The 49,654-nt window shown below is 44.7% G+C and carries 45 protein-coding genes and 3 pseudogenes; 20 read left to right on the top strand and 28 right to left on the bottom strand.

What is annotated here, in order from left to right; all coding sequences use genetic code 11:
- Positions 1-265 precede the first annotated feature (265 nt).
- The 4 genes and pseudogenes from glgB to ACP2WE_RS22995 form a co-directional block, all read right to left on the bottom strand.
- Positions 266-2,536, bottom strand: a complete 2,271-nt coding sequence (gene glgB / locus ACP2WE_RS23010) for a 1,4-alpha-glucan branching protein GlgB (RefSeq protein ID WP_425217863.1) — start codon at positions 2,534-2,536, stop codon at positions 266-268.
- A 98-nt stretch (positions 2,537-2,634) separates the two neighbouring features.
- Positions 2,635-4,752 (bottom strand): DUF1565 domain-containing protein, encoded by a 2,118-nt coding sequence (locus ACP2WE_RS23005; protein WP_425217862.1) that lies wholly within the window; start codon positions 4,750-4,752, stop codon positions 2,635-2,637.
- A gap of 135 nt (positions 4,753-4,887) precedes the next feature.
- On the bottom strand, positions 4,888-5,451 hold the full coding sequence (locus ACP2WE_RS23000; RefSeq protein WP_425217861.1) for a Uma2 family endonuclease: 564 nt from the start codon (positions 5,449-5,451) through the stop codon (positions 4,888-4,890).
- A 69-nt stretch (positions 5,452-5,520) separates the two neighbouring features.
- Positions 5,521-5,646, bottom strand: a pseudogene (locus tag ACP2WE_RS22995) (Uma2 family endonuclease); the annotation flags it as partial.
- Positions 5,647-5,974: 328 nt separating this feature from the next.
- On the opposite strand from ACP2WE_RS22995, the gene ACP2WE_RS22990 reads away from it, so the two are divergent.
- On the top strand, positions 5,975-6,748 hold the full coding sequence (locus ACP2WE_RS22990; protein WP_425217860.1) for a fatty acid desaturase: 774 nt from the start codon (positions 5,975-5,977) through the stop codon (positions 6,746-6,748).
- Positions 6,749-6,832: 84 nt separating this feature from the next.
- Here ACP2WE_RS22990 and gloA read toward each other — a convergent pair whose 3' ends face one another.
- Both gloA and ACP2WE_RS22980 read right to left on the bottom strand, forming a co-directional pair.
- The gene (gloA, locus tag ACP2WE_RS22985; protein WP_425217859.1) at positions 6,833-7,222 is read right to left on the bottom strand and encodes a lactoylglutathione lyase; all 390 of its coding nucleotides are present in this window, start codon (positions 7,220-7,222) and stop codon (positions 6,833-6,835) included.
- A gap of 64 nt (positions 7,223-7,286) precedes the next feature.
- Positions 7,287-8,150: a fructosamine kinase family protein gene (locus ACP2WE_RS22980; protein ID WP_425217858.1), complete on the bottom strand. Its 864-nt coding sequence runs from the start codon at positions 8,148-8,150 to the stop codon at positions 7,287-7,289.
- Positions 8,151-8,466: 316 nt separating this feature from the next.
- Between ACP2WE_RS22980 and ACP2WE_RS22975 the strand changes: the two genes are divergently transcribed.
- The 3 genes from ACP2WE_RS22975 to ACP2WE_RS22965 all read left to right on the top strand — a co-directional run bounded on the left by ACP2WE_RS22975 (position 8,467) and on the right by ACP2WE_RS22965 (position 10,489).
- The gene (locus ACP2WE_RS22975) at positions 8,467-8,775 is read left to right on the top strand and encodes a hypothetical protein (protein WP_425217857.1); all 309 of its coding nucleotides are present in this window, start codon (positions 8,467-8,469) and stop codon (positions 8,773-8,775) included.
- 250 nt (positions 8,776-9,025) lie between these two features.
- Entirely contained in the window at positions 9,026-9,925 is a 900-nt protein-coding gene (locus ACP2WE_RS22970; RefSeq protein WP_425217856.1) for a branched-chain amino acid ABC transporter permease, read from the top strand.
- 60 nt (positions 9,926-9,985) lie between these two features.
- Positions 9,986-10,489 carry a hypothetical protein gene (locus ACP2WE_RS22965; RefSeq protein WP_425217855.1) on the top strand — a complete coding sequence of 168 codons (504 nt, stop codon included), beginning with the start codon at positions 9,986-9,988 and terminating at the stop codon, positions 10,487-10,489.
- Between the two features lie 21 nt (positions 10,490-10,510).
- Here ACP2WE_RS22965 and ACP2WE_RS22960 read toward each other — a convergent pair whose 3' ends face one another.
- The 3 genes from ACP2WE_RS22960 to ACP2WE_RS22950 form a co-directional block, all read right to left on the bottom strand.
- On the bottom strand, positions 10,511-11,053 hold the full coding sequence (locus ACP2WE_RS22960) for a diacylglycerol kinase family protein (protein WP_425217854.1): 543 nt from the start codon (positions 11,051-11,053) through the stop codon (positions 10,511-10,513).
- A gap of 131 nt (positions 11,054-11,184) precedes the next feature.
- Positions 11,185-11,775, bottom strand: a complete 591-nt coding sequence (gene ybeY / locus ACP2WE_RS22955; protein WP_425217853.1) for an rRNA maturation RNase YbeY — start codon at positions 11,773-11,775, stop codon at positions 11,185-11,187.
- Positions 11,776-11,790: 15 nt separating this feature from the next.
- Positions 11,791-11,988, bottom strand: coding sequence for a DUF3285 domain-containing protein (locus ACP2WE_RS22950; RefSeq protein ID WP_425217852.1), 198 nt, complete (start codon positions 11,986-11,988; stop codon positions 11,791-11,793).
- A 466-nt stretch (positions 11,989-12,454) separates the two neighbouring features.
- Between ACP2WE_RS22950 and gvpA the strand changes: the two genes are divergently transcribed.
- The 5 genes from gvpA to ACP2WE_RS22925 all read left to right on the top strand — a co-directional run bounded on the left by gvpA (position 12,455) and on the right by ACP2WE_RS22925 (position 16,504).
- On the top strand, positions 12,455-12,673 hold the full coding sequence (gvpA, locus tag ACP2WE_RS22945; RefSeq protein ID WP_330483830.1) for a gas vesicle structural protein GvpA: 219 nt from the start codon (positions 12,455-12,457) through the stop codon (positions 12,671-12,673).
- Positions 12,674-13,086: 413 nt separating this feature from the next.
- On the top strand, positions 13,087-14,319 hold the full coding sequence (locus tag ACP2WE_RS22940) for a coiled-coil domain-containing protein (RefSeq protein WP_425217851.1): 1,233 nt from the start codon (positions 13,087-13,089) through the stop codon (positions 14,317-14,319).
- 172 nt (positions 14,320-14,491) lie between these two features.
- Complete coding sequence (gene gvpN, locus ACP2WE_RS22935) at positions 14,492-15,370, top strand: gas vesicle protein GvpN (RefSeq protein ID WP_425217850.1); 879 nt, start codon at positions 14,492-14,494, stop codon at positions 15,368-15,370.
- Positions 15,370-15,708: a gas vesicle protein gene (locus tag ACP2WE_RS22930; RefSeq protein WP_425217849.1), complete on the top strand. Its 339-nt coding sequence runs from the start codon at positions 15,370-15,372 to the stop codon at positions 15,706-15,708. Before gvpN ends, ACP2WE_RS22930 begins: the two co-directional genes overlap by 1 nt.
- 193 nt (positions 15,709-15,901) lie before the next feature.
- Positions 15,902-16,504, top strand: coding sequence for a histidine phosphatase family protein (locus tag ACP2WE_RS22925; protein ID WP_425217848.1), 603 nt, complete (start codon positions 15,902-15,904; stop codon positions 16,502-16,504).
- A gap of 524 nt (positions 16,505-17,028) precedes the next feature.
- Here ACP2WE_RS22925 and ACP2WE_RS22920 read toward each other — a convergent pair.
- From ACP2WE_RS22920 to ACP2WE_RS22900, 5 genes are all read right to left on the bottom strand, one after another.
- The gene (locus tag ACP2WE_RS22920; RefSeq protein WP_425217847.1) at positions 17,029-18,555 is read right to left on the bottom strand and encodes an ABC transporter ATP-binding protein/permease; all 1,527 of its coding nucleotides are present in this window, start codon (positions 18,553-18,555) and stop codon (positions 17,029-17,031) included.
- 107 nt (positions 18,556-18,662) lie between these two features.
- Positions 18,663-19,109 carry a hypothetical protein gene (locus tag ACP2WE_RS22915; protein ID WP_425217846.1) on the bottom strand — a complete coding sequence of 149 codons (447 nt, stop codon included), beginning with the start codon at positions 19,107-19,109 and terminating at the stop codon, positions 18,663-18,665.
- 39 nt (positions 19,110-19,148) lie between these two features.
- Positions 19,149-19,631, bottom strand: a complete 483-nt coding sequence (locus ACP2WE_RS22910; RefSeq protein ID WP_425217845.1) for a hypothetical protein — start codon at positions 19,629-19,631, stop codon at positions 19,149-19,151.
- Between the two features lie 76 nt (positions 19,632-19,707).
- Entirely contained in the window at positions 19,708-21,210 is a 1,503-nt protein-coding gene (gene crtH, locus ACP2WE_RS22905; protein ID WP_425217844.1) for a carotenoid isomerase, read from the bottom strand.
- A 73-nt stretch (positions 21,211-21,283) separates the two neighbouring features.
- The gene (locus ACP2WE_RS22900) at positions 21,284-21,571 is read right to left on the bottom strand and encodes a DUF427 domain-containing protein (protein WP_425217843.1); all 288 of its coding nucleotides are present in this window, start codon (positions 21,569-21,571) and stop codon (positions 21,284-21,286) included.
- A 258-nt stretch (positions 21,572-21,829) separates the two neighbouring features.
- Between ACP2WE_RS22900 and ACP2WE_RS22895 the strand changes: the two genes are divergently transcribed.
- From ACP2WE_RS22895 to ACP2WE_RS22850, 10 genes and pseudogenes are all read left to right on the top strand, one after another.
- Positions 21,830-22,183: a hypothetical protein gene (locus ACP2WE_RS22895; RefSeq protein ID WP_425217842.1), complete on the top strand. Its 354-nt coding sequence runs from the start codon at positions 21,830-21,832 to the stop codon at positions 22,181-22,183.
- Positions 22,184-22,390: 207 nt separating this feature from the next.
- Positions 22,391-22,498: pseudogene (locus ACP2WE_RS22890) on the top strand (integrase core domain-containing protein); the annotation flags it as partial.
- A 380-nt stretch (positions 22,499-22,878) separates the two neighbouring features.
- Entirely contained in the window at positions 22,879-23,208 is a 330-nt protein-coding gene (locus ACP2WE_RS22885; RefSeq protein WP_425217841.1) for a YnfA family protein, read from the top strand.
- Between the two features lie 126 nt (positions 23,209-23,334).
- A complete protein-coding gene (gene polA / locus ACP2WE_RS22880) occupies positions 23,335-26,208 on the top strand; it encodes a DNA polymerase I (protein ID WP_425217840.1) in 2,874 nt (957 codons plus the stop codon).
- A gap of 48 nt (positions 26,209-26,256) precedes the next feature.
- Positions 26,257-27,423, top strand: a complete 1,167-nt coding sequence (locus ACP2WE_RS22875; protein ID WP_425217839.1) for a glycosyltransferase family 2 protein — start codon at positions 26,257-26,259, stop codon at positions 27,421-27,423.
- Between the two features lie 216 nt (positions 27,424-27,639).
- Positions 27,640-28,176 (top strand): type IV pilin-like G/H family protein, encoded by a 537-nt coding sequence (locus ACP2WE_RS22870; protein WP_425217838.1) that lies wholly within the window; start codon positions 27,640-27,642, stop codon positions 28,174-28,176.
- A 111-nt stretch (positions 28,177-28,287) separates the two neighbouring features.
- Positions 28,288-30,540: an O-linked N-acetylglucosamine transferase, SPINDLY family protein gene (locus ACP2WE_RS22865; protein ID WP_425217837.1), complete on the top strand. Its 2,253-nt coding sequence runs from the start codon at positions 28,288-28,290 to the stop codon at positions 30,538-30,540.
- A 203-nt stretch (positions 30,541-30,743) separates the two neighbouring features.
- Positions 30,744-31,871: a tetratricopeptide repeat-containing glycosyltransferase family 2 protein gene (locus ACP2WE_RS22860; RefSeq protein ID WP_425217836.1), complete on the top strand. Its 1,128-nt coding sequence runs from the start codon at positions 30,744-30,746 to the stop codon at positions 31,869-31,871.
- Positions 31,872-32,074: 203 nt separating this feature from the next.
- Complete coding sequence (locus tag ACP2WE_RS22855; RefSeq protein WP_425217835.1) at positions 32,075-34,312, top strand: O-linked N-acetylglucosamine transferase, SPINDLY family protein; 2,238 nt, start codon at positions 32,075-32,077, stop codon at positions 34,310-34,312.
- Entirely contained in the window at positions 34,309-34,839 is a 531-nt protein-coding gene (locus tag ACP2WE_RS22850) for a class I SAM-dependent methyltransferase (RefSeq protein WP_425217834.1), read from the top strand. Before ACP2WE_RS22855 ends, ACP2WE_RS22850 begins: the two co-directional genes overlap by 4 nt.
- Before the next feature lie 37 nt (positions 34,840-34,876).
- Here ACP2WE_RS22850 and ACP2WE_RS22845 read toward each other — a convergent pair whose 3' ends face one another.
- The 10 genes and pseudogenes from ACP2WE_RS22845 to ACP2WE_RS22800 all read right to left on the bottom strand — a co-directional run.
- The gene (locus ACP2WE_RS22845) at positions 34,877-36,331 is read right to left on the bottom strand and encodes a tetratricopeptide repeat protein (protein ID WP_425217833.1); all 1,455 of its coding nucleotides are present in this window, start codon (positions 36,329-36,331) and stop codon (positions 34,877-34,879) included.
- Between the two features lie 46 nt (positions 36,332-36,377).
- Positions 36,378-37,868, bottom strand: a complete 1,491-nt coding sequence (locus ACP2WE_RS22840) for a serine/threonine-protein kinase (protein WP_425217832.1) — start codon at positions 37,866-37,868, stop codon at positions 36,378-36,380.
- Between the two features lie 257 nt (positions 37,869-38,125).
- Complete coding sequence (rppB, locus tag ACP2WE_RS22835; protein WP_425217831.1) at positions 38,126-39,472, bottom strand: two-component system sensor histidine kinase RppB; 1,347 nt, start codon at positions 39,470-39,472, stop codon at positions 38,126-38,128.
- Positions 39,450-40,154: a two-component system response regulator RppA gene (gene rppA, locus ACP2WE_RS22830; RefSeq protein WP_425217830.1), complete on the bottom strand. Its 705-nt coding sequence runs from the start codon at positions 40,152-40,154 to the stop codon at positions 39,450-39,452. The genes rppB and rppA overlap by 23 nt, the downstream gene beginning before the upstream one ends.
- A 276-nt stretch (positions 40,155-40,430) precedes the next feature.
- Positions 40,431-40,958 carry a hypothetical protein gene (locus tag ACP2WE_RS22825; protein WP_425217829.1) on the bottom strand — a complete coding sequence of 176 codons (528 nt, stop codon included), beginning with the start codon at positions 40,956-40,958 and terminating at the stop codon, positions 40,431-40,433.
- Positions 40,959-41,010: 52 nt separating this feature from the next.
- The gene (locus tag ACP2WE_RS22820) at positions 41,011-44,160 is read right to left on the bottom strand and encodes an efflux RND transporter permease subunit (RefSeq protein ID WP_425217828.1); all 3,150 of its coding nucleotides are present in this window, start codon (positions 44,158-44,160) and stop codon (positions 41,011-41,013) included.
- A gap of 11 nt (positions 44,161-44,171) precedes the next feature.
- Entirely contained in the window at positions 44,172-44,486 is a 315-nt protein-coding gene (locus ACP2WE_RS22815) for a hypothetical protein (protein ID WP_425217827.1), read from the bottom strand.
- A 27-nt stretch (positions 44,487-44,513) separates the two neighbouring features.
- Entirely contained in the window at positions 44,514-45,758 is a 1,245-nt protein-coding gene (locus ACP2WE_RS22810; RefSeq protein ID WP_425217826.1) for an efflux RND transporter periplasmic adaptor subunit, read from the bottom strand.
- Positions 45,759-45,869: 111 nt separating this feature from the next.
- The gene (locus ACP2WE_RS22805) at positions 45,870-46,580 is read right to left on the bottom strand and encodes a DUF305 domain-containing protein (RefSeq protein WP_425217825.1); all 711 of its coding nucleotides are present in this window, start codon (positions 46,578-46,580) and stop codon (positions 45,870-45,872) included.
- Positions 46,581-46,650: 70 nt separating this feature from the next.
- Positions 46,651-47,019 (bottom strand): annotated as a pseudogene (locus ACP2WE_RS22800) (response regulator); the annotation flags it as partial.
- A gap of 141 nt (positions 47,020-47,160) precedes the next feature.
- Between ACP2WE_RS22800 and ACP2WE_RS22795 the strand changes: the two are divergent.
- On the top strand, positions 47,161-47,343 hold the full coding sequence (locus tag ACP2WE_RS22795) for a hypothetical protein (protein WP_425217824.1): 183 nt from the start codon (positions 47,161-47,163) through the stop codon (positions 47,341-47,343).
- A gap of 34 nt (positions 47,344-47,377) precedes the next feature.
- Here ACP2WE_RS22795 and ACP2WE_RS22790 read toward each other — a convergent pair whose 3' ends face one another.
- From ACP2WE_RS22790 to ACP2WE_RS22775, 4 genes are all read right to left on the bottom strand, one after another.
- Positions 47,378-47,623, bottom strand: a complete 246-nt coding sequence (locus tag ACP2WE_RS22790) for a hypothetical protein (RefSeq protein WP_425217823.1) — start codon at positions 47,621-47,623, stop codon at positions 47,378-47,380.
- Positions 47,620-47,814, bottom strand: a complete 195-nt coding sequence (locus ACP2WE_RS22785; protein WP_425217822.1) for a hypothetical protein — start codon at positions 47,812-47,814, stop codon at positions 47,620-47,622. Before ACP2WE_RS22785 ends, ACP2WE_RS22790 begins: the two co-directional genes overlap by 4 nt.
- A gap of 91 nt (positions 47,815-47,905) precedes the next feature.
- Complete coding sequence (locus ACP2WE_RS22780; protein ID WP_425217821.1) at positions 47,906-48,823, bottom strand: hypothetical protein; 918 nt, start codon at positions 48,821-48,823, stop codon at positions 47,906-47,908.
- 132 nt (positions 48,824-48,955) lie between these two features.
- Positions 48,956-49,168: a hypothetical protein gene (locus ACP2WE_RS22775; RefSeq protein ID WP_425217820.1), complete on the bottom strand. Its 213-nt coding sequence runs from the start codon at positions 49,166-49,168 to the stop codon at positions 48,956-48,958.
- Between the last annotated feature and the right edge of the window lie 486 nt (positions 49,169-49,654).

The raw sequence follows: 49,654 nt of genomic DNA, 5'->3' as shown, positions 1-49,654 counted from the left end.
GCTAGTTCTTGTTCTGTTTCTTTGATGACGATCGCTGTTTTCCCTGCCATCTTACTTCTGCCTTTATACTTTTTTCTCTAGTTTAGTCTATCTGTTATCCTACGCCTTTAAATTGGTATCAGATACTTATTATCTTCCCGCAAATGTCCTTCACTTCAACTTGTGCAGCCGATAAGTTGGACACATCAGAAATCCTAGCAAAAAAATTGAGCGAAATCAAAACCCGACTTCACTCAATTCTTATTGTTAAATTCTAAAGATGATTCTATTCTTCTTTTGTTTCTTGGTACTTAAAGGCAACGACTGCTAAAGGAGGCAGGCAGGCATTTAGCGAATAGGGTTGATTGTGGCAACCCCAGTCATCCGAGTATTTACCGCCCAGATTGCCCATGCCACTGCCACCGTAAATCGTAGCATCGCTGTTGAGAATCTCTTTGTAAAATCCCTTAGCAGGAACGCCGATACGGTAGTCGCCGTGGGGGACAGGGGTAAAGTTACAGGCAACAACGATAAATTCGCCATTGTCGCTGCGACGGATAAACGCCACAACGGAGTTATTCGTGTCATCGCAAGCAATCCATTGGAAACCTTCAGGTGAGAAATCTAGGGTGTGCAAAGCAGGTTCAGCCTTGATCAAGCCATTAAGATCGCCAACGAACTTCTGAAGATTCTTGTGAGGAGCAAATTGAAGTAGACCCCATTCCAAATCGCCCCAAACGTTCCATTCACTCCATTGGGCAAATTCCATGCCCATGAACAGAGTTTTCTTGCCGGGATGGGTGAACATATAGCCATATAGACAGCGCAGGTTGGCGAACTTCTGCCATTCATCCCCAGGGATTTTACCAGGCATAGCGCTCTTGCCATGGACGACTTCATCGTGAGATAGCGCCAGCATGAAGTTCTCGCTGAACGCATACATGATGCTAAAGGTGACGTTGTTTTGGTGGAACTGACGGAACCAAGGATCCATGCTGAAGTAGTCGAGCATATCGTGCATCCAGCCCATGTTCCACTTCAGGTTAAAGCCTAAGCCACCCGCATAGGTCGGCCAAGTGATCATGGGATAGGAAGTAGACTCTTCGGCGATCGAGAGGACGCCGGGGAAGTAGCTAAACAAGATGCTATGGAGGTGACGGAACAACTCGATCGCACTGATATTCTCGCGACCGCCATATTGGTTTGGTAACCACTCGCCCTGCTTGCGGTTGTAGTCGAGGTAGAGCATAGAAGCCACCGCATCGACGCGAATTCCATCGATGTGATACTTGTCAAACCAAAAGAGGGCATTCGCAATGAGGTAGTTACGAACTTCGTTACGACCATAATTAAAAATTAACGTTCCCCATTCCTTATGTTCGCCAATGCGAGGGTCGGCATGTTCGTATAAGTGCGTCCCATCAAAGTTTGCCAAGCCATGACCATCTTTGGGGAAATGGGCTGGAACCCAATCGACAATCACGCCAATGCCATTGGCATGACAGCGATCGATCAAGTACATTAAGTCTTGTGGTGTACCGTAGCGGGAAGTGGCAGCATAATGTCCGATCACTTGATAGCCCCAAGAGCCATCAAAGGGATGCTCGGCGATCGGGAGCAGTTCAATATGGGTGAAGCCTAGCTCTTTGACGTAGGGAATCAGTTTATCAGCCAGTTCGCGATAGGTTAAAAATCTCGCCGTAGGCTTTAGGTCAGCGGCAGAAACGGCGGGATAGCCATCCGCAGGAGGCTGTTCGATCGCCCCATGCATCCAAGATCCCAGATGCAGTTCGTAGACTGAGACGGGCTTTTTCAGCGGATCGGTGTTGCGGCGCGTTTCCATCCAGTCCCGATCTTGCCACTGGTAAGTACTGAGGTCAGCCACAATCGAGGCTGTCTTGGGGCGAATTTCTTGCTGAAATCCATAGGGATCGGACTTTTCGTAGATATGCCCATCTGAATTTTTAATTTCGTACTTATACGCTGTACCTGCACCAATGTCAGGAATAAACAAGTCCCATACTCCAGGCTCGACGCGGCGCATTTGGTGCTTGCGCCCATCCCATAAATTAAAATCACCGAGTAATGAAACGTTGCGAGCATTGGGAGCCCAAACCGCAAAATATACACCCTTTACCCCATCCACTTCGGTGAGGTGAGCGCCCATTTTTTCGTAAATTTGGTAATGATTGCCCTCGCCAAATAGGTAGCGATCGAAGTCAGTCAAAAGGGGTGACTTGAAATAGTAAGGGTCGTAAATCAGGCGATCGCCGCCCGGTTCGGTCACTTTAAGTTTGTAGCTAAATAGTTGTGGGGCATCCGCGATCACGCATTCAAAAAAGTGAGGGTGATGCACTGACTGCATGGGATAGTGGCTTTTTTCGTCAGGATTAACAACAGCAACGGCAGTAGCATCAGGCAGGTAGGCACGAATCACCCAGACAGATTTACCATCTAACTCAATTTCATGGGGACCTAAGACAGAGTAAGGATCGTGATGCTGATTCCAAACAATCCGATCGATCTGCTCTGTTGCAATTGTGGGTGCTATAGCCATAAAAATTGAGTAAATATACTTATTGTTAAGATTTCTTACTGAAATTGTATCTCTGAAATGATACATTTCTAGCTCTAACTAAAGATAGAGCTATTCAATTATAGGCTGCTGTGGTAAGCCACCCTCGAATCTAAACCAAGCGATCGCAAAATAGCACTTAATACCTCAGCCCGATCGCGATCGGGGTAGCCCTGCACGCGAATATGACTTCCTAGCCTTGAAGGGGCAATTTGAGCCGTTGGGACAATACTGCGAACCTGAAATAAAATGTTGGGCGAACTTGAGGGAATAATCACAATATAGCGGCTTAGCTCGAAACTAGAGGGTGGGACGAGCAAAGCGATCGGCATATTGAGTGGTTGCGTAAAGGCAAAGGTTTGCGGAATCGGCACGCTGTTGGGCAGTAAGTTTGCCAAATTTTGCTGGGATGACGCGATCGAAACGGCTCGATCTTTAGGTGCTGGGGCTTTAGGTGTTTGAGTTTGCGGCTTAGGAGAATTCATCGGTTTTGACTGTGCCACAGTAGTTACTGATGGTTTGGGTGTAGCGGGTTTGGGTGTAGTAGGGTTGACTGTAGATGGGGAAGTAACAGGTAAAGGCAGGGATGGCGAAACCTCCTTCATGATGGTGACAGAAGACAGATACATTGTTTCTGCTACAGATGCGATCGCCGCTTCTGTACTGGGTCGATCGAGACTTGGCTGGGGTTCTGCACTTTGAAGCTTTGCACCCGTAGGAGCCAGTAGGGCAGAGGGTAGTGATTCGCTTCCTTGTGCTGGCTTTGGTGAAGGCGCGATCGCTACAGCAGGTTTCGGGAGTGGGGATACTACAGAGGGAGTCGGAATCGTAGTTACTTCAGCAGGTTTCTGAATTGTAGTCGCTACGGTTGGTTTTGGGAGTGGGGATACTACAGCAGGTTTCGGAGTTGTCGTCGTCGTTGGTAGATTCGCAACTGGATTCAGGGGTGGCTTGACGGTTGGTTTAACAGTTGGAGTTGCAGCTAAAGGTTTAGGGGTTGGGGTTAGATTTGGTGATGGTTTAGGCGTTGGCTGAGATACAGAGGGTGCAATCGGTTTAGGGTTTGGTAGCGCCGCCACAGGAGGAATTGTAGGATTTTTAGGAGTTGTAGGGGTCGTAGTGATCGCGGTTGGCATACTGGCAGGATTTAGGGCTACGAGACCAGCGACCTTGTTGCGATCTAGATCGTTCCCCACTGCCACTAAGGTTGCAGCGGTGGAATTATTAATATCTTTATCACCGTTATTTTTAAAAATGTTGCCACCCAAACTTTGAGGCATGCCTAGATCGGGGTTGGGCTGACCTTTGCGATCGCGTAAAACCACCAAGCCATTGCGTTTGTTATTTGCAATCAAATTGTCTCGAAGCTTTGGGGTAGAGAGATTGGAAATCACCACGCCATCCATGTTATTGAGAATGCGATTTTTCTGCACCAATACATTCGATCTTTGTCCGATCGCCAAGCCAAATCCTGTGTTATCAAAGGTATTGAACCGAATCTCTCCAGTACTTGTCCCGACAGCGGAAAGTCCATTCGCACCATTCTGGCTAAATAGATTATCGATCACAGATGCATTGGCATCGCCTGTGAGAAATACACCTTCGCGGTTGTTTTTTGTAAAGGTGTTATTGGTGATCGTCACGCGCTTCTGCGATTCAACCCAAACCCCTGTACCCCTCGTATTGGGATTCTCAATCGTGATGCCTTCAATGCGCGAGTCGCTCCCCGCTAAGATCGTAACGTTCTGTCCTGCAAATGTTGGGCTGAGATACTTTCCCCCACCAAGAATGACAATCCCTTTTCCCTTAATCTCAGGATCGCCGCGCAGTACAACCCCTTGGGGCAGTTTAATCGGAAAGCTTTCGCCTGTCTCAACACTGTAAGTCCCAGTGGCTAGTTGAATAATTGTATTGGCAGGTGGATTCGTGCTTAAAGCAGCAGTAATGGAAGGAAAGGGATGTGCCTCTGTGCCATCAACCGTTATGTTTGTATTCCCAGTGGGATTGGCATTTTTTTTGGGAGCGACAAAAATTACTGATTCGTTCTCAAAACTTATTCGCGTGTCTTTTTTACTTAAACCTGAGTCGAGCGAATTACTGGAAGATGAATTAAACGTAAAGGGAGCAGCTAAAGCAGTGGAAGTGAAAGCGATCGCTATGGCAGTCACCATAGAGGGGAGGATTGAATTGCGTCTCATAATCTAGCCCTTCTATAAAAATTAATTCGGTAGTTCTCAAAATCCAAAACCTACTAATAGGCTACCAAGTTTTACGAAAAAATCACAGGGATAGTATGAGGTATTCACAAAAACATCTTTTCGTACCAATTCTTCCTATGCAAGCAACAGTTCAAACAGATCTCGCAAACTGAGTTGCACTAAGTTGGCAAAATCAGGAAAAGGGAGCATTGTTTCTGGTAAATCGAAAACCTGAATCTCTCGCTTCGATTCGTAAACAAACACCGTTTGTTCGCTGGGGTCGATTAGCCAACCCATTTGAGTTCCATATTTTAAGCAATGCAAAATATTTTTTGTAACTTTTGTTTGGCTTTGATCGGGTGACAAAATTTCAATTGTCCAGTCTGGCGCAATCTGAAATGCATTGGCAATTTCGCTGTTCTCATCGCGCAAAATCCGATCCCAACTGAATACTGAAATATCTGGAACGATGGAGCGATCGCCAAAGGTACAACGCAATTCCGCAAAAGCCCGCGCAATCCGCTTAGATCGCAGAGCCGCATTGAGCAATGATGCCAACTCTGTCTGAATCGCACTATGCTTTCCTTGTGGCATAATTTTCTGGGAAATTCGACCTTCAATATATTCGCTCGCAGGTTTTGTTTCTGGAAGTTGCAGAAATTCTTGTAATGTCAGTGTTGGGGCTATGGCTTGGATCATTTTTAATCTTCCCAATGCGAGGAGAACATGACTCTCAACAAGTTTACCTTATAAGAACCCGAGCGCAACTTACAGGCTTGCCGCAAACACTGGATTTGCCGTGAGTTGTAAATCTGGGAAAACGTTAAAAACGAGGGAATCGTTATTTTGGAATAACCGCTTTTGATATTCATCCCCAACGAGATTGCAGATTGTTCAGTTCCCCATCAATGAGTTCATGGCGATAGCGATCGCCATAGTCTCGAATAAATTCATTCGCTGTTAGGAATTTGGTGGCTGCTTGAACCATCGTGCGCTCCCGAATCTTAACGAACCCCGATCTCAAAACTATTTTGGCTCCAATCAAGTTATAGAGAGATCCCCGACTTTTTCTGATTCTCCAACTTTGCCCCAAAAGTCGGAGATCTAAGATCTTGCAGCTAATATCTCAGCCTACAGACAGAAAATCGCAAAATTTCTTAAAATAACTTAATATAAATATACAATCGATTTGTAAAGACATAAAAACTTTTAAACCGTACGCATGAACTCGCAAACGATCGCACCTCTAAACAGCTTTCTGGTCAAGCAGGAGCCAAGCTTATATAACTTCGCCAGCTATCAAGGAATTGCGATCGGTTTAGGGATTTTGGGTTTATGGGCGATCGCACTTTACTTTTGCTTAAGTATGAATCTCGCAGAGATGCCGATTCTATTCGTGATTTTGGCGGTTCTGGGGCGAACCTTTTTGCATACGGGCTTATTTATCGTTGCCCATGATGCTGCCCACGGGACGGTATTTACAGGCGATCGCAGAGTGAATGACTGGTTTGGTAGAATCGCGATCGCAATCTACGCACTCTTGCCCTATGCGAAGTTCCTTAAAAACCACGGTCTCCATCATAAAAATCCTGGTAGGGCAGGCGACCCAGACTTCCATGACGGACGGCATAAGAATGCGATCGCTTGGTATATGGCGTTTATGGTTCGCTATCTCGATCGCCGTCAACTAGTTGTGATTTTTGTGGGGTTTACGGTTATCTTCCATTCGCTCAGACTGGGTATGCAAGTTTCGCCCATCAATCTTTTGCTGTTTTGGATCTTGCCGATTTTGCTGAGTTCCATGCAATTGTTCCTTTTTGGGACGTTCCTCACCCATCGTGAGCCCCAACAGGGCTATACCAATCGACATCATGCCATGAGTAGTAATTTTCCAGTGATGCTCTCATTTCTAGCTTGCTATCACTTTGGCTATCATTGGGAACACCACGAATATCCCCATTTGCCTTGGTATAAACTGCCCTCAGTCAGAAAGTGATTCAGGTTTGGACGATTGGAGAGAAGCATTCTAGAGGGAATTCCCTTAATATGAATGCTCCACTTCCCGAAATTCTTAAAATTCTTATTGTCCTTTTAGCTGAATCAACTCGATCTTATAGCCATCAGGATCTTCTATAAAGGCGATTTCAGTGCTCCCATGCTTCATAGGACCAGGTTCGCGCGTAACCTTCCCACCCAGTTCTTTGATATTCGCACAGGCAGCATAGATATTATCCACACCCAATGCCACATGACCAAATCCATTGCCTAAGTCATAGGATGTTGTATCCCAATTGTGGGTTAACTCAATCACAGCATTACTTTTCTCATCGCCATAGCCCACAAAAGCAAGCGTAAACTTACCATTCGGATAATCCGTTCTTCGTAATAGCTGCATACCTAAAACATCACAATAGAACTTAATGGAACGCTCTAAATCGCCTACCCGAATCATCGTATGTAAGACTCTCATGACTTTTTCTCTAACGTTTAACTGAATTTGCCATCACTATAACAATTTACAGTTGTATGCTGAATTATCGATCGCGACAAATTTGTTCGATCGTTTGGCTAGCCTGCTGTCCGTACCCCCCACCAAACAGGTTAAAGTGATTGAGAATGTGGTAGAGGTTATAGAGGGTTTTGCGCCGTTTATAGCCCGCATTCAGAGGGAAAGCCCGATCGTAAGACTGATAAAACTGCGATGAAAAGCCACCAAAGAGTTCGGTCATGGCAAGATCGACTTCGCGATCGCCAAAGTATAAAGCAGGGTCAAAAATTACGGGTTCTCCCTGAGCGAATGCAACATTGCCACCCCATAGATCGCCGTGAACCATAGAAGGCTGTGGTTGATAGTTTTCAAAAAGCGGCGGTATCGCATCAAAGAGCTGGCGATCGGATACGCGACAGCTAAAACCACGTCTTTTGGCCAGTTGTAGTTGATAGCCAAGGCGATGTTCTAGCCAAAATTCTACCCAGTCAGATGTCCAAGTATTGATCTGAGGGGTTGAGCCAATCGTATTTTGTTGTTGCCAGCCAAAGCCCTGCGTGCTGGTGATGCGGTGCATAGCAGCCAGTTTGCAAGCGAGTAAATCCCAGTCTTGTTGACCACCAAACGCGATCCATTCCATCGCAATGTATGATGAACTTCCTTGAACTCCCCAGCAAATCGGTCGAGGCACGCGAATGGTTTGTGTGTCGTACATCTGCTGCAGCCCGATCGCTTCGGCTTCAAACATAGCAACTTTTGCAGCGATATTGGTTTTAACAAAAAATTTGCGATCGCGATCGATCAGGCAAACTGCATGATTGATACTGCCACCACCTAGGGGTTGGCGATACTCTACGCTAAATTTTTCACCGATCGCCTGAGAAATACGCTCAGCAATTTCAGCCCACATAAGTTAATCTTTATCCCAATCCCTAAATAAAACGTAACTAAAAAACATAAAGAAGTTTTATATAATGCGATCCAATAACTAAAAAAACTTTACTAAATTACATTGCATTCTACAGAGCCCAATTTGGGAATGCAGAGCTTGATGCAACTCATTGACTAGACTTGCTGAAGTTTGCGTTTCTAGCCTCGGTTTTTATCTCTGTATAAATGCAAGTAATTTATCTATTCTAAGGTTTACAGGCAGCGAAATTTAGTTGGAAAGTTTAGTGAAATAAAGTCAAAAAATTTAGTCAAATTTTAAAAATAGGTAAAAGGCTATGAACGAACTAGGTAAATATCGCTTCACTTGCACCCTTTCTCTGGGTGACATCTTTGGTCAAATCATTGTTTGGGTAGGTGTAATTTTTGCAAGTCTAGCCTCAGCTCTAGCCTTAATGAGCCATCCTATTTATTCATTCGCAGCGGTGGGTTTAATTATTGTTACTTCCCTTCCTTTTCTACTGTTTGCTTTTGTCACCACTCTATTCAACCACATTGAAATTACCCCTGTAACGGAAGAAGAAAGAAATAGACCGAGATCCAGGGGGACAACGCCACTCAAAGCCGTAGCAAAAGCTATTTCATAGTTTTGGTTTCTAGATTCGCAAAAGCGATTTACGCAGAACGTTGAGCAAAACATTAAGTTATTAGTCAGAAACCTAGCTTTGTCTGTTCAAAAATTTGGGTATAAATCTTGGGTATGGCGATCGCAAATGCGCGATCGTCTTTTTTATGTGCCCCCTGATATGCCCCTCTAAAGGTCGAATTCTCTTATATTATTGAAGGCTTGATGTCATGAAAATCGTTCGCTCATTCAGGAGACAGAAATAACTAGACATGCTGGAGATATTGCAATCAAGCATTGACGGCATCGCTGTGGGCAGCATTATTGCTCTGGCGGCGGTGGGCTTAACTTTAACCTACGGAATTTTGCGCCTCGCTAACTTTGCCCATGGCGATATTCTCACCCTAGGCGCTTATTTGGCATTTTTTGCCAACACCGTCATGAAGATCGATATTTGGTCATCGATCTTGTTTGGTTGTGGGGTCGCGATCGCCTTTGTGCTGATATGTGAAAAAATCCTGTGGTCACCGCTGAGAGCACGCCGCGTCACACCTACAACGATGATGATTGTATCGATTGGACTGGCACTGGTGGTTCGAAATGCGATCGTGCTAATTTGGGGTACAGCGCCACATAAATATAACCTGCCAACTTACTCAGCTTTAAATCTATTTGGCTTTTTAATCACAACCAATCGCGCCATTGTGATTGCGGCAGCGATCGTCGTGATTGTAGGGCTGTACTGTCTTTTGCAATATACCAAAATTGGACGTGCTATGCGTGCAGTTGCCGACAGTCCCGAATTGGCAAGGGTGACAGGCATTAATGTCGATGCTGTGATTCTCTGGACTTGGGTCATTGCAGGTGGTTTAACGGCTTTGGGTGGTACGATGTACGGCTTAATCACCAATTTGCGTCCGAATATGGGTTGGTTTTTGGTGTTGCCTATGTTTGCCTCTGTGATCTTGGGTGGCATTGGCAATCCTTACGGGGCGATCGCGGGGGCAATCATCATCGGTGTTGCCCAAGAAGTTGCGACTACTTGCCCAACCTCGCTAGGCGAACTATCGAAGTACTGTATTGGCACAGATTATAAACTAGGAGTGGGGTTGCTAATTATGATTCTTGTTTTATTATTTAAGCCACAAGGACTATTTAAAGGAACGATGTAATCGCAAAGCTCGCAACCACCTACCAGCTTCTCTTTTGACTACTTTACTGTCCCACCCAATATGTCTCAAAACGATAGATTTCTAGATCGGCAAATTGCTTTATTAATCAAAAATGCACCCAACGATGGTGCGACACCTGGGGCAGTAAATTTAGTTGCCACGGTGCTAAAAGCGATCGCCGCTCGACTCAGACACCTCAAGTATTTTGTGATTCAAGATCGATATGGTGGTTGGCTACTAAACACGCTAAGCAATCGTGAATCGCCCGATATCGAAAAGACCGTCGTGTATGCCTACTGTAGCCGAACGACGGCAAATATTGAATGCTTAAAACTTGCCAGTCCAGATATTGAATGTGTGGAATATGGCATTATCGATATTCTGTTTCGCCTGATCGGACTCAAGCAAGTAGATAGTCTGATCGTGTTCGATCATCCTACCAATGCTCAGCAAGGAACAGAAATTGCTCGCCAAGATTTAGAGAAACTGTGCGAAAAGCAAATTAAGCGAGTCAAATTTAGCCATCGCAAATTACAAGAAATGAAAGACTCTAGTTTGTGTTAGCTCTCAGACTCCTAAGAACACCTATTGAGCCAAATTTAAAAGTACGAGCATTCTAGGTAATATCAATGCTCCTCCTATAACAAGAGCTGCGATCGCTGAAACCAATACAGCACCAGCGGCACAGTCTTTTGCTACCTTTGCCTGTTTATGATAGGTTTTGCCCACGGTCAAGTCCACAACGGCTTCAAGGGCAGTGTTGAGTAGCTCCATCATTAAGATGACTGCGACGATCAGACTGACGATCGCAAAATCAACCCTCGGTAACTGGATATATACACTCAGCCCCAGCACCAAAACACCCATAACCAGATGAATCCGAAAATTTCGTTGGGTTTTGAATGTGTAAGCAATACCTTCGCCAGCAAATTTAAAACTGAGTCGTAAACTAGTAGCAACCTGTAATGAGGGAGTATGAAAGGTGGGAAGATTTAAAGGCTTTCGATCTAGCAAACTGGGATCGAGTAAATCTGGATCTGAGGTTGGCTCTAACAGGCGAGCATCATCTTGACTAGTTTCGGAGAGGCTTGATTCTGAAAAGCTTTGAGATGTAACGTTAGCTGCCATAAATTTATTTGATTTAGACTTAGCAAGCGAAATGACGTTAGACGGAATAGAACTGCATTACAGGGATTTTGTGCAACATGTCTAGATTACCTTCAGTCTCAGAATTGGTCTAGTATTTTGACTGCTCGCAATTAATTTGACGGTGAGTTTGTAACGGGCTCATATACCCTAGCGTCTTGCAGCGATCGCAACATCACCTCTTGTTGTGCCAGCATGATCTCTAAACTTTCTCGATCTGGATGATCCCATCCCAACAAATGAAGTAAGCCATGGGCTGCAAGCCACGCAAGCTCCTGTCTGACGCTATGCCCCTGCTCGGTGGCTTGGCGCTGGGCAGTAGTCACTGAAATAATAATATCGCCTAGATAGGTCGGTTCAGAATAGGGCTCGCCCAGTGTCACTTCGCTTACTGTCTCGTCGCTCAGTGCCAGATCCCTTAGGGTCTCATCCATCAGTTCTTGTGGCACAGTAGGGACATCAGCTTCAAGGGCGGCAAATGCCAAAACATCTGTAGGGCAGTCTAGTTGCCTATATTGAGCATTTAATTTTTGGATCTCAGCATCATCTACGATTAGCAAAGCTACCTCATAGGCTCCTGTTGCCATGATGTCAGGCGTTAGGAAATCAGCCCACACACCAAACCAATTCTGCCAGTCCTGCTCCTCAATTGGAGGGCGATCGGCGATCGCGGCATCAATATCTACGATTAAATCAATACTCAAGAATCACCCAAAAAATTAATGAAAAACAACTGCAAGCCCTACGAGCAGACCTATGACACCTGCTGTGGTTAGGGCAAAATGAAACAGAGAAGTGGCTCGTTTTTTGACCATGTTCCGCATTGCCAGCTTGACATAGCTATCTTTCTTCTCCTCTGCATTATCTTTGGTTGTTTGCCTCAATGGGGCATTGGTGGGAGAAGAATCAGGTGTCATAAGCAATAGCAATTTAGAGGGTTAAAGACGCATTAAGGATCTTAACTAAACTTTATCATTAAGTAAGTCGGTGGATTTAAAATGAATCATCGTAGTAGACCGACAGGGCTAATGAAGTGCAAATCCCCTGCAATTTTACGTACCATTTTAGGCTCGTCTTATTCCACTACGTTTAATTGTTCCAACCAAACTTAGTTGGAAGCTTCAAAAAATCGAGAAGTTCATGACTGAATCTGAGCTTTTTGAATTTCTAGAATCGTGTCCCTAAATAAAATCTAAATAAAATAATACTAAAAATATCAATCTTTACATAATTAGTTCTCGAAATCTCGAATTCCTAGAAATTCTCAACAGTCTTTCAGTCAATATTTAGCAGTTTTGCTTATTGCATTAAACCCGAATTAAAGCGACAATTAAAAAGTTAGGGGCTGTGCTAAGCAACTATATATAAAAGGAGCACAATATTATGGCAGTTGAAAAAGTTAACTCATCCTCTAGTTTGGCTGAGGTGATCGATCGCATCCTTGACAAGGGAATAGTCATTGATGCTTGGGTTCGTGTTTCATTGGTGGGGATTGAGCTTTTATCGATTGAAGCTAGAGTCGTTATCGCTTCTGTAGAAACTTATCTTAAGTATGCAGAAGCCGTTGGTCTGACTACATCTGCAGCTGTACCTGCAGCCTAAATTCTTAAATATTGGATTGTAAAATCTCGCATTTAAGAATTTGTCAATCTCAGTCCATTAGCTAAATTAATTTAGCTACTCGTATGCCAGCAAAAATAGGTATTTCATAACTATTTTGCAAATAGGGGGGGGACGTGTTAGTGCGTCCCTTTTTGATTTTTCTATTCGTGACGCTCAAAATTCCATAGAGTAGCCGATCAGCAAGACAAGTTTTCTAACGTAAAATGAAATCGATCGAACAATTTCGGGGGGGAGTATTTCAGAACACATGCAAGAATTTCATGAATTTGCATCAGCAGAAATTGCATCAACAAGAGCTGCATTACACATTTTCCAAATAAACGCTCAAGCATTATTTAAAAAGCTCTAAACCGACTATATATCCAAATTCAGTAAGTAGTGAGGATAAAACAATGACTTCTCTAATGCAGATGTTCGCAGAAGCAAGACAAAAAAGATTAGAAGAAAGAGCAGGATTTTTAGCTGAGTTTCAGCGAGAGCAACAGGCTAGAGCGCAACAACTTCAGGCACAGTTTGCTGCCCTTGCCGATGACTTAGCCCAAGCAAGACAAGACCGTTTAGAACTCGAGCAGTTTCGCCAAGAGATTGCTGCTGAGACCCAAGAAGAACGTTTCCTGGAGTATAAAGTGCGCTCAAGCGAAATTCAGACTCACTTAAGTGAGATCCGAAAAACTCGCCTGACATCCACGAAACAAGACAGAGTGCAGAGGGTTAAAGAAGTATCAACTAGAGCAAGCAAAACCCGATCGCAGCTCAGTCAGATCCAAAGAAGTCGATTGATGTCGGCAACGGCAAAAGCCGCCGCTCGGTTAAATCAAGTCGCCGATCGCTCTGATGCCATACGATCTCACTTAACGCAACTCACAAAAATTCGCACAACCACGGCTGTGCAAGCTAGCCAAGCAAGGCATCGTGAAGTCCAACTTCGGACTGCGACGACAAGATTACAAATGCAGCAAACTCGACTCCATCGCACGCAACAGGCAATGCAAGACCAAGAGCAGCGAGCGGAGCAAACTGCTCAGTTTGCAGCGGATGTACAAGAACAACTGCAACAAATGAGTGGCGATCGCTCTGTTATAGCCGAGACGCTCAAACAACAACTATCTGACTTTTACACAGAGCTAAAGCAGTCGGTTTGGGGTGGGTTGAATGATGAAATTAGCGTTGTAACTGAGCCTAAGACCGAAGTTACGCCGCCCAGTCCAGAAATTCTTGCGGTCTCCCCATCTATTGCTAATGTTGTCAGCAATATAAGTAACAACAGAAGAAAGGCTTCGCGTCCAAAGCCAAAAAGCTTTGCGACAAAGGCGATTGAAGCACCTCCTGTCACAGTTCCACAAAAGCCGATCGAAAAAGCCCCTGAAAAAATGCCAGAAGTCGTTGTAACTAAGGTAAATGAGGTCTTACCTGATGTAACCGTTAAATCTGTCAATAAAGTAGATCGATTTATCCATGATTATGTGGCGAATCTAGCTGACGGGAAAACATTGCTACAAGTGATAAGCGATCGCGATACAGTAAGAGACTTACTAGCTCAAGGGGCTAATCAACTCAAAGTCGATCCTTCTGACATTCTTAATGCACTTCTGCAAATGGCAGAAGGCATTGCAAGTAATGCCTAGATTGTCTTCTCCAAAATTAAAGATCGAAAATTTAAGCAGCCGATGCCTGTCTGCAAACAGTCTGCCTCTATAGACAAAAAATGTATAAGGTGTTTAATTCTCGTGCCGATCGAAACCACAAATCTTTGTTTTAAAGTCATCAAGCCTTAACAATCCTTTAATTCCTAAACCCATGACCACAGTTCTCCAAGCAAATCCGAGACAATTTGTTAGCACAGAATTTACAAAGCAGATTGTTCGTCGGGCTTTACGCTATTTGCAATCGGGCTTTGCGATCCATTTGCGCGGGCCTGCGGGAACGGGTAAAACCACTTTAGCCATGCACCTAGCAGGGCTACTCGGTCGTCCCATGGTTTTGATTTATGGTGATGAAGAGTTACGGTCTTCGCAATTGATTGGTTCTTCATCGGGTTACACGCGCAAAAAAGTTGTAGATAACTACATTCACTCTGTGCTCAAGGTCGAAGACGATATGCGCCAAAGTTGGGTAGACTCTCGCCTCACTTTGGCAGCAAGAGAAGGCTTTACGCTCATTTACGATGAATTTAACCGCTCTCGTCCTGAGGCAAATAATGCGCTCTTGAGTACGCTAGAAGAAAAGCTAATCGTTCTTCCGCCTGATAGCTCTCAATCTGAGTACGTGCGAGTCAATCCTTTATTTCGTGCCATCTTTACCTCTAATCCCGAAGAATATGCGGGGGTTCATCCTACCCAAGACGCGCTGCTCGATCGCATGGTTACCATTGATATTGGTGAAGCCGATATTGATACTGAAAAGCAGATTTTGGTCACGCGAGTAGGGTTAGATCGGATCCAAGCCTTAAAGTTACTCAATTTAATTCGCAGCTTTCGCCACAAGGCAGAGCAAACCAAAACATCTAGCTTGCGCGTTTGTCTAATGATTGGGAAAATCTGCCAAGATCATGAGATTCCTGTATCGGGACAAAATGCCGATTTTCGCGCGATCTGCTTTGATGTGCTACTCTCTCGCTATGGGAAATCCGATCAAACCGCAGAAATTCTTACTCATTTACTCGATCAACTTCCATAATGACTCAAGCAATCAAAAGCAGCGTCAATGGTTCTTCCCTTGCTGACATCCTAGAGCGCGTCTTAGATAAAGGGATTGTGATTGCAGGCGATATTACCGTATCAGTCGGTAATGTGGAATTATTAAGCATTCGGATTCGCCTTTTAATTGCCTCTGTCGATAAAGCCAAAGAAATTGGCATTAACTGGTGGGAGTCAGATCCATATTTATCTAACCGCAGCCAAGAGTTAATGGTGGCAAATCAGCAACTCTTAGAGCGTGTTAACCTTTTAGAAAAAGAATTAGCCTTGGTAAAACAGGCTAGCCTACCTGAAAGTGAAGGCACAGAAAAGGCGTGAACTGTATGCATCCCGAAGGGAATCGCAGTATTACCAAGGCAGGGAGAGCGCTTCCCAAAAGGCAACAAATCAATGAGATTGATGTAAAAAGAAGCTGTGATTATTAAGATCCCTCTAAACTTTCCCTTAAGGAATTCATAATCTTTCCGTGCAAAAATAAGTGAGTGTTTATTTCACGAGGTGACAAAACATCATGAGCATTGGCAAGCGTTTCAGAGAAGTCGTAGCCGTTTGTGTAGCTAGTGTAGCAATTGCAGTTAGCGGATTTTGTGAGTCTTCAAAAGCGAATGAGAGTTTGCAGTCTAATCTGCGTCAAGGTGGTTACGTAATCTATTTCCGCCACGGGTTAGCTAGTAATGACGCACGTCCTGACGATAAACTACCTACACAAATCAAGGATTGTAAAGGAGAACGGCACATCACAGAGTCTGGCATTAAAGTCATAAAAACGATAAAAAGCCAGTTCAATGCTCTGAAAATTCCTGTAGGTAAAGCGATCTCAAGCCCTGCTTGCAATGCAATGGAAACTTCTTGGTATCTACTTGGCACCCTTGTTACAGTGGCTCCAACGTTAGATGGGAACCCTCGCGAACAGATCTGGACTGAATTGCGCCCTTTTTTAGTCTCAGCTCCAGCAAAAGGAACGAATACTGTTATTTTCGCTCATGGCACAAATATTAAAGCCCTAACTGGACTGGTACTTGCCGAAGGAGAAGCAGTGATTTACCAACCAGATGGTAAAGGTGGGTATACATTCGTAACGCGATTGAAACCCGAAGATTGGTCTTCAAAATAATAAGGAACGTGCAGCTAAATTGTCAGGATTCCCCTTTAATCAGTTTCATTAGTTTCCATCAAATTAAGAGACACCAATTTCGGATTTCAGTCATCTCTTTATCGAACTTCGCGCAATCGTGAAGCCCTATGCTGATTGCGTTATGCAAAGACTGACACAGAAAACTATCTCTATATATAGCGGTTAGCATTCAGCTATTAGCTATTAGCTTTTTAGAAGCCTTGCTACGCGAGGCAATTATCCAGAATAGATGTCCTAATTTATCTCACGGCTGCAATAGATACATGGTACATACAGAAGAACAAGAAGCCTATATTCTTTGATGCAGTTCAGATAAACAGGCTATGTCTGAGTTGAAGCATATCGCAGCAAGCTATGAATTCCATACAAAGCTGGGATTCTGGGAAGTAGAACGAGTTTTGTTTTTTGCCAAGCAAACTACAGATTCAGAATGAGTTCATGCGATCGCGTTTGTTTGATTGCGAATTTTGAGATCGGCAATCGGCATTTTTTGACTTGGTGTTTTACTCCACCGCGCGATCGCGTTGGTAAGCCCAATTGGCAAGGAAGGCAAAAGCACAGCCCGTCCATAGCAGCCAAATCAGATGCAGCCAGAAATAGCCGTCGTAGGGCTGCCCTGCCGACCAGAGCACCAGTTGTCCGTAGTGGTAGAAGGGCGAATAGGCGATCGCATCTTGAACGGATTGAGGAACGGGTAAAGGCAACCCGCAGGTAAACAGCGCGATCGGAATCGCTAAGCCAGCAATGGAATCCACACTTTTGGGATTGACCAGATAGCCTAACGCCAAGCCGAAAATCGTAAACGGAATGCTGCCCAAAAGCAACATCGTAAATTCTAGCGATCGCTGTCCCCAAGACTGATCGATGCCAAGTTTCCAAGCCCCTAGCCCCAAGACAATGAGTAGGCTAATCGTCGCGATCGCCAACGACATCACCACCTTTGCCGACAGATAGGCAAAGGGATGCAAAGGTGTGACGCGCAATAGTTTCAGCCAACCCTCGACCCGCTCAACCGCAACCCGCTTGCCTGTGCGCTCAAAGGCGATGGTCAGCAGGCTCAGCCCCGCAAAGAAAATTGGGCCTAACATGCCCAAGCGCTCGTCGGGTGGGAACAAAGCGATCGCACTGGAAAACAGAAAGATGCCAATCGCATAGGTGGGTGTTCGCAATAACTGTAGCGACTCTGCCCAAAGTTGCGGCAAAAATCCTCGCGATCGGCTGTCATTCCCATAGAGCAACATTGAAGAGCTCTCTGCTGGCGTATCATTTGCCGCACGCAATATGCTCTCCGAATTTGTACCCGCGAAGGAATAAACGGGTATACCGCCCTTCGACATCGCCACCTGTTTAGGCGCTGTCTCAGAAGGAGTTGGCATTTTGCCGATCGCACTCTGCCGATCTTCCTGAATGCGACCATCCTGCAAGGTAATCGTTCGCATTGCGAGGCTGTTTAACTCTTTCCAGTCAGCTTGATTGTTCGTCACCATCAAGACAGTTTTGCCTTGGAACGCGCAGAGACGCAGTTGCTTCCAAAAGTCAGTATAGCCCTCAGGATCGAGGTTGCGCGTCGGTTCGTCTAACACGAGCAGATCGGGCTTGCCAGCTAAGGAGAGAGCAAACAACAGCCGCTGTTCTTGTCCGCCTGACAGATCCGCTGCCCAGTCGTTGTGCTTTCCCGCTAAGTTCACTGTATTGAGGATCTCTTCAGTAGAGAGCGCATCAGGGTAGTAACTGCGCACGAGGTCAATTAGTTCCTTAACCCTCAGATTTTTGGGCGGTCTCACCTTCTGCAAAACCACACCTACGCGTTTTTTGGCGGCAGGAAGGCGTGGCGATCGCCCCAATAACAGAGCCGTCCCCGTATCTGGCTGTAACAAGCCGAGGATGATACTGAGCAAGGTGGTTTTGCCCGCGCCATTCGTGCCACGCAGGACGACAAATTCCCCTTGTCGAACGGTCAAACTAATCTCTTGGAGAATGACTTTCTGCCCAAAGCGTTTAGAAACGTTCTGAAGTTCGATAAAGTGCATGATTATTGAAAGCTATACTGCCAAAGGGATCTTCGGCTTTTTGGCAAAGTTTAAGATCTTGATGGGCGTAAATCAGAAAAAGTTGGGGATCTGAAAACTGACAAGGCTCAATGCATGAATTGGCTGACGATCCAACCCACGACAAATCCCGCACCAACCGCCACCATCACAGAGGTTCCAAGTGCGGTGGTTAGCACGAGTACGGTTGCAGCACTGGCTCCAAGAGCCAAAATTACGGGTACGGTGGCAACTGGCGCGATCGGGTTGCAGCTACTAAAACTAAAGATGCAGTTGTTGCTTCCTTTATTCGCAAACAAGAACATGGTCAGCACCAACACGCCGAGCAGCCCAGCCATGAGGGTGCGATTCCCAGACAAGGCAGCCCAGCGCTCTGCCAGCCCTGACATAAGACTCGTACTGGGGGACTCTCCCGACGCAGCAACGTTTTTTGCCTGCAATTCAGGGGATGGAGTTGCAACCTGTGCGGGTTGCGTGGACTGAACGGCTTTACTAGTCTCAGAAATGCTGGTATCAGGTTTGGAGGAAGACTGCATAGGTATACCTCGTGAGGTCGAAGGGACAACTTTTACACTTTACGAGATACTGGCAGCTTTGGTGAAAAATTTAACGAAAAACCACACTGCTACTCCAAGACCAACCGTGACGATCGCAGGGGCTCCAGCTATGGCAGAGACGATCGCGACAGCCGCACCTGCGGCGGCTCCTACAGTATTGGGGGGCATTTTATCGCTAGGCTTTCGATCGCGGCTAGTTGCTACGCGGTTATCCTGCGATTTAAAACTGGTGGGGGTATTGCGATCGCTCTGATTATTCTGATTACTATGGGATGTCAACCAATTGGGAACGAGCGATCGCCGCGCCGCATTATCTTCTTTAGGATGGCATTTGGCAGGCAATGTGCCATTCCAAGAAACGATCGGCACACAGGAATGCTGAATTTCCCAAGTAATACCACTCAAAAAGAGCGTCCACAGCAAAAATAGAATCCCCACAATCGCTTTTGTGGCAATTGATTGCCTAGGTAGAGGTTGTGGTGTTTCTACGGCAGGCTGCATGGTTTTGGGCAATAGATTAAGCTGTCCGATCTTAGCAAGCTTGCGATCGTTAAACCGAATTCACGTTCAATAACTTTTATAACTTCAACGTGGAAGCAACGAGATGAGCGCAGGCAAAACCCGAAAAGGCTACGGCATTTAAACCCTGTCCAGGGAAAGTACTATCCCCCACACAGTAAAGATCGGGAATTGAGGTGCGGTTAAACGGCATACCTAATAGCCCCATCAGCTTACGTTGGGGAATTGGACCATAGGTTCCATCCATTCGCCCTAAAAAGCGTCTGTGCGTGCGGGGAGTTCCCACTTCTTGGTAATCGAGATTTTGACTCAGGGTCGGGAAAATCCGTTCTAGCCGAGCAATCAGCTTAAAAGCAGCCTCTTCCTTGCGATGTTCGTATTCTGAGGGACTCAAGCCTTCCCAATCGCTAATCCAACTAGGTGTGAAGGTATGGACGATGTGATGTTCCACTGGCGCAAGACTCGGATCGAGCAGGGTGGGAATTGACACAAAAATTGTGCCCTCAGATTTTTGCATATCTGCCCAATCTTCGAGCAGGATGTGGTGACAGGCTGAGTCCGATGGAATTGCTTCCGATTTAACGCCTAAATGTAAGCTCAAGAAACTTGGGGATTTTTGATATCGTTGCTGCCATCGTTGTTCGGAAGCAGGCATCGTCTCATCTTTGAGCAGATATTCAAAGGTATCCCATCGGGTGGCATTGGACACGACACGTTGTGCTGTCAGGGTTTCACCATTGGAGAGTTTTACAGCGATCGCACCATTTTTGGTCTTCGATTTCGGGATCACCTGCGTCACTCTGACCCCATAGCGAATTTCGCTGCCTGCTTTTTCTAAGCCATCTACTAGGGTTTCGGCAATTTTGCCAACGCCTCCCTTAGGATAGTTAATGCCGCCGTAGTGGCGATCGCTAAACACCATGCCAGCATTGATCATCGGTGTTTTGTCCGCAGGCACAACCGACCAACAGTAGCACTCCATATCAATGAACTTCAGCAGTTCTGGATCGGAAATATAACGCTTGGCAACATCGCCAACATTCTGCGGCAGATATTTCACCAAGCCCAAGCAAGCCATAGGATTTTGAAAGAACACCCGCATCAAATAACGGAACTCTTCTAAGGACAATAGTTCAATCGCATTGAGGCAATTAAATACTTTCCAGCATTCGTCATAAAATTTGCGAATGCCTTGGCGTTCGTGGGGAAAGCGATCGCCTAACGCTTGAATGAATTTTTCATAGGAGCGATCGACTTTAATATCTAAGCGATCGGGCAGATGGTAGTGAATTTGGACATCGTCTGGAATCGTTTCGATCTGAACCTTGACGGCGTCTAACGCACGGGTAAGGAGATTGGTCGTGCCCTGCTTACCAAAGCCAAAGATCATCGACGCCCCCACATCAAAGCGATATCCTTCCCTTTCAAAGTAACCCGCACTACCTCCTGGAATTAGGTACTTTTCTAGGACTAAAACCTTAACCCCTTTAGCGGCGAGTTGGGTTGCCGTGACTAGCCCACCAATACCAGAGCCAATCACAATTACATCTGCATCAAACATTTATATTTTTCGTCTTTGTTTAGTGGTTTGTGGGGTTCCTACGCGATCGCATAGGTTTGGGTTGGTTAAAGTCTTAACTTTTCTCTACTTTGACCCCTTTCCAAAAAGCAATATAGCCCTTGATCTGTTTGGCGGCATCTTTAGGCTCTGGGTAATACCATGCGGCATCTGGATTAGTTTTGCCATTTACCTCAACCGTGTAATAGCTTGCCACGCCTTTCCAAGGACAGGTGGTATGGGTATTACTGGGTTTGAAATATTCGGCTGCGATCGCGTCAGGTGGAAAATATTGATTGCCCTCAACTACTTCACATTTGTCACTTTCTGCTAGTACAACACCATTCCAAGTTGCTTTAGTCATCGTAAATATTTTGTAAGTTTCTTGTTATTTTTTAAGTCTGTTACTATTTTAATTGGGATGGTATGTAGTTTTAGGCTCTTTCTTACGAGAGTAGTCTTAACAGCACGAATGTTCTGTGAAATATAATAGGTGTGATTTATCTGTAAATGCCAGATAGGTAGCAATAAACCATTTCCAAAAGATTTGTTGATAAAGCATTTTTACCGATCGACTGTCATCCGTTTAGAATTTTGAGTTGAATTTTGCGAGGCTATGGTTATGTCTACAAAAATGTTTGCTTTAGGGTTAGCTAGTTGTGCTGCGATCGCTTGTACGCTTTCTGTGGCAGGAGTTGGTAGGGTTGCAGCTCAGACTACTGGTGCTACTACACTATCTGACCAAACGTTAAAAGATAATCAACAGGCGGGTGGTTCGCCCTACACGATCACGGGCAGCAATTTAAACATTATGCAGTTGATTCATAATTCTCAGCTGAATGGTGGGCGCTCATCCGATCAGTTTCGCGAACAGCAAAATGATTCCATAAACAGCGCAGTTGAAGGGTTTAAGACACAAAGAACTCAGGAGTTAAAGCTCACCCCAGGAACTTTTGGTACTGGTAGCGTTAAGTGAATAAAGGCTATCTAATCATCAAAAGATAGGGGCAATTTATAAATTGCCGCCGCTCACAATATCTTCACGCGTCTGTACAGACGCGTTTTTCATGTAATACCATTTTCAAAAAATGACAACGCATCTTTTTGAAAAGACCGCGCTCCGCGCGGAACACAAAACCCGATCTGTCGCAATTTCTCTTGAAATTGCGACAGATCGGTCAAAGAGGCGATACAGGAGTTGGACAAATATTTTTACTTCTACAATCATGAAAGACTGCACCAGTCTTTGGACTATCGAACTCCTGCAGCAGTTCATTTTAAACAGCTCTAACAGGGAAGTAAATATGTAGCTATTTTGATACCTTTTGTTGATGCAGCTTTCCATCTTAACTTTTATAGTTTTAGTCTTGACAATGGGGAGCACTTTAAAATGTACGAAAATGTCAGCCTTGGTTAATCTAAAAAATCAACAACAAGCCCAACTTTGCGATCGCCGATCGCGTTCCATTCGATAATTTTTAGAGATGCATTCTTAATGCGGCAGTATGCATCCCGAACGGAATCGCAGTATTAGGAAATCAATGAGATTGATGTGATATGTTGTATTTCTTACCTGAGCGTCGTAGCAGAGCAGAAGCCGATCGACTTTGAATTTTAGGCAGAGGATTTTGGGAAATGGTATAACTTTGCGATCGGCACGACAAAACCATCATGGCAATTCTCAAATCTCTGGTTTATTTTTTCTTGGCGGGTCTCTGTGAGATTGGGGGTGGGTATCTGATCTGGTTATATTTACGGGAAGGTAAAAGCATCTGGGTGGCTCTATTGGGGGCACTTCTACTAATTGGTTATGGCTTTGTTGCCACGCTCCAGCCGACAAATTTTGGTCGTACCTATGCTGCCTATGGTGGTATTTTTATCGTGCTGTCACTGCTCTGGGGTTGGCGAGTTGATGGCATATCGCCCGATCGCTTTGATTTTCTAGGAGCCGCGATCGCGCTTTTGGGTGCATTTGCGATCGTCTATGCGCCCAGAAACTAAAGCTTTCGTTCACGGTAATTTAGCATAGCCACCACTATATTAACCCTAATTAATTAGGGCTTAGACTAAAAAGCAGTCTAGAATTTTGGACAGACAGACTAAACCATCTCTATTCTTTTCAGTCCCATGAACTTGCCAAATAACCCAAAACCTGTATTTCTGCTCGTCGATGGGCATTCGCTGGCATTTCGGTCTTACTATGCCTTTGCCTATCGCGGTGATGGCGGACTGCGCACCTCTACGGGAATCCCTACCAGTGTCTGTTTTGGCTTTTTGAAGTCCTTGCTAGAGATTTTAGACCGCGAGCAGCCGCAGGCTGTGGCGATCGCCTTCGATCTAGCCACACCCACCTTTCGCCATGAAGCCGACGATACCTATAAAGCAGGACGTGCGGAAACCCCTGAGGATTTCATTCCAGACTTGGCAAATTTGCAAAGCATTCTCGAAAAGATGAATCTGCCTGCGATCGTGCAAGCGGGGTTCGAGGCGGATGATGTCATCGGGACTTTGTCGCAACAGGGAAGTGCCGCAGGCTATGCCGTCAAGATTTTGAGTGGCGATCAGGATATGTTTCAACTGATTGATGCTGACAAGAGCATCTCAGTTTTACATTTAGGACAAAAAGATAGGATTCAAGAGTTTCATGCGGCAGAGGTAAAGGAAAAGTTGGGTATATTGCCCACACAAGTCATCGACTACAAAGCCCTATGCGGTGATAGCTCTGACAATATCCCCGGTGTGCGCGGAATCGGTCAAAAAACAGCGACCAAGCTCTTAGAAGAATATGGCAACCTAGAAAAGATTTTGGCGTCTGTACCCATGATGAAAGGAGCCGTCAAACAGAAATTAGAGCTAGGCGTGGAAGCCGCAAAGCATTCGCAGTTTATGGCGACGATCAAGAAGGATGTTCCTTTGGGAATCGATATCGAAACTTGCAAACTTACGGGTTTTGATACAGAGACCTTAGTTCCATTACTCCAAACCTTGGAACTGAAAGCATTTGTGAATAAAGTCGATCAGATTCAGTCGAAATTAAGTGGCGATTACAGCCAGACAAGTGCCACAAAAGCGAATAAAAAGAAACTACAGGAAGTTCCTAAATCTGAAAGTCTTGAAACTGACGATGAGCTGTGGTTTGGTTTTGCCGAGGAAGAGGCGAAGGCTTTAGCTGAAGCCAAGGCTGCCCCAACAGAGGAAAGCAATTCCATTATCTTAGATGTAGAGATAATTAATTCTCACGATCGCTTAGAGCAGCTAACACAAAGGCTAGAAGCCCTGCGATCGCCTGTGGCATGGGATACGGAAACTACCTCGCTCAATCCCCATGATGCTGACTTGGTGGGGATCGGTTGCTGCTGGGGCGATGCGATCGGCGATGTTGCCTATATTCCCATCAGCCATATGGAAGGACAAAATCTGGAGCTGTCTGAAGTGGTTCGAGCCTTGAAGCCCTTGTTAGAAGATCCCGATCGCCCCAAAGTTCTGCAAAATGCTAAATTCGATCGCCTCATGTTTAAAGCCGTAGGCGTCGAACTTGCAGGGGTTGTGTTTGACACCATGCTGGCAAGTTATGCGATCGACCCCGAAGCATCGCACAGTTTAGATGCCATGTCCCGCGAATTCTTAAATATCAAAGCCAAAAGCTTTAAGGAATTGGTGGGCAAGCGCAAATCGATCGCCGAGGTAGCCATCCCTGAAGTCGCCCAATATTGCGGCATGGATACCTATACCACCTTTAAACTCATGCCAATTCTAGAAAAAATGTTGGCAGAAACGCCCGAACTTCAGAAGCTATTCGCTGAGGTGGAACTTCCCCTCGAAGCTGTTTTGGCTGAAATGGAATGGACGGGCATTAGAATTGACAAAGCCTATTTTGCCGAGCTTTCCCAAGAATTAGAAACCGATCTCGATGCGATCGCGATCGAGGCTCATGCCCAAGTTGGTCGCGAATTTAATCTCAATTCCCCCAAGCAACTCAGCGAAATTCTCTTAGAACTCTTAGACGAGAAGTTTACCAAGAAAACCCGCAAGAGCAATACGGGGTACTCCACCGATGTGACCGTACTAGAGAAGTTACAAGGCGAACATCCCTTAATCGATATCATGCTAAAGCATCGTACCCTAGCCAAGCTAAAATCCACCTATGTCGATGCGCTGCCCGCGATCGTTCACCCCAAGACAGGGCGCATTCACACCGACTACAACCAAACTAGGGCAGCTACGGGTCGCTTGAGCAGTAACGAGCCAAATTTACAGAATATTCCCATCCGCACGGCTTTTAGTCGTCGCATAAGAGCAGGATTTTTGCCTGAAGCTGGTTGGATGTTAGTCTCTGCCGATTATTCTCAAATCGAGCTACGGATTTTGGCACATCTCAGTCAAGAACCCGAACTTGTAAGGGCTTACAGCAAAGGTGAAGATGTTCATACCCGCACAGCGCAGTTATTGCTAGAAAAAGAGCAAGTATCTAGCGAAGAACGTCGTCTTGCTAAAATCATCAACTACGGCGTGATTTACGGGATGGGCGCCCAGAAGTTTAGTCGCGAAGCGGGTGTTTCTGTAAAAGAAGCGAAGCAATTTATCGATGCCTTTAATAAACGCTATGCCAGCATTGCTAGCTATATGGAAAACATCGAAGCCGAAGCCGAAGCCAATGGCTTTGTGTCCACAATCCTAGGACGCAGGCGCTACTTCCGTAACATTCAGAAATTGCCTAGACATCATAAAGCTGCCCTGTTGCGATCGGCGGTGAATGCTCCGATCCAAGGGACGAGTGCAGATATTATCAAGATTGCGATGATTCGGCTCCATAAACTGCTACAAAGCTATGAGGCAAGGTTACTCTTGCAGGTTCATGACGAACTCGTATTTGAGATTCCTCCTCAGGAATTAGATATCTTATTACCCCAAATCAAATCGATTATGGAATCAGCTTTAGAATTGTCAGTTCCCTTGGTTGTAGATATTCACACGGGTATTAACTGGATGGAAGCAAAGTAAGCGCTTCATCTGTCTTCTGATTAAAAAGAGAAAGTATTCTATAACAACATGACCACCCTATCGCTTTGCATGATCGTTAAGAACGAAAGTCAAAACCTCCCGAGATGTCTTGAGAGCGTTAAGGACTTTGTGAATGAGATCGTAATTATTGACACAGGCTCAGAAGATGACACGGTAGAAATCGCCCAAAGTTATGGCGCAAAGATCGATCGCTTTGATTGGTGTAACGATTTTGCCGCCGCTCGCAATTATTCCCTATCCAAAGCTACAAGTGAATGGATTTTGGTTCTAGATGCCGATCAAGAGTTAGTCGTTGATTCCATGAATTCTCCTGCTAGATCGGAAACTCTCCGCAATCGCATCGAGACCGATCTGAAACTAAATCCACAGATTTCCGCCTATCTCATTCCTGAAATTGATATGAGTCAAGAAAACTTAACACCTCTGCGCGTGGTAAGGCTATTTCGCAACCATAGAAATATTCAGTATGTCGGTCGCTTTCACGAAGTTGTGGATGTAGATTGCGATCGGATGGCTCTTTTAGAAAATGTTCGTGTCTTGCACTATGGTCACACTAGCGAAGCTGTTGAGCAAAAAAATGCATCCCGAAATATTCCTCTGCTCGAGCAGTTGCGACAAGAGGAAGAACTGAGCCTCAAACTTTTATCCTGTTTAGCGGGTATGTATGAGACAACGCAACAACCAGAAAAAGCTGAGGATTGCTATAGAGAAGCTTTTGAAAGACTTTTGCCACACTTTTTAGAGGGTAGCGTACCTGATGATGTCAGTTATGTGCCCCAGCTAATGTTCAATTTGGGTGTCAAGATGCTGGCTCAACCCGAACAGGATTTTGAGGCTTTAAATTTACTCTGCCTTAAGGGGATTAAGTGGTTTCCAGATTTTCCGCCGTTGGTTTATTTAGTAGGAGCAGTCCTAAGAGCGATGGGCTTTCCGCTTGGTGCTACTGCCTACTTTGACAGGTGTTTAAATTTAGGACGCGATTCCTTACAGGATGCGTCCCACCGCACCTACAGCCAAGATCACCCCTTCGATCGCAGATATACAACTACCTATGCCGCCTACGACCTTGGCAATGCCTATTACGAGGCTGGAGATTTACAAGCAGCGATCGCGGCTTTTGAGCAAACCCTTAGTTTTGACAATCTCTTTAGCCCTGCCCAAGCAAGATTACGAGAATTAACCACCCTAGATTAGTTTTTTCGATCGTTTTTCAGGATAGCCAAACAGGTTACTAAAGGCTGAAAGCCTCTTGCTGACTGACAAATAACCATTGAGATCGCGGGTTCATGTTTCTGGCATCTCTAGTACTCTAAAAAAATTTTCGATCGGATGATATCAATTTAAAAAAATGAGGGTAAGTTGATGGAGCAACTGAAATGTACCTTCTCTTAAAAAGCACGGGACAAAATCATGAAATCTGAATTCAAAGCAAAACTTCTACAACACCTCCTCAGCAAGAAAGATTCTGAAAAGGGCTTCACCTTGATCGAACTTCTCGTTGTTATCATCATCATCGGTATTCTCGCCGCGATCGCGCTTCCTTCCTTCCTCAACCAAGCTAACAAAGCTAAGCAATCTGAAGCCAGAACCTATGTTGGCTCGCTTAACAAAGGTCAACAAGCCTACTACACTGAAAAGAGCAGGTTTGGTAGCAGCATTGACGTTCTAGGTGTAGGTATTTCAACCAACACAACCAACTACACGTATAGCTCAACAGTTGGTGGTGGTGCTGGTCTTACACTCACAGCATTGAGTGACGCCCGCACTGCAGCAGCCGCTTTAAGAACCTATGCAGGTATGGTGCAGTTATCTCAGGTAGCTGCTTCAAGCGACGTCACCAGCTTGGCAATTCTCTGTGAAAACAACAACCCTGGTGTCGCACCTCTAGGTCCAACTCCCGGTGCAGCTCCCCAGTGCACTGGTGCCTCACAGCCAGTTGGTCAATAATTTTGAGATTGGGTTAAACTCCAAGCAAATAGGGCAGGATTTACCTGCCCTATTTTTTTATTGAATTCCTAATTCTCTCTTACCATTGAAGAATTTCTATATCTTGGCAAAATGTCTGAGACAAAGATTTGGGGAAAGCTAGCTCGTGAATGTGTGCTCCAAGGCAACTATGCCAGTGCAGTAGATTGGTATGAAAAAATTATTGCAACCGAGCCAAATTGTCTTTCTCACTATTGGTATCTAGGTCTGACACAGCTTTTGCAAGGTGAAGAATTTGCAGCACAATCAACTTGGTTTGCAGCTTTTGCCGAGGTTGAGTCGCTTGACGACCCCAAGATGAGATCGGAACTTAAAGCAGAGCTAGTTTCTCTCTTGCAAACAGAAGCGGAACGACAGCAGCAGGTACCCAATGAATCGCTTGCTTGGCTGGTTCGACAGTATTTACACGAGATTGCTCCAGAGCATCCTAGCAATTTGCTTTGGCTTTGGTACTTATCGGTTCGGCTGGGTAATTTGGCGATCGCCGATCTAGATACATGGAACCTTTATGAATTTCTCCAGCAAGATTTAACAGGAAACGACCAAATTAGCAATGACTTCCAACTAGCTCTTTATCAGGCGCTAGAGGCTAGTTTAGACTATGCTCCGCTTTATTCTGTTTTACCTAACTTGCTTGAAGATTGCTTACCTTTACTTAAAGATACGGATAAATTTGCCGAAGTAGTACTTAGGGCTGCTGCTAAAATCGCCTATACAAATCAAATGACCGACCTCGCGATCGCTTTGCTCGAAAAGAGTTTAAAGATCGCACCCCATCCATTGAATTTCTTGCGGGAGTTAGCTCCTCTCTATCAAAGAATTAGTCAGTACGATCGAGCCATTCAAACCGCCAAACAATGCTACGCCTGTTCGGAAAACGCGACCGATCGAATCTTTTCTAATCATCTTTTAATCCATAGTTTGCTGGGTGGAGGAGGTTATTGGCAAGAAGCAAAAACGGCGTTTGAGCAACAGGAATTGCTCTTAAAAGAACTGATTGAAGCCAATCCCACCAATCTCACCAAATCGATCGCCCAACGTCTCTCGATTGTGAGTTATTTTGCACCCTATCTGCAAGATACACCCCAGCAAAATCGTCAGATTCACAACCAAGTCGCTCAACTCTGTGCAGCAAATCTCCAAGCTTTGCACCACGAAAGGGTTACAAATTATGGCTTAAAGCAGAAAGAGCGAAAAAGAACTTTTACGATCGCTCGCAAACTCAAAATCGGTTATCTTTCCCACTGTTTAAATCAGCATTCGGTGGGTTGGCTAGCCCGATCGCTGTTTCAATATCACGATCGCGATCGGTTTCTAGTGCATGCCTACTTTGCGGTCTATAAACAAACCGACGATCCTCTGCAAAACTGGTATGTCGATCACGTCGATAAAGCTTACAGGGCTGGAGTCGATGGTTCGCTTAGCAGTTTAGAAACAGCCGATCGGATTCATCAGGATGAAATCGATATTTTAATCGATCTTGACAGCATGACGTTGGATATCAACTGCGAGACTTTGGCTCTAAAACCCGCTCCAGTTCAAGCAACTTGGCTGGGCTGGGATGCTTCAGGATGCCCTGCGATCGATTACTTCATTACCGATCCCTATGTGCTTCCTCAGTCTGCTCAAGCTTATTACAGCGAGAAAATCTGGCGTTTACCCCACACATTTATTGGCCTAGATGGCTTTGAAGTAGCTGTGCCAACCCTACGGCGCGATAGCCTAAATATTCCTACTGATGCAGTTATTTATCTCAGTACCCAAGGAGGATTTAAGCGAAATCCCAAGATGATTCGACTGCAAATGCAAATCCTTAAAGCTGTTCCCAACAGTTATTTTTTGGTGAAGGGTTTGGCAGATCGCGCCGCAATCGGTCATATTTTCAGTCAAATTGCCGAAGCCGAAGGAGTTAGCTGCGATCGCTTGCGATTTCTGTCCGCGCAACCTACCGAAGCCATTCATCGCGCCAATTTAAGTATTGCCGATGTCGTGTTAGACACTTACCCTTATAATGGCGCAACTACCACCCTAGAGACTCTCTGGATGGGCATTCCGATTGTCACCAAGGTGGGAGAACAGTTTTCTGCCCGCAATAGCTACTCCATGATGATGAATGCAGGAATTGAGGAAGGAATTGCGCGGACAGATGCTGAGTATGTAGATTGGGGAATTCGATTGGGAACCGATCTGCAACTTAGGCAGCAGGTAGCATGGAAACTGCGACAGTCTCGCCATAGCTCTCCTCTATGGAATGGGAAATCCTTCGCTCAAGCCATGGAAACTGCTTACGCACAAATGTGGGAAAAATATTTGGCAACTGAGTAATTTGACCTTTTACAGTAGTTTTCACGCAAATCTACTACAAAGATAGGTTCTTATCCTGCATATTGAATGTATATTTAATACCATTTTCAAAAAAAGATGCAACGCATCTTTTTGAAAAGACCGCGCTCGGCGCGGAACCCCAAATTCGATCTGTTGCAAATTTAAAAGAAATTGGTATAACTTATCAAGTGGAGGTCGCACCCATGACAACTTTGTCTCTATGCATGATTGTAAAGAATGAAAGCAAGAATCTATCAAGATGCCTTGATAGTGTGGTTAGGTATGTAGATGAAATTGTGATTGTGGATACAGGCTCAGAAGACAACACAATTGATATTGCAAAACAATATGGTGCAAAAGTTGATTTTTTCCAATGGTGTGATGATTTTGCCGCAGCTCGGAACTACGCACTATCAAAGGTAACTGGAGATTGGGTATTTGTAATTGATGCTGACGAAGAACTTGTGTGCAAATCAGATAATTTACGCGACTATTTGGTTCTATCCTCTGAAATCTTGGCTTTTTCAATTATGTGCATCGATCCATATCATCCCAATATGACAAATTTTGCTCGACTTAATTTGTTCCGAAACTGCGTGGATCTTCGATACCACGATCGATATCATGAAAATTTGAAATTCCAAAATCAGTTTATTCCTAATGAGAAAGTTGGAAGAATAGAAGATCTATACATTTCTCTTTTTACCTCATATGCTGAGCAAAAAAGCGCAAAAAATATTAATCGAAATATTCCGATTTTAGAACGCGCTCGAAGAGAAGAAGGATTAAGCTTAAAGCTTTTATATTGTTTAGCTGGGATGTATAACGATGCAGGAAAAGTTGCAGAAGCTGAAGACTGTTATAGTGAAGCTCTTGAAAGACTTCTTCCTAACTTATGGAATGGTTATCCACCGCAAGACACCAATTTCCTGCCTTCTTTGTTATTCGTTTTAGGTTCTTATTCGCTTTTAAATCAAGACAATGAAACAGCAATGCTTATCAGTCAAAATGGACTTAAATGGTTTTCTAATTATCCACCTTTAATCTATCTTGCTGGGGCGGTATTACGATCGCTTGGATTTACTTTGGGCGCGACTACTTACTTTCAACGATGTCTTTTTTTAGGGAATGAGAAAAGTTTCCCTGAAAGTGAACCGTTCGATCGCAGTTATATTACAACCTATCCATCTCACGATCTAGGATGTAGCTATTATGAGCTAGGAGAAATTAATGAAGCAATTTCTGCTTTCAAACTAGCTCTATCTTTCGATCCAGATTTTATTTCATCCCAATCAATACTTAAGCAGATAGAAAAAGACCTTGTTTTATAGTATTTGGGCTTAAGAATGAGCAACAACGTTCGTTGAATTCTAATGTACGATGACAGGCGTTCTTTAGGGATGTAAATGGGACAGCTAAATTCAACGTGATATGATATGAACCAATCACCGATCGATAAATAGTCTAAGATTAGATCGTAGAATCTTTATGACAATCTTTTTAAGCGCATTTCTTCAGGCTGGAGATCTTGTAAATGACAAACGAATTTGTCGAGCAAGCATACCGATCGCTACTGGAAAGAGATTACGAGAAATCGCAAGTTCTTTACACAAAGGCGATCGCGGCTGAACCCGATCGAACCCTGCATTATTGGTATTTGGGTTTAGTACAACTGCTACAAGGACAAGAAGAAGATGCGCAAATGACTTGGATGGCGGCAATTTGGGAGCGCCAAATCGAGCCGTCAGAGACAGTGATTGCAGCCTGTACAGAAGAACTGATAGAAGTGCTATCCCAAGAAGCAGAGCGGATCGTTTCTTTATCTTTTCACCCTGAGAACCTAGAATCTCGCCGCCAACTCCTCGAACAAGCATGGGCCATTCGTCAGCATATCCGTCAAATTGCACCCAGCCACCTAGAGAACCTGCTCAAAGCCACACAACTCTCTGCGCAATTGGGATTGCTACCAGATCGAGATGATACGGTTGCTGAGACGATCGCCACCTTAGCAGAATTTGAGGAATTTAGCGATCGCGATATCGCACTCATCTACATCACCCTCGAATGCCTTCTCGATGTAGAGCAAGTTCATCCATTTACATTTCAATTTGCCCAAGCCTGCTTAAGCGCCGCAGCGATCGCCCCTCAGTTACTACTTGATATGCTTTTGCAACGCCTTGCAAGATTTCATGTCAGGCTCCCTACAGTGTTAGCCATTGAATATGGAAAGCTTTGCTTAGATATTCAACCCGATCGCTTAGAAATTTTGATGAACCTCGCGAACTGGTATCAAAATGCTGGCAGGAATTTAGAGAGCATTCCCTTTGCTCAAGCCGCGATTTCTACTTCACCCGATCTAGTCGATCGCCTTGCCGCAAATTACCTAATTACCAGAGGTTATATGCGTGCAGGCGGTCACTGGGATGATGCCCAACAAGCCTATTCAGAATATCGGCAGCTTGCGGAATTACTCGTAAAGGAGCAAACGCCTGTCGCGCTCGACCATAGCCTCAACATTGCTGCCACCGCTGCTTTCTCTCTCTATTTTGATGATGCACCCGCTGCCACCCACCATTTCTTGGCAAAACTTGGTAAATTTTGCCAAACACGAATTCAACAATCTGTACCTGCGCTTCCGCTCAATTCTGTTGTAACCGATCGCGCTTCCCCAATTCGCGTTGGCTATCTCTCTAAATGTCTGCGCCGTCATTCCGTGGGGTGGATCTCGCGTTGGCTGTTTGCCCACCACAATCGCGATCGCTTTGAAATCTATGCCTATTCTCTTGTCCGTACAGATGATATGGTGCAGCAATTTATTCGCGAGCGATGCCATAAATTTTATGATATTGCCCCAACGGCGACGATTGAAGAGGTTGCCAAACAGATTCGTAGCGATCGTATTGATATTCTGATCGATCTCGATAGCCTCACCTCAAACATTTGCTACGGCATATGCGCGCTTAAGCCCGCTCCGATTCAAGTCACTTGGTTGGGAATGGATGCTTCAGAACTACCCGCGATTGACTATTTCGTTGCCGATCCCTTTGTATTGCCCGATCGCGCGCAAAGCTACTATAGTTCAAAGATTTGGCGGTTGCCACAGACCTATATCGCGGTGGAAGGGTTTGAGGTAGGTTTGCCAAACTTGCACCGCGATCGCTTGGGAATCGCCACCGATGCGATCGTCTATCTCAGTTGCCAGGCAGCTCCCAAACGTCATCCGCAAACAGCAAGACTTCAGTTACAAATTCTCAAAACGGTTCCCAATAGTTACCTTCTGATTAAAGGGGGAGACGAACTGGAAATTATTCAAACTTTTTTTGAACAGCTAGCCGATCGAGAAGGAGTCAGCCGCGATCGCCTGCGTTTTTTACCAGAGGTAGATTGTGAAGAAACCCATCGTGCTAATTTAAGAATTGCTGATATTGTTCTAGATACCTATCCTTACAATGGTGCAACCACAACCCTCGAAACCCTATGGATGGAAATTCCAATTGTTACGTTGGTTGGAGAACAATTTGCCGCTCGCAACAGTTACACTATGCTAGCCAATGTTGGCGTAACGGAAGGTATTGCCCATACCGAAGCTGACTATCTAGCATGGGGCATTCGCTTTGGCACAGATGAGGCTTTACGTCGTCAAGTTGTCTGCAAATTGCAACGAGCAAAACGTGATGCGCCATTATGGAATACCGCTGCCTTTACCCAAGCGATGGAAATGGCTTATACACAAATGTTCGAACAAGCGATCGAGGCTCGCTCAACCCTATGAAACTACATATTGGTGGCACAACTCCCCATCCTGATTGGAAGATTCTTGATATTGAGGCACGACCTGAAGTTGATTATATTGGTGATGCTAACGATCTCAGTCAATTTGAAGATGAATCCATTGAAGCAATCTACGCAAGCCATGTTTTAGAGCACTTTTATTACAGGCTCTATGATGAATTAATCTTCACCCTCGCAGAATGGTATCGCGTGCTCAAACCCGAGGGCAAACTAATGATTAGCGTGCCTGACTTATTTACCCTTTGTTCGCTGTACTTAACCCCCCATTTAACTGTGGACGATCGCTTCATTCTGATGACAGCGATCTTTGGTGGACAACTCAACCCCTATGATGTTCACAAGGTTGGCTTCGATGAAGAGATTTTAGCAATATATCTTAGAGATGTTGGCTTCGAGAGCTATCAAAGGGTTGAAGAGTTTGAATTATTTAGTGACTCTAGTAGTCTCCGAGTCATGGGGCATTTAATTAGCCTAAATATGATTGCCTACAAAACATGTCCAACCTGAAACATCCATTGGAATCGTCGAGCACTCATAGATGAAATCATCCAAGGATTCGTTTAATCAACTTCCGCAGTTCCACAGCTTCTTTGTAGTCAGGTTGTGCTTTCAGCACTCGATCCACAGCAGAGAGTGATTCGCGGTAGCGTCCAGCACGGTATAGAGTAGCTGCCAAGGCATATTGGGTATCTGCTCTTGTAATCCCTCCCCAGAGGGTATTCGCTTTTAAAGAGCGTGAATAGGCATCGATCGCTTCTTTGTTTTTATTTTGGCTGTAGAAGATTACGCCACGATTGTGCCAGACTTCCGCAAAGCCCCCTGATATGTCAATCGCCTTTTGATAGGCCTGTAGTGCTTCTGCATTACGGTTGGCTTTCATCAGTGTATTCCCTTTCTTATACCAAGCTGGATAGTCATAGGGCTCAATGGCAATAACTTGCTCGTAGGCAGCGATCGCTTCGGGATAGCGCTTGAGTGCCATCAATGCATCTGCCTTCCCATCCCAAGCACTGGCATAGTTTGGCTTCGTGGCAATCACCAAATCGAACTGGGTTAGCGCTTTGTTATATTCGCTGCGATCGAGCGATCGAATGCCGTCAATATAATTTTCATAGAGGTCTTCACTGACATTATTCTCAAAAAACTCAATCTGAGGGTTATTGCGCCGAACTTGTTTGCCTCGTTCAAAGGCTTTAATTGCATCTTTGTAACGCCCCAGTCTTGACTTTGCCTCGGCTTCACCATAGTAAACCACATAGTCTTGCAGGCTGAGTAAATGTAAAGACTTGATGAGGTAGGGCGTATTGGGTGAGAGTAAAACCGAACGACGATAGGCAAAACGAGCTTCGTCATAGCGTTTCAATCGGAACAGGGTCAGACCTCGAAAAAACCAAACAAACCCATAGTCAGGCTTGATTTGCAATGACTTATCTAAAGAAGCGAGTGCTTCGTCATAGCGATTGAGATCGACCAATGCCGTGGCTCGATTGAACCACCATAGATAGTAGTCTTTTGGTTGGACGAGAGGTTGCACGCGATCGACAAACCTAGCCCCAGGTTTAATGCTTACGGCTTGGTCATAGGAAGCGATTGCATCCTCAAATCTTTTCAGGCCTGCTAATGCCAGCCCATGATTGTTCCATAATTCTGGATCTTCGCGACCGCGTCGATCTTGCAGAGCAATCTCAAAACAGTCAAGGGCTTCCTGAAAGCTTTCTTTTTTCAAGAAAACACTACCGCGCAGTTTGTAATTCCCAGGGTGTGCTGTAGCCGAGCCAATATCACAGGTTTGAGCATAAGCAAATTGTGGCGAGAAGATTCCCGAAAATTCTAAGGTGAAGCCTGACAGAATCAGGAAATAGGTCAAAGAACGAAGCGCAAAAGTGTTCCAAGATTTGACCTCTCCCCAACCCCTCTCCTGCAAGGAGAGGGGCTTAAAAGCATTTTTACGTCGATTTAGGATTGCCTTAGGAATCTGCATAACAAGTAATTTGACCATAGATATAAAGCTGAAAAAATTCTCTTTGCGGAGCTTTGGAGATACTTTATTGGGCTACGCGAGGCGGTGGCGGTGCTGGGGCTGGTACTGGGGCTGAATAGGTTTCTGGGTAGGATCTTTCTGGAGGTGAAGGTTGATAATAAGAGGGTGGCTCCTGTACGGAAGGGATCGAGTCTTGCGAGATTGGGGCTTGAAAGGGAACAACCTCAGGTTCCAAGGATGGAGTAACTTGTATGGGAGGTAAGGGAGGGGCAATAGAACTAGCCAGCTTTTGCTTCGCGATCGCGGCAATCTTATTTCCACGCTTCTGCCAGTAGGGAGTGGATGAAATGCCCTTTACGGTATCGATCGCCATCTGCCAATTGCCCTCATTCACTGCCTTTTCCGCTTTTTTGAGCAGCGCTTCATTCTTCTTGGTGTCTTGCTGCCACTGGGATAGAAGTTTATCTGCTTTCGGGCGTATGCGACTATTGGATGGAACTGCTTGCAGCATCGTCTTAACTTCTTTCAGATTTCCCGTATTCTTATATTTATCTTGGGCTAAGGCAAGTAGTTTATCCATCTTTTTCTCAGCCTTTTCTATTTCATCGATATATATGCGGGTTCTCTCCAACATGGATATGGATATTGGCACGATCGCATTGACAGATAGTAAGCCTTTGCTAGGAGTAGCAGAGAATTTGGACTGGAGCAAACAGTACCCACCGACTGCCCCAACTGCAGACACTCCAAGCCCCAAAAGAACTGCCAGAAAGATTCGTGTCTTGGCTTTAGTGTTGGCTATAAATTTACCTTTAGCGGATTTTTTCTTTTTATAACCTGTTAAATCGGGAATCGTCTGATGATTTCTATCTGGCTCTTGGCTATTTGCTAAATCCCTGCGATCGCTTTCTAAACTGAATGTTTCTTCAAGATCTAAGATGAGTTCGTCTCGTAAATCTTCCGCTGATATTTTGGGTGGTAAGGGGGGTAAGGGTGGAATAAACTCATTATGAATCTTAGGGGGAGAAGCAATCGTAGGGGTAGCGATCGTCGATGGAGATGTCGCCATAATGGGCTGTAACGATTGCAGCATTCGCCCCGCATTTACATAGCGAAAGGTAGGGGCAGCAAACAGCGCAATATGAAGAATTTGGGCAAAACGATCGCTGGCAGTACAACGATCGCGCCAATTCCATGTGTCATTGGGGGCTTTGAGCGACTCAGGTGGCAAGCCTGTTAATAGGACAATCGCGACAACGCCCAAGGCATAAATATCTGCGGCAAGGGTGGCTTGTCCTTTTTGCAAAATTTCTGGTGCCAGATAACTGCGATGATTCGTCCCAGTTCCATCTAGTAAAACCGTCTGTTTTTGGTCGCGATCGTAGACCACCGTGTCTAGGGAAATCGAACCATGGGCTTGGTTGCGATCGTGCAAGCTTGCCAGTTGAGCCAGCACCTGACATAAAATTTTTTTTGCTTCCGCTTCAGAAAACCCCTTTCCCTGCTTTTGGGTCAGCAGCGATCGATAGGTTGAATATTGCGGAAGATTTTGCATAGGTTCTCAACGTAAATGTTGCAAACATGAATATGTTTGGTTAGATCGAAACAAATCCACATTTTATATTTTTACATTTATTGTGATACCAATTTCTCTTAAATTTGCATACAGATCTGGTTTTGGGTTCCGCTCTGAGTGATGTCTTTCTCAAAAGATACAACGCTTCATTTTTTAAAAATGGGATGAGAAAGTTTCAAAGAGCATCTTTGTTGTAGGGGCAATTCATGAATTGCCCCTACAACAAAGACGAGGAATCATTCTTTCGAGTGAAGCGCTAATCGAACAGTGAACGTACTGCCTTTATCGACTTCGCTTTTGACCTGAATGCTGCCCTGATGCGCGATCGCGATCGCTTGGGCAATGGCAAGTCCCAAACCTGAGCCCCCCGTAGAACGAGAGCGATCGCCACCGATGCGATAAAACCGTTCAAAAATTCTGGGCAGGTCGGCTTCAGCAATGCCAATCCCCGTATCCTGTACTTGGATCGTGGCTTCGCGATTATGCATATCAAGAATTAGATTAACTTCTCCACCCCTTTGTGTGTACTTGATTGCATTGATAATTAAGTTGGAAATCAATCGATAAAGTTGGTCTCGATCGCCTAAAACATACAGAGATCGCTCTGTAAGAGTTTGCCATTTCAAGCTAATTCCTGCGGCGATCGCGAGGGGGGCAAGTTCTTCTACTAGATCGCTGGTGATATCATCGAGACAGCAGGTTTCAAAGTTCCAAGCGATCACCTTTAAATCCATGCGTGATATAAACAGAAGGTCTTGGATTAGATGGGAAAATCGAATACTCTGCCGTTGAATGCTCTGTAAGACCTCCTTTGCTTCTGCCTCTAACAGCGGATCTTCTCTTAGCGTAGACTCCACCGTTGCTCGAATCGCCGCCAAAGGCGTGCGGAGTTCGTGGGCAGCATCCGCCGTAAATTGCTGAATTTGTCGATAGGAAGTATATACGGGCTTCATGGCTATCCCTGATAGAAACCAACTCGCGATTGTAACCAATAGAAAGGCGATCGGTAATCCTGCCAGTAAAGCCAACTTTGATTCATCTAGATGCTTGTCGTAATCTTTGAGCGATCGCCCCACTTGCATATAACCCCAAGGCTGACCTGACTCGTTTTTTAAAAGTAGCGAAACCTGATGATAGCGATTTCCCTGCCGATCTTCTAAGGTTTGCCAAGCCTTATCTTCCAAATGGAATGGAATTCCCTCTGGTTGCTGACCCACGGTAGCAATGACACGCCCTGAACGATCCAAAAGCCTGACATAATAACCTTCTTGCTGCGTGATACCTAAAACATGGCGCTCGAAGTCCTGTTCGCATTTCACCCCACTAACGCAAAGATTGGGCAACACTTTGTGCAAAGTTGCGTCTATCTGTCCAGGTTGTTTTAAGGCTGGCTCTAGAACATCGTGGAGCGTGCCAGCAACAGAGGCTAACTCTTGGTCAAGACCATGCCAGTGTGCGTGAGCCATCACCTGATAAGCGCCAAATCCTGATAAGCCCAAGATCGCTCCCATTACGCCCGCATACCAAAGCGCTAAGGATACTCTTGCTTTTAAAAAAATACTATTGTGATTCATCGGCAGCATTGAGTCGATAGCCTAAGCCATAGACCGTTTCAATTAATTTCTCATGACCGTACTCAGCTAGCCTACGACGCAAGAGGCGGATCTGGGCTGCCACCACGTTACTCTCAGGTTCTGCTTGAATTTCCCATAAGCGATTGACAATCTGGTCTCGGGTCAAGATCTGGTTGGGATGTTGCATAAAGTACTCTAAAAGCTGAAACTCTTTGGCTGTGAGTTGAATGCTATGGGAATCGCCATGTTCGTTTTGTGAAGTAACAGTAGAGGTATTGTAATCGAGGATGAGATGGGCTACCCGCAATTGAGTGGGTTGAATCTGAGGCGATCGCCTTTGTAATGCCCTCAATCTTGCCAATAATTCTGCCATGCCAAAGGGTTTAACCAGATAGTCATCCGCGCCTGCATCCAGACCAGCAACCCGATCCTCAATGCGATCTCTCGCCGTCAGCATCAATACGGGCAAAGGATTATTATGTTCGCGCAATCGTTTGCACACCTCTAATCCCGAGAGATGAGGTAACATCCAGTCAAGAATCGCTACGCTATAATTCGTCTCTCTCCCATTCAGATAGTTCCAAGCTTCTATGCCATCCTGCACCCAATCGACAATATATTTTTCCTGTTTGAGACTGCGCTGAATTGCTTTCCCTAAGTCAATTTCATCTTCGACAAGTAAAATCCTCATAGCGATCGATATTATTTGTAGAATCCATGTCAGCTTTGAGCCCAAACTTCATTGCAAGCTCAAAGTTGACAACGGAATGATTACCAGCTTAGTACAAAAGGACTTTACTTGTAGGTATGTGTTCTTGCCACTTCGATTGATGCATCAATTAATTTTTTCACGATCGTCGTCCTCAATTCTTATGCTTTACAAGGTTTTTTTGTTTGCTTGCTCCCATTCTGACACAAGATTGTGAAATACTTGCGAAATCAAGGAAGGCGGGATACGGCAGTCTATCTATCGCTTAAAGCTAAAGCGTCCATTCACTTTATCTCCTTTAATATCTGAGAGAATCACCACTTTATACTCACCCGCTAATTTACTGCTAAGTTTTACCGTGTAATGCTTTCCCATCGCATCATAGGTTAGGTCAAAGGATTTCTGGGAGCCATCAGGAAACTGCACCAGCGCTGTTACCTTTGCCTCGGGAACTGCTTCGTGGTTGTCTCCCTTCAGCAAGAAAAAGTCGAGATGGATATCCCCTTCTCCTTCCGCTACTAGCTCCAAATGATACGTGCCAGACTCAATCACCTGTCCACCCTGTTTGGGTTTACTATGATTATCCCCCATTGTCTTTGGGTCTGATTTAGTCTCAGTTTTGGGCTCAGGACTATTTTTACTAACCGCAGGAGGAGCAACTTCAGGCGGCTTAGCTACCATTGTCGGTTGAGCAGGGTTACTCTGTTGGCTTCCACCACCACAAGCACCTAAAGCTATTAGCCCCAAGACACCAGTACCAACAAGAAAGAATTTAAGCCATCGCATACCCATAGAATTCCTTATAATAGTTCGCAGAGATTTGTGGAACGAATAAATACTACATACTTATCCCTCCCAAATGATTAGATTCGTCAAGACCTACTGTACCCAAATGCTTTGGAGCGATATAGCTGCCAAACTGTGAGTATAGCGCAGGCAGTACCAGCAGAGTTAATGCTGTAGAAGTGAATAAACCTCCCAGCACAACCACTGCAAGTGGTTGTAAGATCTCTTTGCCTGCACCCGTTCCTAACACAAGGGGAATCATTCCTAGCGCCGACGTTAAGGCTGTCATGAGGATTGCGACTAGACGCTCCATCGATCCTTCACGAATTACTTGCTGAAACGACATTCCCTTTGCGAATTTTTGATTGTAGTTATCAACTAGGAGCAATCCATTTCTGGTCGCAACCCCAAAGAGCGTGATGAAACCGACTAAAGATGCTACGGAAATAACACCACCACTCATCGCGATCGAGAAAATACCACCGACTAAGGCTAGAGGTAAATTCACCATAATCATTAACATGGCAGGAATCGACTTTACGGCAAAATACATCAGCACTGCAATAATTACTGTTGCTAGACCGCCAAACAAGAGTAAGTTTTGGGTTGCTCTTTCTTCGGATTCAAACTGACCACCATACTGAATGAAATAGCCTGCGGGCAAAATAACTTGTTGTTTTACCCGCATTTGAATTTCATTGACTACCGATCGCAAATCTCTTCCAGATACATTTGCCGAAACTACTAAGAGGCGGGAAACATTTTCGCGATTAATTGTATTGGGACCCGTACCATATTCAATCTGGGCAACTTGAGAAAGGGGGATTTTTTGACCTGTCGGCGTATCGACCAACAAATTACGAATGGAGTCCAAATTGTTTCGCACTTCAGGTTTTAGCCATACTACTAAGTCAAATAATTGCTGCTTTTGAAGAACTTGTGAAACGACCTTACCATTCAGGGAAGTTTCGATCGCGTCGGCAAGATGTCCAATCGTTAGACCATATCGCGCCGCCATAGAGCGATCGAACTTAATCTGTAATTGTCGCACAGGAAACTGCGGTTCTAATTGCAGATCGACAATACCAGCAATGCCTTTCATTGCAGTTTCTACTTCCTTCCCAATCGCTCGCAATTCTCCTAAATCTGTACCAAAAATTTTAACAGCAATGGCACTGCGAACTCCAGACAAGACCTCATCCATGCGGTGGGAGATAAACCCACCGATATTTGAAGCAACGCCAGGGAGTTTGTTAAACTCTTGACGCAGTTTATTAATGCTACCTGCACGGTCTTGGATACCGCGATCGCTGAGTTCGACATCCACATGACCGAGGTTAACCCCTGCGGCATCGGCATCCCCAGGGGCTCTGCCAGAGCGTAACTGGACTGTTTGAAAATTTGGATCGTTCTTAAGGGCATCCTGTAGTGCCAACCCCATACGATTCGTGGCTGCGAGAGAACTCCCTGGGTATAGCAAAATCGTGTTTACGAGCGAGCGCTCTTGAAATTCTGGTAAAAAAACGCGCCCTAGGGTTGGCAAGATTACTAGAGAAGCAGCCAATGCTGCGATTGCAGGGAATAGAATTAATTTTGGACGCTGGATCGAGATATCAAGGAGAGGATAATATCTTCGTTGAAAAAAATTGCCAATCCATGTTTCATCAGAAGGAAGTTTGTGGGTAGTCAGTAAAATCGCACAAAGAGCAGGCGTTAGGGTAACGGCAACAAGAGTCGATGCCAAGATCGACAGTAGATAAGCAACTCCCATCGGCGCAAAAATATTTCCTTCCACTCCTGACAAAGTAAAGATTGGCGCAAAAACTACTGCAATAATTACCGTTGAGAAAATAACACTCACACGTACTTCGACAGAAGTGTCATAGACTACTTTGAAGGGATGTTTGGGATTTCCTTGTGCTTGATTTTGCCGCATGCCGCGATAACAATTTTCCATATCCACGATTGAGTCATCCACGACTGAGCCGATCGCCACTGCCAAGCCACCCAAGGTCATCGTATTAATCCCTTGTCCAAACCACGATAAAATCAGCATCCCTATTAATATGGATAGGGGGATTGCACTGAGGGTAATTACGGCAGTGCGCCAGTTCATCAAGAACATCATCATAATCGCGGCAACAATGATGATGCCATCCCGCAAAGAGTCACGCACATTTTCGATGGCTGATTCAATAAAGCTCTCTTGACGAAATGTAAGCTGTAATTTCACATCTTTGGGCAGAGTAGCTTTCACCTCTGCCATCGCTTTTTCAACCATCCTAGTGACCGTAGGTGTGTCTGCTTGAGGCTGTTTATCGATCAGTAGCACTACAGCTCTTTTACCATTGACGCTGCCGTCTCCCCTAGCAAGGGCGGCTCCTAATTTCACTTCTGCGACATCACCTAACTTCACGGGCTTGCCATCACGAGCAACTACCACAGCATCGGCTAATTGCTCGATCGTTTCAATTCGTCCCACGCCTCGAACGATCTCTTCACGATCTGCGTTGACTAAAAAACCACCTGCTGCATTTAGGTTTGACTGTTTTGCGGCTTCCGCCACCTGCTGTAGAGAAACATTAAATGCGACCAATTTTGCAGGATCGGCAAAGACCTGATATTGCCGTACGTCACCACCATAGACGATCGCCTGAGATACTCCCGCCACTGCTAGCAAACGGTTTGAGATGTCTCGATCGACGAGTCGTCTAACTTCCATTAGATCGGTTTTTATGCCTGAACTATTGGAACTATCTTCTACTGTAAAGGCATACATCAAAATTGTGCCAATTGGTGAAGAGACTGGCGATATTTCTGGTTCTTTTGCCCCTTCTGGTAATCTGGAACGCACCTGCTGCAAACGTTCGGAAACTAATTGCCGTGCCCTGTAGACATCAGTATTGCCATCAAAAATAATTTTGACCGTAGAGATTCCCACAGCTGAAGCCGATCGCAGGGTTACAACACCTGGCGTTCCATTCACAGCACTTTCAATGGGAAGCGTGATTAATGACTCTACCTCTTCAGGAGCTAAACCCACTGCTTCGGTCTGAATTTCTATCTGTGGTGGTGCAAAGCTAGGAAAAACATCAAAAGGCATTTTGGTAAGGTTATAGGCTCCCAGAAATGTGATGGCAATCGCAGCGATCGTAACCAACCAACGCTGTGCGATCGACCATTTAAGCAGAGTGTTAAGCATATTTTTGTGATTTACTTTGACTTGTCTTCATGAATGGATTCTATTGTTGACAAATCGCTTTTAGAAGAGAAAGATAATGCACGACGATTAGTGCCCAACGCTTCTAGTTTGCTATGGCGACCGAGCCAAAATGCCACTCCCAAGGAAGCCCCAAGAAACCCTCCTGCTACTGGAAAACTCCACCAAGGCAGCGAGATCGCACTGTTAGAAATAGCTGTTTTGGTTTCTTCTTTCGAGTTGTCTAATTCCTTTTTCGGATCGCCACGTAAAGATTGAGCATAAAGCAATGGTGCGCCTTGGGTGACAATTCGATCGCCTTCAAACAATCCCGCTTCGATTTCAACCCAATCTCCTTAAGCTCTACCTAGTTTTACTTCTGTGGGCTGAAAGACATTTCCATTTTGGATGTAGATGATATTTTTGCCTTGGATCTCTACGACAGCGAGACTAGGAACCGCAAGCACAGGCTCAGATGCCTTATCTGTTAATACCTCCAATTCTGCAAACATCCCTGGTTTTAGTTGTCCTTTAAGATTGCTAATTTCGGCTTTGACTGGAATCACGCGGGTTTCGCCAGATACCACAGTCCCAATCACAGTGACTTTGCCCTGAAATTTGGTGTTTGGAGGTAAGCCTGCAACCTTCAGATTTACCTGTTGCCCAATCCGAATTCGGCTGAGATCTTTTTCGTAGATGTTTGCGGTTGCTAAGACGGTGCGATCGTCTACGATCGTCATCAATGGTTTGCCCGCAGCATCGACAGATTCACTAATTGTGGCTTCTCGTTCGGACACAGTACCTGAAATGGGTGCAGCGATCGCGATCGTACCATCAGAATCGGCAGAGGAGGCTAACTGGCGTAAACGAGCATCGTAGGCAGCACTGCTCAAGGCTACTCTCGACTGAGCCGCTTCCAGAAAAGCGCTGGCTCTTTTGACCTGCGCTTCAGCTTCCAATAGTGGCAGGCGACTGGAGGCTTTTGCTAGCCCTGCCTTAGCTGTTGCCAACTTATTTTCGGATTCTTGAAACAATCGTCTCGAAATTGCCCCTGTTGCTAACAAATCGCGATCGCGTTCATAGCGTTCTCGATCAATATTTAGCTCTATTTCTGCTTGCTTCAGATCGACTTCCACAATTTGCTGTTGCCGCACATAATTTTGTCTCGCTAGTTCTAAATTCGCGATCGCTTCTTGTAGATTTGCACTAGCTTCCGCTTGCTTTTCTATCGAATTTACCCGTAAGTCTGTGAGTTCCGGGCTAGATAACGTGGCAACAACTTGTCCTGCTCGAACGACAGCCCCGGGCTCAACCATTAACGCAATTACTGTTCCTTTAATCGGGGTGGTTACTTTCGCTTTGCCATTGGGTAAAAGTTCGATTTGTCCTGTGGCTACGATCGCGATCGCTAGAGACCTTTTGGTTATAGGTTCTACCTTAATCCCGATTTTCTGCGCTGTGATTGCGTCAACTTGAATGCCCTCAATGGGTTGAGCCTTGGGATCGTGTTTAAACTCATCTCCATGTCCTGCATGAGCAAAAACTATGGATGGGTTTATAAGTAGCGTGAGACCAAGGATTACACTAAAAATAGAACGCATAGTGGCTAAGAGATTACAGTTAAAATAAGTTCAAGAACTTTTAGACAAAAAGCATTCGAGGAGAAATTCCCTGCATTCACAAAAACTTCTACTCAGAATGCTTCAACTTCATTATTGGTTATACCAAGTCTTACGCCATTGCTTCATTTCGTCAATTTCTGCCTGTTGCGAACTGAGGATATCTTTTGCCAAGCTTTGCATTTCAGCGCGTTTCGTTTTAGTTTGTGCCTCCTTAGCCATCAACAATGCGCCTTCATGGTGGGGAATCATGGCATTCATAAAACGCAGGTCAAATTCAGCATTCGCACTTCCTAAATCCATATCCATCATCATGACCTGCTTATACTCAGGCGTCATCGGCATCATTTTATTTGCCTTGCTATCCCACATCATCGCCCGATCGCTAAGGTTGGGATACCACTGTTTTCGCCACTGCTGCAATTGAGCGATTTCTTTCTCTTGGTCTTGAATAATCGCTTCAGCTAGCTTTTTGATTTCGGGACGATTTGATTTTTGTTGCGCCGTTCTTGCCATCGCGATCGCACCTTGATGGTGAGGAATCATGGCATCAATAAAGCGCAAGTCATACTCAGCATCGGCAGTTCCCATCTCCATAGACATCCCGCCATGATTCATATGTCCCATCTGCGCGGCATCTTGTTTCGGTGGCGCGGTCGTTGCTGACCCTGAGGGAGTAATGCTACTAGATACGGTAGGACTGGATAGCTTTACCTCAGAGCAAGCCGTTAGAGAGCCAATCGTAAAAGGCGCGATCGCAAGTAGCAAAGCAAAAATTGGAGTTTTTTCGGTCGTAAAAGGCATATCAAAGCTAGGAATAATTTAGCCTGAGTATTTCACAGGAAAATGAAACCAAGATGAAATTATTCACTATTTGCGCCGATCGCCTTTGTAATGCCCTCAATCTCGCCAATAATTCTGCCATGCCAAAGGGTTTGACCAGATAGTCATCCGCGCCTGCATCCAGACCTGCCACGCGATCCTCAATGCGATCTCTCGCCGTAAGCATCAACACAGGCAAAGGATTTTTATGTTCGCGTAACCGTTTGCACACCTCTAATCCCGAGAGATGAGGTAACATCCAGGCAAGAATCGCTACGCTATAATTTGTCTCCTTCCCACTTAGATAGTTCCAAGCTTCTATGCCATCCTGCACCCAATCGACGATATATTTTTCCTGTTTGAGACTGCGCTGAATCGCTTTCCCTAAGTCAATTTCATCTTCGACAAGTAAAATTCTCATGGCGACTAATATTATTTGTAGAATCCATCATCGCTTTTGGATCTGATTTTGACACAGAAATAACTTGCCGATCGCGTTGGTATAGCGGTGTTCAAATGAGAAGAGTATAGTTGAAAGCCTGCTATAGAAAGCTTTGACCCTATGTCTCTTGCTTGTTCCGAAGTGAAAAACGCTATACTAATAAACAATCAGCGATCGCTCTTGCTTGAGGATGCTGATTATGATGGGCATTCGCTGTCAATGTTGCAGAAAATTGCTGGCACTCTCAACCTTCTGATTGAGATTAAGTTTTCAGTGATCGAGCTTGAGACGAGTTTGGTGTAGTCGCTGTTTTAGTTTTCAGGAAATTAAGCAGAATTTATGAATCAACCGAGATAGAGTCATCTTCGGTAAACTGTTCTATCGCTTCTAGCATTCCTTCTGAATATGGCTCTAAGATGGTAGTGCAAACGTGAAGTTCGGCTAGGGCATTACAGAACTCATCGGAATCTGGACTAGTTGTTTCGAGAATGTTAATGGCTGCAATGGCGCGTTTTAGTTGGGGTTGGTATTCTGCCATGTGACGCTTGAGGCGATCGATTGGTTTTTTGTAAGTTGTATTCATTTTCTGAGTCTCCTTTCTAGTTTTGCGATTTGGTTATGACAATTTGCTACGGTTTTCTCCCAGTGGGCGATTAATCCTAAATCTTGATTTTCAATTGGCTTTTCTCTCTCTTTTGCTAGTTTTTGTAAATGCTCTTCAAGTGCTTTGTATTGTCCTTCTAATTGAATGCGGTACTTTTTGTTGTCGGTCATTACTTCTGGTATACAATTTAACAATCTACTGAACAATTATTATTTTCATTACATTGTGATCGTCTATCACCAAAGCCAAAGGTGTTTACATTTAGCACGATTGATACTCCATACACGTAAGACACCAATTTTCATCTGCGCTAATTACATTTCCAAGACAATCCTTATCTCTATTTTCACAATCTTTACGGATCACACTACTAACTTGATTGCAAATGAAACAATACACAGAATTGCTATCTGGTGTATTTGGGCGAAGTTGTGATAGTTTTGGTACGTTATCGGTCAAATCATCACTAGCTTCTTTATAACAATTGGGACAGATATAGCATCTCTGATCCTTATCAAAATCAAAGTATTTTTTGATCTCAGAAGGCTTTAACAACTTAATCACATGATCCATTTCAATCATTAAATTAGCTTGTACATTTTCTGATCCATACAAAATGGAACTAGGTTTTCTGTCTATAAACGACTTATGTACTTCTATCCAGCATTTTGGAGAAATTAAATGATGGCAAACTTCAGGAATATCAACAAGTAAATCTTTAGGCTTAATGTATTGATGATCACGCGATTGAGGATCAACAGTATGCATAATCGTATTACGCTGACTTCTCAACTGATTATATCTACGTATAAATTCATCGGGTAAACGATTGCTTTTAATTACATTGTAGGCAACAATCAAATCTTGAGCTTCTATAGTTTTGCATTCACTAAAACGTTCTCTCGTTTTACTCCAATCACCTGAAAGAAGCAAATATGGGCTAATATCAGCAATATGCCCCTTGAGAAGAAACTCAGTTCCTTGTTGGACTAAAGATAGTGCTGTCGATAAGGGACGTTGTGCAGTTCTCCAATACTGTATTTCCTCATCATCATTGATCCGCAACATTGGATCAATTGTCAAACTTAACGATAAATCTACAATTGCTTCCCAAGCCATATTAAGGAAATCCGTTCCAGCTAGCCTAAAATCATCTGCGTTAGGTACATCTATCATCATAAAAACTGATTAGCTAATTAACGATTAAAATCCAATAATTCAAATTCGTTACCACAGCTTGCCATAATTTTTGATATTGTAAAATTAGGTGCGGTTTCATATTGCTAGAATCATCCCTAATCAAGAGTATCATCAACATTCGCAATCGAACTCGGCATCTTTAAAATCAGCTTCAGTCGATTGTTGAGAACCTGAGAACATCCCAAACGACATAAACTGACTAGCGAGACTAACTGACTCAGGCTTAAAGAAAGTCACAAAGACTTGGCTTTCCGTAATATCTTGAGGAATTTCCGCTAGTTCGACTTTACCGTTCCGATATATTCCTTGGATTGTCTGTAACATAATGGTTTGCGCTGGTTAATTTGTGCGATTACCTTACGGTATCCGCCGCCAATCAATTGTGGCACTACAGCATTTTAGCTAATATTCGCAGCGATTTGTGAAGTTGTTGGATTCGGGGCGATCGCGTAAATTTACACTTGCAAGCATCTTGCTATATATAGCTACATAACCTTAGTTTGTCGGACTTCTATGCTCTCTCAACAGATTGAAGACAAATCTCAACATCTAGAACGATAGGAGCTTTGGGATTCTCTTGGGATTCTGCTCTCTCAACAGATTGAAGACAAATCTCAACATCTAGAAACTAGAGTTGCAGCATTAGAAACAGAACTCGCTCAAATGCGACAGATGCTATCTGTGTTTATTCATACCAATTTAAAGGCGTAGGATAACAGATAGACTAAACTAGAGAAAAAAGTATAAAGGCAGAAGTAAGATGGCAGGGAAAACAGCGATCGTCATCAAAGAAACAGAACAAGAACTAGC

It is taken from the genome of Tumidithrix helvetica PCC 7403, from assembly GCF_965232925.1.
GTDB classification, from domain to species: domain Bacteria; phylum Cyanobacteriota; class Cyanobacteriia; order Pseudanabaenales; family Pseudanabaenaceae; genus Tumidithrix; species Tumidithrix helvetica.
The sequence above is the reverse complement of the archived record's forward strand: the minus strand, read 5'-3'. Positions and strand labels throughout refer to the sequence as shown.

What these genes read in the sequence shown, in the direction of transcription:
- gvpA (WP_330483830.1), top strand. Translation starts at nt 12,455, where the DNA reads ATGGCAGTTGAAAAAGTTAACTCATCCTCTAGTTTGGCTGAGGTGATC.
- ACP2WE_RS22910 (WP_425217845.1), bottom strand. Translation starts at nt 19,631, where the DNA reads ATGCAGCCTGCCGTAGAAACACCACAACCTCTACCTAGGCAATCAATT.
- ACP2WE_RS22925 (WP_425217848.1), top strand. Translation starts at nt 15,902, where the DNA reads ATGAGCATTGGCAAGCGTTTCAGAGAAGTCGTAGCCGTTTGTGTAGCT.
- ACP2WE_RS22915 (WP_425217846.1), bottom strand. Translation starts at nt 19,109, where the DNA reads ATGCAGTCTTCCTCCAAACCTGATACCAGCATTTCTGAGACTAGTAAA.
- glgB (WP_425217863.1), bottom strand. Translation starts at nt 2,536, where the DNA reads ATGGCTATAGCACCCACAATTGCAACAGAGCAGATCGATCGGATTGTT.
- ACP2WE_RS22885 (WP_425217841.1), top strand. Translation starts at nt 22,879, where the DNA reads ATGGCAATTCTCAAATCTCTGGTTTATTTTTTCTTGGCGGGTCTCTGT.
- ACP2WE_RS22785 (WP_425217822.1), bottom strand. Translation starts at nt 47,814, where the DNA reads ATGACCGACAACAAAAAGTACCGCATTCAATTAGAAGGACAATACAAA.
- ACP2WE_RS22840 (WP_425217832.1), bottom strand. Translation starts at nt 37,868, where the DNA reads ATGCAAAATCTTCCGCAATATTCAACCTATCGATCGCTGCTGACCCAA.
- ACP2WE_RS23000 (WP_425217861.1), bottom strand. Translation starts at nt 5,451, where the DNA reads ATGATCCAAGCCATAGCCCCAACACTGACATTACAAGAATTTCTGCAA.
- ACP2WE_RS22845 (WP_425217833.1), bottom strand. Translation starts at nt 36,331, where the DNA reads ATGGTCAAATTACTTGTTATGCAGATTCCTAAGGCAATCCTAAATCGA.
- ACP2WE_RS22980 (WP_425217858.1), bottom strand. Translation starts at nt 8,150, where the DNA reads ATGTGGGCTGAAATTGCTGAGCGTATTTCTCAGGCGATCGGTGAAAAA.
- ACP2WE_RS22775 (WP_425217820.1), bottom strand. Translation starts at nt 49,168, where the DNA reads ATGTTACAGACAATCCAAGGAATATATCGGAACGGTAAAGTCGAACTA.
- gloA (WP_425217859.1), bottom strand. Translation starts at nt 7,222, where the DNA reads ATGAGAGTCTTACATACGATGATTCGGGTAGGCGATTTAGAGCGTTCC.
- ACP2WE_RS22860 (WP_425217836.1), top strand. Translation starts at nt 30,744, where the DNA reads ATGACAACTTTGTCTCTATGCATGATTGTAAAGAATGAAAGCAAGAAT.
- ACP2WE_RS22820 (WP_425217828.1), bottom strand. Translation starts at nt 44,160, where the DNA reads ATGCTTAACACTCTGCTTAAATGGTCGATCGCACAGCGTTGGTTGGTT.
- polA (WP_425217840.1), top strand. Translation starts at nt 23,335, where the DNA reads ATGAACTTGCCAAATAACCCAAAACCTGTATTTCTGCTCGTCGATGGG.
- ACP2WE_RS22850 (WP_425217834.1), top strand. Translation starts at nt 34,309, where the DNA reads ATGAAACTACATATTGGTGGCACAACTCCCCATCCTGATTGGAAGATT.
- ACP2WE_RS22965 (WP_425217855.1), top strand. Translation starts at nt 9,986, where the DNA reads ATGTCTCAAAACGATAGATTTCTAGATCGGCAAATTGCTTTATTAATC.
- ACP2WE_RS22930 (WP_425217849.1), top strand. Translation starts at nt 15,370, where the DNA reads ATGACTCAAGCAATCAAAAGCAGCGTCAATGGTTCTTCCCTTGCTGAC.
- ACP2WE_RS23005 (WP_425217862.1), bottom strand. Translation starts at nt 4,752, where the DNA reads ATGAGACGCAATTCAATCCTCCCCTCTATGGTGACTGCCATAGCGATC.
- ACP2WE_RS22795 (WP_425217824.1), top strand. Translation starts at nt 47,161, where the DNA reads ATGTCTCTTGCTTGTTCCGAAGTGAAAAACGCTATACTAATAAACAAT.
- ACP2WE_RS22960 (WP_425217854.1), bottom strand. Translation starts at nt 11,053, where the DNA reads ATGGCAGCTAACGTTACATCTCAAAGCTTTTCAGAATCAAGCCTCTCC.
- ACP2WE_RS22900 (WP_425217843.1), bottom strand. Translation starts at nt 21,571, where the DNA reads ATGACTAAAGCAACTTGGAATGGTGTTGTACTAGCAGAAAGTGACAAA.
- ACP2WE_RS22895 (WP_425217842.1), top strand. Translation starts at nt 21,830, where the DNA reads ATGTCTACAAAAATGTTTGCTTTAGGGTTAGCTAGTTGTGCTGCGATC.
- ACP2WE_RS22780 (WP_425217821.1), bottom strand. Translation starts at nt 48,823, where the DNA reads ATGATGATAGATGTACCTAACGCAGATGATTTTAGGCTAGCTGGAACG.
- ACP2WE_RS22855 (WP_425217835.1), top strand. Translation starts at nt 32,075, where the DNA reads ATGACAAACGAATTTGTCGAGCAAGCATACCGATCGCTACTGGAAAGA.
- ACP2WE_RS22825 (WP_425217829.1), bottom strand. Translation starts at nt 40,958, where the DNA reads ATGCGATGGCTTAAATTCTTTCTTGTTGGTACTGGTGTCTTGGGGCTA.
- ACP2WE_RS22990 (WP_425217860.1), top strand. Translation starts at nt 5,975, where the DNA reads ATGAACTCGCAAACGATCGCACCTCTAAACAGCTTTCTGGTCAAGCAG.
- ACP2WE_RS22975 (WP_425217857.1), top strand. Translation starts at nt 8,467, where the DNA reads ATGAACGAACTAGGTAAATATCGCTTCACTTGCACCCTTTCTCTGGGT.
- ACP2WE_RS22950 (WP_425217852.1), bottom strand. Translation starts at nt 11,988, where the DNA reads ATGACACCTGATTCTTCTCCCACCAATGCCCCATTGAGGCAAACAACC.
- ACP2WE_RS22870 (WP_425217838.1), top strand. Translation starts at nt 27,640, where the DNA reads ATGAAATCTGAATTCAAAGCAAAACTTCTACAACACCTCCTCAGCAAG.
- ACP2WE_RS22865 (WP_425217837.1), top strand. Translation starts at nt 28,288, where the DNA reads ATGTCTGAGACAAAGATTTGGGGAAAGCTAGCTCGTGAATGTGTGCTC.
- ACP2WE_RS22940 (WP_425217851.1), top strand. Translation starts at nt 13,087, where the DNA reads ATGACTTCTCTAATGCAGATGTTCGCAGAAGCAAGACAAAAAAGATTA.
- ACP2WE_RS22790 (WP_425217823.1), bottom strand. Translation starts at nt 47,623, where the DNA reads ATGAATACAACTTACAAAAAACCAATCGATCGCCTCAAGCGTCACATG.
- rppB (WP_425217831.1), bottom strand. Translation starts at nt 39,472, where the DNA reads ATGCTGCCGATGAATCACAATAGTATTTTTTTAAAAGCAAGAGTATCC.
- ACP2WE_RS22920 (WP_425217847.1), bottom strand. Translation starts at nt 18,555, where the DNA reads ATGCACTTTATCGAACTTCAGAACGTTTCTAAACGCTTTGGGCAGAAA.
- ACP2WE_RS22875 (WP_425217839.1), top strand. Translation starts at nt 26,257, where the DNA reads ATGACCACCCTATCGCTTTGCATGATCGTTAAGAACGAAAGTCAAAAC.
- ACP2WE_RS22805 (WP_425217825.1), bottom strand. Translation starts at nt 46,580, where the DNA reads ATGCCTTTTACGACCGAAAAAACTCCAATTTTTGCTTTGCTACTTGCG.
- crtH (WP_425217844.1), bottom strand. Translation starts at nt 21,210, where the DNA reads ATGTTTGATGCAGATGTAATTGTGATTGGCTCTGGTATTGGTGGGCTA.
- ACP2WE_RS22810 (WP_425217826.1), bottom strand. Translation starts at nt 45,758, where the DNA reads ATGCGTTCTATTTTTAGTGTAATCCTTGGTCTCACGCTACTTATAAAC.
- ACP2WE_RS22970 (WP_425217856.1), top strand. Translation starts at nt 9,026, where the DNA reads ATGCTGGAGATATTGCAATCAAGCATTGACGGCATCGCTGTGGGCAGC.
- rppA (WP_425217830.1), bottom strand. Translation starts at nt 40,154, where the DNA reads ATGAGGATTTTACTTGTCGAAGATGAAATTGACTTAGGGAAAGCAATT.
- gvpN (WP_425217850.1), top strand. Translation starts at nt 14,492, where the DNA reads ATGACCACAGTTCTCCAAGCAAATCCGAGACAATTTGTTAGCACAGAA.